Source organism: Ruegeria sp. AH3 (assembly GCF_056536265.1).
This window is the reverse complement of sequence record NZ_JBQFJL010000002.1, coordinates 1-57671: the sequence shown is the minus strand read 5'-3', so window position 1 is coordinate 57671 and position 57671 is coordinate 1. Positions and strand designations below refer to the sequence as shown.

The 57671-nt window shown below is 54.9% G+C and carries 47 protein-coding genes, 1 tRNA gene and 6 pseudogenes (1 of these 54 running past the window's edge); 29 read left to right on the top strand and 25 right to left on the bottom strand.

Annotated elements, in window-relative coordinates; translation table 11 throughout:
* A protein-coding gene (locus ACR3EM_RS17860; RefSeq protein ID WP_480471988.1) for a nuclear transport factor 2 family protein crosses the window boundary here: on the bottom strand, positions 1 to 723 show its 5' portion. It extends 474 nt beyond the left edge of the window; only the first 723 of its 1197 coding nucleotides appear in the window; the start codon lies at positions 721 to 723; its stop codon lies beyond the left edge, outside the window.
* A 162-nt stretch (positions 724 to 885) separates the two neighbouring features.
* On the opposite strand from ACR3EM_RS17860, the gene ACR3EM_RS17855 reads away from it, so the two are divergent.
* From ACR3EM_RS17855 to ACR3EM_RS17820, 8 genes are all read left to right on the top strand, one after another.
* On the top strand, positions 886 to 1563 hold the full coding sequence (locus ACR3EM_RS17855) for an ester cyclase (protein WP_480471987.1): 678 nt from the start codon (positions 886 to 888) through the stop codon (positions 1561 to 1563).
* 15 nt (positions 1564 to 1578) lie between these two features.
* Positions 1579 to 1902 carry an ester cyclase gene (locus ACR3EM_RS17850; protein WP_480471986.1) on the top strand — a complete coding sequence of 108 codons (324 nt, stop codon included), beginning with the start codon at positions 1579 to 1581 and terminating at the stop codon, positions 1900 to 1902.
* Between the two features lie 394 nt (positions 1903 to 2296).
* A complete protein-coding gene (locus ACR3EM_RS17845; protein ID WP_480471985.1) occupies positions 2297 to 4426 on the top strand; it encodes an alginate lyase family protein in 2130 nt (709 codons plus the stop codon).
* 115 nt (positions 4427 to 4541) lie between these two features.
* Positions 4542 to 6122: an ABC transporter substrate-binding protein gene (locus tag ACR3EM_RS17840; protein WP_480471984.1), complete on the top strand. Its 1581-nt coding sequence runs from the start codon at positions 4542 to 4544 to the stop codon at positions 6120 to 6122.
* 149 nt (positions 6123 to 6271) lie between these two features.
* The gene (locus ACR3EM_RS17835; protein ID WP_480471983.1) at positions 6272 to 7837 is read left to right on the top strand and encodes an ABC transporter substrate-binding protein; all 1566 of its coding nucleotides are present in this window, start codon (positions 6272 to 6274) and stop codon (positions 7835 to 7837) included.
* 88 nt (positions 7838 to 7925) lie between these two features.
* Positions 7926 to 8903 (top strand): ABC transporter permease, encoded by a 978-nt coding sequence (locus ACR3EM_RS17830; RefSeq protein ID WP_480471982.1) that lies wholly within the window; start codon positions 7926 to 7928, stop codon positions 8901 to 8903.
* Entirely contained in the window at positions 8900 to 9850 is a 951-nt protein-coding gene (locus ACR3EM_RS17825; RefSeq protein WP_480471981.1) for an ABC transporter permease, read from the top strand. The genes ACR3EM_RS17830 and ACR3EM_RS17825 overlap by 4 nt, the downstream gene beginning before the upstream one ends.
* 4 nt (positions 9851 to 9854) lie before the next feature.
* On the top strand, positions 9855 to 11567 hold the full coding sequence (locus ACR3EM_RS17820; protein WP_480471980.1) for an ABC transporter ATP-binding protein: 1713 nt from the start codon (positions 9855 to 9857) through the stop codon (positions 11565 to 11567).
* 297 nt (positions 11568 to 11864) lie between these two features.
* On the opposite strand, the gene ACR3EM_RS17815 is transcribed toward ACR3EM_RS17820, so the two are convergent.
* The 5 genes from ACR3EM_RS17815 to ACR3EM_RS17795 all read right to left on the bottom strand — a co-directional run bounded on the left by ACR3EM_RS17815 (position 11865) and on the right by ACR3EM_RS17795 (position 16819).
* The gene (locus tag ACR3EM_RS17815; protein ID WP_480472894.1) at positions 11865 to 13661 is read right to left on the bottom strand and encodes a hemopexin repeat-containing protein; all 1797 of its coding nucleotides are present in this window, start codon (positions 13659 to 13661) and stop codon (positions 11865 to 11867) included.
* A 269-nt stretch (positions 13662 to 13930) separates the two neighbouring features.
* Entirely contained in the window at positions 13931 to 14287 is a 357-nt protein-coding gene (locus tag ACR3EM_RS17810; RefSeq protein ID WP_480471979.1) for a hypothetical protein, read from the bottom strand.
* A gap of 479 nt (positions 14288 to 14766) precedes the next feature.
* Positions 14767 to 15564, bottom strand: a complete 798-nt coding sequence (locus ACR3EM_RS17805) for an iron chelate uptake ABC transporter family permease subunit (RefSeq protein WP_480471978.1) — start codon at positions 15562 to 15564, stop codon at positions 14767 to 14769.
* Positions 15564 to 16304, bottom strand: coding sequence for an ATP-binding cassette domain-containing protein (locus ACR3EM_RS17800; RefSeq protein ID WP_480471977.1), 741 nt, complete (start codon positions 16302 to 16304; stop codon positions 15564 to 15566). The genes ACR3EM_RS17805 and ACR3EM_RS17800 overlap by 1 nt, the downstream gene beginning before the upstream one ends.
* Before the next feature lie 2 nt (positions 16305 to 16306).
* Positions 16307 to 16819: a Fur family transcriptional regulator gene (locus ACR3EM_RS17795; RefSeq protein ID WP_480471976.1), complete on the bottom strand. Its 513-nt coding sequence runs from the start codon at positions 16817 to 16819 to the stop codon at positions 16307 to 16309.
* 56 nt (positions 16820 to 16875) lie between these two features.
* Here ACR3EM_RS17795 and ACR3EM_RS17790 point away from each other — a divergent pair, with 56 nt between their 5' ends.
* Complete coding sequence (locus ACR3EM_RS17790) at positions 16876 to 17943, top strand: zinc ABC transporter substrate-binding protein (protein ID WP_480471975.1); 1068 nt, start codon at positions 16876 to 16878, stop codon at positions 17941 to 17943.
* 106 nt (positions 17944 to 18049) lie between these two features.
* Here ACR3EM_RS17790 and ACR3EM_RS17785 read toward each other — a convergent pair whose 3' ends face one another.
* Both ACR3EM_RS17785 and ACR3EM_RS17780 read right to left on the bottom strand, forming a co-directional pair.
* Positions 18050 to 20458 carry a YbcC family protein gene (locus ACR3EM_RS17785; RefSeq protein WP_480471974.1) on the bottom strand — a complete coding sequence of 803 codons (2409 nt, stop codon included), beginning with the start codon at positions 20456 to 20458 and terminating at the stop codon, positions 18050 to 18052.
* Between the two features lie 14 nt (positions 20459 to 20472).
* Positions 20473 to 22023 (bottom strand): NADH-quinone oxidoreductase subunit L, encoded by a 1551-nt coding sequence (locus ACR3EM_RS17780; protein WP_480471973.1) that lies wholly within the window; start codon positions 22021 to 22023, stop codon positions 20473 to 20475.
* 112 nt (positions 22024 to 22135) lie between these two features.
* On the opposite strand from ACR3EM_RS17780, the gene ACR3EM_RS17775 reads away from it, so the two are divergent.
* Positions 22136 to 23026: a LysR family transcriptional regulator gene (locus ACR3EM_RS17775; RefSeq protein WP_480471972.1), complete on the top strand. Its 891-nt coding sequence runs from the start codon at positions 22136 to 22138 to the stop codon at positions 23024 to 23026.
* Positions 23027 to 23392: 366 nt separating this feature from the next.
* Positions 23393 to 23469, top strand: a tRNA-Pro gene (locus ACR3EM_RS17770).
* A 323-nt stretch (positions 23470 to 23792) separates the two neighbouring features.
* On the opposite strand, the gene ACR3EM_RS17765 is transcribed toward ACR3EM_RS17770, so the two are convergent.
* Together ACR3EM_RS17765 and ACR3EM_RS17760 are read right to left on the bottom strand one after the other, a co-directional pair.
* Entirely contained in the window at positions 23793 to 24200 is a 408-nt protein-coding gene (locus ACR3EM_RS17765) for a hypothetical protein (RefSeq protein ID WP_480471971.1), read from the bottom strand.
* Positions 24201 to 24213: 13 nt separating this feature from the next.
* Complete coding sequence (locus ACR3EM_RS17760) at positions 24214 to 24615, bottom strand: hypothetical protein (protein ID WP_480471970.1); 402 nt, start codon at positions 24613 to 24615, stop codon at positions 24214 to 24216.
* 405 nt (positions 24616 to 25020) lie between these two features.
* Here ACR3EM_RS17760 and ACR3EM_RS17755 point away from each other — a divergent pair, with 405 nt between their 5' ends.
* Positions 25021 to 25713: an SOS response-associated peptidase gene (locus tag ACR3EM_RS17755; protein WP_480471969.1), complete on the top strand. Its 693-nt coding sequence runs from the start codon at positions 25021 to 25023 to the stop codon at positions 25711 to 25713.
* A 401-nt stretch (positions 25714 to 26114) separates the two neighbouring features.
* Here the strand turns inward: ACR3EM_RS17755 and ACR3EM_RS17750 are convergent, their stop codons facing one another.
* Positions 26115 to 26369 carry a hypothetical protein gene (locus ACR3EM_RS17750; RefSeq protein WP_480471968.1) on the bottom strand — a complete coding sequence of 85 codons (255 nt, stop codon included), beginning with the start codon at positions 26367 to 26369 and terminating at the stop codon, positions 26115 to 26117.
* A 767-nt stretch (positions 26370 to 27136) separates the two neighbouring features.
* Between ACR3EM_RS17750 and ACR3EM_RS17745 the strand changes: the two genes are divergently transcribed.
* Together ACR3EM_RS17745 and ACR3EM_RS17740 are read left to right on the top strand one after the other, a co-directional pair.
* Positions 27137 to 28282, top strand: coding sequence for a tetratricopeptide repeat protein (locus tag ACR3EM_RS17745; RefSeq protein WP_480471967.1), 1146 nt, complete (start codon positions 27137 to 27139; stop codon positions 28280 to 28282).
* A 241-nt stretch (positions 28283 to 28523) separates the two neighbouring features.
* Positions 28524 to 29792, top strand: a complete 1269-nt coding sequence (locus tag ACR3EM_RS17740) for a hypothetical protein (RefSeq protein WP_480471966.1) — start codon at positions 28524 to 28526, stop codon at positions 29790 to 29792.
* A 257-nt stretch (positions 29793 to 30049) separates the two neighbouring features.
* Here ACR3EM_RS17740 and ACR3EM_RS17735 read toward each other — a convergent pair whose 3' ends face one another.
* Complete coding sequence (locus ACR3EM_RS17735) at positions 30050 to 30298, bottom strand: hypothetical protein (RefSeq protein WP_480471965.1); 249 nt, start codon at positions 30296 to 30298, stop codon at positions 30050 to 30052.
* A 381-nt stretch (positions 30299 to 30679) separates the two neighbouring features.
* Between ACR3EM_RS17735 and ACR3EM_RS17730 the strand changes: the two genes are divergently transcribed.
* A complete protein-coding gene (locus ACR3EM_RS17730; protein WP_480472892.1) occupies positions 30680 to 31219 on the top strand; it encodes a recombinase family protein in 540 nt (179 codons plus the stop codon).
* A 277-nt stretch (positions 31220 to 31496) separates the two neighbouring features.
* Here the strand turns inward: ACR3EM_RS17730 and ACR3EM_RS17725 are convergent, their stop codons facing one another.
* Both ACR3EM_RS17725 and ACR3EM_RS17720 read right to left on the bottom strand, forming a co-directional pair.
* Positions 31497 to 31925 (bottom strand): hypothetical protein, encoded by a 429-nt coding sequence (locus tag ACR3EM_RS17725; protein ID WP_480471964.1) that lies wholly within the window; start codon positions 31923 to 31925, stop codon positions 31497 to 31499.
* Positions 31926 to 32075: 150 nt separating this feature from the next.
* Positions 32076 to 32789 carry a hypothetical protein gene (locus ACR3EM_RS17720; RefSeq protein WP_480471963.1) on the bottom strand — a complete coding sequence of 238 codons (714 nt, stop codon included), beginning with the start codon at positions 32787 to 32789 and terminating at the stop codon, positions 32076 to 32078.
* A gap of 546 nt (positions 32790 to 33335) precedes the next feature.
* Between ACR3EM_RS17720 and ACR3EM_RS17715 the strand changes: the two genes are divergently transcribed.
* From ACR3EM_RS17715 to ACR3EM_RS17705, 3 genes are all read left to right on the top strand, one after another.
* Positions 33336 to 33710, top strand: coding sequence for a hypothetical protein (locus ACR3EM_RS17715; RefSeq protein ID WP_480471962.1), 375 nt, complete (start codon positions 33336 to 33338; stop codon positions 33708 to 33710).
* A 667-nt stretch (positions 33711 to 34377) separates the two neighbouring features.
* A complete protein-coding gene (locus tag ACR3EM_RS17710) occupies positions 34378 to 34842 on the top strand; it encodes a phage regulatory CII family protein (RefSeq protein ID WP_480471961.1) in 465 nt (154 codons plus the stop codon).
* A 75-nt stretch (positions 34843 to 34917) separates the two neighbouring features.
* Positions 34918 to 36282, top strand: a complete 1365-nt coding sequence (locus tag ACR3EM_RS17705; protein WP_480471960.1) for a type IV secretory system conjugative DNA transfer family protein — start codon at positions 34918 to 34920, stop codon at positions 36280 to 36282.
* 121 nt (positions 36283 to 36403) lie between these two features.
* On the opposite strand, the gene ACR3EM_RS17700 is transcribed toward ACR3EM_RS17705, so the two are convergent.
* The 7 genes and pseudogenes from ACR3EM_RS17700 to ACR3EM_RS17670 all read right to left on the bottom strand — a co-directional run bounded on the left by ACR3EM_RS17700 (position 36404) and on the right by ACR3EM_RS17670 (position 43406).
* On the bottom strand, positions 36404 to 36631 hold the full coding sequence (locus tag ACR3EM_RS17700; RefSeq protein ID WP_480471959.1) for a hypothetical protein: 228 nt from the start codon (positions 36629 to 36631) through the stop codon (positions 36404 to 36406).
* Positions 36600 to 38687, bottom strand: a complete 2088-nt coding sequence (locus tag ACR3EM_RS17695) for a P-loop NTPase family protein (protein WP_480471958.1) — start codon at positions 38685 to 38687, stop codon at positions 36600 to 36602. Before ACR3EM_RS17695 ends, ACR3EM_RS17700 begins: the two co-directional genes overlap by 32 nt.
* A 783-nt stretch (positions 38688 to 39470) precedes the next feature.
* Positions 39471 to 39761, bottom strand: coding sequence for a hypothetical protein (locus tag ACR3EM_RS17690; protein WP_480472926.1), 291 nt, complete (start codon positions 39759 to 39761; stop codon positions 39471 to 39473).
* The gene (locus ACR3EM_RS17685) at positions 39668 to 39904 is read right to left on the bottom strand and encodes a hypothetical protein (RefSeq protein WP_480472890.1); all 237 of its coding nucleotides are present in this window, start codon (positions 39902 to 39904) and stop codon (positions 39668 to 39670) included. Before ACR3EM_RS17685 ends, ACR3EM_RS17690 begins: the two co-directional genes overlap by 94 nt.
* 324 nt (positions 39905 to 40228) lie before the next feature.
* A complete protein-coding gene (locus tag ACR3EM_RS17680) occupies positions 40229 to 40888 on the bottom strand; it encodes a peptidoglycan-binding protein (RefSeq protein ID WP_480471957.1) in 660 nt (219 codons plus the stop codon).
* Between the two features lie 11 nt (positions 40889 to 40899).
* The gene (locus ACR3EM_RS17675) at positions 40900 to 41550 is read right to left on the bottom strand and encodes an adenylate/guanylate cyclase domain-containing protein (protein ID WP_480471956.1); all 651 of its coding nucleotides are present in this window, start codon (positions 41548 to 41550) and stop codon (positions 40900 to 40902) included.
* Positions 41551 to 42058: 508 nt separating this feature from the next.
* Positions 42059 to 43406, bottom strand: a pseudogene (locus ACR3EM_RS17670) (IS3 family transposase).
* 396 nt (positions 43407 to 43802) lie between these two features.
* Here ACR3EM_RS17670 and ACR3EM_RS17665 point away from each other — a divergent pair.
* A complete protein-coding gene (locus ACR3EM_RS17665) occupies positions 43803 to 44816 on the top strand; it encodes a nucleotidyltransferase family protein (protein ID WP_480472888.1) in 1014 nt (337 codons plus the stop codon).
* Between the two features lie 575 nt (positions 44817 to 45391).
* Here ACR3EM_RS17665 and ACR3EM_RS17660 read toward each other — a convergent pair.
* Positions 45392 to 46500, bottom strand: a pseudogene (locus ACR3EM_RS17660) (THUMP domain-containing class I SAM-dependent RNA methyltransferase).
* Between the two features lie 298 nt (positions 46501 to 46798).
* On the opposite strand from ACR3EM_RS17660, the pseudogene ACR3EM_RS17655 reads away from it, so the two are divergent.
* The 6 genes and pseudogenes from ACR3EM_RS17655 to nqrF all read left to right on the top strand — a co-directional run bounded on the left by ACR3EM_RS17655 (position 46799) and on the right by nqrF (position 52646).
* A pseudogene (locus tag ACR3EM_RS17655) lies at positions 46799 to 48138 on the top strand (Na(+)-translocating NADH-quinone reductase subunit A).
* 5 nt (positions 48139 to 48143) lie between these two features.
* Positions 48144 to 49348, top strand: a pseudogene (locus tag ACR3EM_RS17650) (NADH:ubiquinone reductase (Na(+)-transporting) subunit B).
* Positions 49341 to 50156 (top strand): Na(+)-translocating NADH-quinone reductase subunit C, encoded by an 816-nt coding sequence (locus ACR3EM_RS17645; protein ID WP_480471955.1) that lies wholly within the window; start codon positions 49341 to 49343, stop codon positions 50154 to 50156. The pseudogene ACR3EM_RS17650 and the gene ACR3EM_RS17645 overlap by 8 nt, the downstream one beginning before the upstream one ends.
* The gene (locus ACR3EM_RS17640; protein ID WP_152460184.1) at positions 50156 to 50809 is read left to right on the top strand and encodes an NADH:ubiquinone reductase (Na(+)-transporting) subunit D; all 654 of its coding nucleotides are present in this window, start codon (positions 50156 to 50158) and stop codon (positions 50807 to 50809) included. The genes ACR3EM_RS17645 and ACR3EM_RS17640 overlap by 1 nt, the downstream gene beginning before the upstream one ends.
* Entirely contained in the window at positions 50809 to 51417 is a 609-nt protein-coding gene (gene nqrE / locus ACR3EM_RS17635; RefSeq protein ID WP_050603817.1) for an NADH:ubiquinone reductase (Na(+)-transporting) subunit E, read from the top strand. Before ACR3EM_RS17640 ends, nqrE begins: the two co-directional genes overlap by 1 nt.
* Positions 51418 to 51461: 44 nt before the next feature.
* A complete protein-coding gene (gene nqrF, locus ACR3EM_RS17630) occupies positions 51462 to 52646 on the top strand; it encodes an NADH:ubiquinone reductase (Na(+)-transporting) subunit F (protein WP_480472886.1) in 1185 nt (394 codons plus the stop codon).
* A gap of 55 nt (positions 52647 to 52701) precedes the next feature.
* Here the strand turns inward: nqrF and tviB are convergent, their stop codons facing one another.
* The gene (tviB, locus tag ACR3EM_RS17625; RefSeq protein WP_480471954.1) at positions 52702 to 53985 is read right to left on the bottom strand and encodes a Vi polysaccharide biosynthesis UDP-N-acetylglucosamine C-6 dehydrogenase TviB; all 1284 of its coding nucleotides are present in this window, start codon (positions 53983 to 53985) and stop codon (positions 52702 to 52704) included.
* Positions 53986 to 53999: 14 nt separating this feature from the next.
* Positions 54000 to 55012, bottom strand: a pseudogene (locus ACR3EM_RS17620) (GDP-mannose 4,6-dehydratase).
* A gap of 151 nt (positions 55013 to 55163) precedes the next feature.
* Here ACR3EM_RS17620 and ACR3EM_RS17615 point away from each other — a divergent pair.
* Positions 55164 to 55436, top strand: coding sequence for a metallophosphoesterase (locus ACR3EM_RS17615; protein WP_480471953.1), 273 nt, complete (start codon positions 55164 to 55166; stop codon positions 55434 to 55436).
* Positions 55391 to 55942 (top strand): metallophosphoesterase family protein, encoded by a 552-nt coding sequence (locus tag ACR3EM_RS17610; RefSeq protein WP_480471952.1) that lies wholly within the window; start codon positions 55391 to 55393, stop codon positions 55940 to 55942. The genes ACR3EM_RS17615 and ACR3EM_RS17610 overlap by 46 nt, the downstream gene beginning before the upstream one ends.
* A 4-nt stretch (positions 55943 to 55946) precedes the next feature.
* Here the strand turns inward: ACR3EM_RS17610 and ACR3EM_RS17605 are convergent.
* A pseudogene (locus tag ACR3EM_RS17605) lies at positions 55947 to 56469 on the bottom strand (CBS domain-containing protein).
* Positions 56470 to 56592: 123 nt separating this feature from the next.
* Here ACR3EM_RS17605 and ACR3EM_RS17600 point away from each other — a divergent pair.
* Entirely contained in the window at positions 56593 to 56778 is a 186-nt protein-coding gene (locus ACR3EM_RS17600; RefSeq protein ID WP_480471951.1) for a hypothetical protein, read from the top strand.
* A 66-nt stretch (positions 56779 to 56844) separates the two neighbouring features.
* The coding region (locus ACR3EM_RS17595) for an FAD:protein FMN transferase (protein WP_480471950.1) at positions 56845 to 57671 on the top strand (827 nt) is incomplete at its 3' end.

The following is a 57671-nucleotide window of genomic DNA, read 5'->3' as shown; positions in this document are numbered from 1 at the left end:
TGTATCGCTTGCAGCATAGTTTGGGGCAAATGGGCCCTGCGCGCGTTGCGAGGCTATGCAGCGCGCGGTTTCTCCGACATCAAGGCCCATTTGCTGGATCAATGCGGCGGTATCATAAGCGACATGCTCGTCATAGATCTCGTTGTCACGGGCTACACAATTCGCGATACATAGCAGGCGCAGCGGGCGATCGGTCGGAGGGCCAAACCGTGAATACCCAGTATTGGTTCCGAGGATCATAGTCCGGTGAGACGTGTGAAAGCTGACGTCATCGTTGCCGGCCCAGATGACCTCGTCCGCGACTAGACGAACGTCGGGGATGGCATTGTTGGTGTGAACCGTATCTGCAACAATCTTGTCGCGACCATATTGTAGTCCGACATCATCCCACACGCGGCAGTCATGGCTATAGGTGTCGTAGATATAGCCAATGTCCTTTTCCTCCCAGATCTGGTGGGTGATGCGGACAATATAGTCGACGATGTTTTTGAAACGCGGCTCGAAACCCCGCATGGATTGGGTGGTCACGTGATCGGGTTCTTTGTCCAGAAATTCCCGTGTGCCACCACGTCGATAATTTTCGAGAGAGATTGAAAAATCTGATGGCATATGCGCATCGCCAAGCGGGCGAAACCGGATATGTGTGCTTGTCTGGCTGTTGCTATCGCTTTTGATCTGGCGTGCAGCAACGGGCTTTCCAGCAGCTTCAGCTTCCTTAGTCATTGCAAACCTCGAATCGTTAAACCGCATACGTATGCTAGATAATATCAAGGCAAGATGCATATAAATACAGTTAAATTAGGAGAATATTTAGTTTCCATAGTTGTTAGGCGAGTATCATGCATATAGTATCGCATACGATTTCAAATCGTGGTGGCAGACGCTATGGAACTGCAAAGCGCAAAACAACTGGTGCGAGACTTCTATCGGGATCTTGATGCGGCCGATGCGCAGAACGTGTCCGCCGCAATGACCAAATACACCGGTGCAAACTTCAATTGCCAGTGCAGCTATCCCTTCAACGATATGGGTGGCGTCGAAAGCTTCGCGACCGAGTTTTGGGTCCCGTTCAAATCCGCCTTCGCTCCGGTTCAAAGGCGCGAGAACATCTTTTTCGCAGGCAGGAACCGGCTCGATGATTATCAGACACTTTGGGTGTGCTCGATGGGTCATCTATTGGGGCAGTTTCAACAGCCTTGGCTAGGGTTGGAGCCAACCCACAAGATGGCCTTTCTGCGGTATTATGAGTTTTTCCGCATTGAAAACGGTAAGATCGCTGAATCATCTCTACACATCGATGTGTTCGGAATGATGATACAGGCAGGCAGCAAGGTCATCCCTCAGCCTACAGGCGTGTATACGATTACTCCGTGTCCTCAAACGCAGGATGGCCTCTTGTTCGGACCTTGTCCTCCGGAACAAGGTGAAGCGTCCCTGGATATACTCTACCGCATGCTAGATACGCTCATTTCATCCGGCGTACATACAACCATCGAAGACCTGAAAAAGGATTGGGCCGATGACATGTTGTGGTGGGGGCCCGCGGGTATCGGGGCTTCATAAACCCATGGAGGGTATATGAAGGGCCATGTCCTACCGTTCGAAGATGGGCTCGAATTCGTGCGGCACAACGGTCATGTCACGCGCATCGGAGAGGGCAATTATTGTGGCTTCTTTGGCTATCCCAGTCTGACCATGAGGCCCAGAGGTGGTTTTTTGGGGCTTACGAGTGTTTCTGATACCGAGGCCGACATGCGGATTGTTGATCTCTACCGATGTAAAGATGGGAAGCTGGCCGAAAACTGGATCTTCATCGACCTGCTTTGGTTCTTGAAACAACTGGGCATTGATCTGTTAGAGCGTCATCGCCAGATGACTTTACCAGCACATGAGATGTGCTGACCAATCTAATGTTGATCTGAAATTTTCCTCGCTGCATTCGCTCGTTGCATAAGCCTGAGCTGGAGTACGCTGGCGGTTCTGCAGATTGCGTGCTGTTGCTTGTTTGATCGGGTAGAGGTTATGGGGAGAGGATTGAATTCCCGCTGTAACGCATCGCGCCGCACTGCCGGGTAGAACGTTTAGAATGGCAGTCTATCCCGTGACGAAAAGTCAGAACAATGTAACTGGTAAACCCCCTCTGTCCTTGAAGGAGCGCGAGCGGCGCAAACGGCTGCGCAATCGTGTTTTGATTCTGCTCTCGCCGGTTCTTGTCCTGCTTTCACCGATACTGCTGCCGATATTCTTCTTTGTGTGGCGCCGTAAGAAAAAGTCACCTCGACGATCCACGAAAAAAATGGGGGATGTTGCCGGCAATTTGTCATCGGTGGAACCGGTGCAGTCTGATGAGGCTGAGGAAAGGCTGATTGAAAGTCGACCTGACACCTTCGCCCTGTGCCGGGTAATTGGAAACGATCTTGTGCCACGTCACAAGGCCGGTCAATCGCGGGAAAATGTCAGTTTCATTCTTGAAAACGAGCCGGAGCTGAAGGACTGCACGAAGCTCTGGATACTGAATCGGATCGTCGATCCTGAAGCAGAGGCTGAGCTTATAGTCCTGCTTGAGGCACATAATCAGAAATATCTGCGCATTCCTTTCGATCCGACAGAGCTGCAAACAATCGGATATGATTTTGCGCCCTTCGAAGACCCGATGGTTTTCGCCGACGGAACGCTTGAACGGCTGGATGGTGAAACCCGAAACAAAATGATCACGCAGGCTTACCGGGCGCGCAATAACTACGTGATGAACAACAACGGCGCGCGCAATCAGGCGCTGGAGTTCTGCTTGGAACACGCCAAGTGGGCGCTGCCATTTGATGGGAACTGTTTCTTTACTCAGAGCGCCTGGGGGGCTGTGTGCGAAGACATCATCTCTCAGCGAGATAAGCGGTATTTCTGTGTGCCGATGGCACGCATGCAGAACAATGAGGAGCTGCTTCAGGACTCTGCCAAACCCGAGGCAAACGAAGAGCCGCAAATGGCCTTTCGATGTGACGCGCCACTTCGGTTTGATGAAGAGCACCCTTATGGGCGGCGTCCCAAGGTCGAACTGTTTGTCCATCTGGGCATACCCGGACCCTGGCAGGACTGGCCCCTGGAGAGCTTCGATCTTCCGCCTCGCAAGGTCAGCGCGGAAGGCCATCGCGTGGGATATGCCGGATGGGTGGCGCGTTTGTTTTCCGGACAGGCCAAGTTGGAGCAAAAAGGGGTTAAGACCCTTATCAATCGCGGCACCGCCAGGAATGAGGCGATCTGCGCCACGTTGGACATGCTTGAAGCGCGTCGCATGGAAGAGACCCATACCGACGGCGCAACCGTGTTTTATGATCAGGCCCAGCTCGACGCGTTGACGGGTGCCGACCTGAACGCATTGCGGGACGCAGCCGAGGACGCTCTGACCCGTGGTCCATTTTCGGTCACCGATAAACCCGAGCCTGGTCCTAGCGGGGACATTCACGACTATTTTCATCCATCGCCTTACTGGTGGCCCAACCCAAAGAAAAAAGACGGACGGCCTTATGTGTTCCGGGACGGGGAACGAGTGCCCGGCACGCAACTATACGAGAAAGAGAGTGACCGGTTTGACCGGACACGGTTGCAGAGGCTCTTTGACGACTCGATTGCTTTGGCGCTGACTGCAAAGCTCACTGGCGAAGACCGCTATGCGGATCATGTTACGCGTTTGGTTGAAACCTGGTTTATCGATCCGGCGACCAGAATGAACCCGAATCTGGACTACGCGCAGGTCCGGTTAGGGCACAAAGGCGACAAGGGGTTAGCGCACGGCCTGATCGAAACAAAGGATTTCTACTTCTTCCTCGATGCGGTGCGGATGCTGGGCGATTCAGAAGTCAGCGCGGGGGTGCGCGATTGGTGCGCCGAGTTCTTTGCGTGGTTAACCGATAGCGATCAAGGGCAGGGTGAGCGTCGGGCGAAGAACAACCACGGTACGTGTTATGACCTGCAGGCGGCGTCTCTGGCGTCTTTCCTGGGGGATAAAACCGCATTGCAGCGGATTAACCTGCGAGCACAGGCGCGGATTCTCGGCAGTATTACCGATGACGGTGAACAGCCTCATGAAATGACCCGCACGCTGACCCAGCATTATTGCGCGTACAACCTGCAAAGCTGGATCAACCTTTTCAATCTGCTGGAAGGGACCGGGTTGCAACCCTGGAGCAGTGAAGCGGCAGAGAGGCTGGTTGTCGCCATGCGTCAGCTGCTCAAACAATCCGTCGAAGGTTGGAAGCACGAGCAGATCGAACCCTTCGAGTTCGCACGTCTGGTCCCCATTGACGCGACGTTACGGCATCGGACCGGGCAGGGGATACTTCAGTTTGAAGAAGCCCCGGCCTGCTATTATCCCCATGACGGCATCCCGCCTTTCTGGCGTCTGGCGCGTGGCTCCGGCAGGCCTCTTTGATCACAATCGGGTGTTGCAACTCGAAAAATGATCTGGATGATGCGTTGGCATGAGTACCGGAAAATTCGGTCAGCCGTAGTCAAATGCGGTCAAAACAACACAGGGGAGACGACGTATGTCATTCAAAACACTTATGCTTGCCGCAAGTGCCACGGCGATGATTGCAGCCGGTGCTTCGGCCGAGACTCTGCGATGGGCCCGCGCTGGTGACGCGCTGACGCTGGACCCACATGCCCAGAACGAAGGACCGACTTCGGCCATGGCGCACCAGATCATGGAAACGCTGGTGATGCGCGATCACTCCGGTGCGCTGGTTCCGTCGTTGGCGACCGAATGGGCACCATCCGAAGAAAACCCGAATGTCTGGGTGTTCAAACTACGCGAAGGCGTCACCTTTCACGATGGTGCCGAATTTGACAGTGAGGACGTTGTCTTCTCGCTGAATCGCGCGATGACGCCGGATTCGGATTACAAGGAACTGTTAGCCTCAGTGAAAGAGGTGCGCGCGCCGGACAGGTTCACGGTCGAGATCGAAACTGACGGTCCGAACCCGATCATGCCCAACAACCTGACCAACATGTTCATGATGGACAAAGATTGGGCCGAGGCGAATAATGCTGTGAAGGTTCAGGATTATGAGGGCGGTGAAGATACCTTTGCGGCCAAGAACGCAAACGGAACCGGCCCATACAAGCTGATCAGCCGCGAACCCGACGTGAAGACCGTTCTGAGCGCCAACGAAAACTACTGGGGTAAGGACGAGTTCTCGCTTCAGGTGACTGAAATCATCTACACGCCGATCCAGAACGCCGCGACCCGTGTCGCCGCCCTGTTGTCGGGTGAGGTCGATTTCATTCAGGACGTACCGGTGCAGGATCTTGAGCGTGTGGCCGGAACCGACGGTCTGGATGTGCGCACAGCGCCGCAGAACCGGGTGATCTTCTTCGGTATGAACATGGGTGACGCCGATCTGTCCTCGGATAGTGTTGACGGCGCGAACCCGTTGTCGGATGTCCGGGTGCGTCAGGCGATGTCCAAGGCGATCAACCGCGATGCGATCAAACAGGTTGTGATGCGTGGCCAGTCTGCTCCGGCGGGTATGATTTCACCCCCGTTCGTGAATGGTTGGGATGCGGATATGGATTCGTCTTCATCGACCGATATCGAGGGCGCCAAGGCGCTTATGGCCGAAGCAGGCTATCCTGATGGTTTCTCGCTGACGTTGAACTGCCCGAATGACCGCTACATCAATGATGAGGCGATCTGTCAGGCGGCGGTCGGTATGCTGGCCCAGATCGGGATCACCGTGAATCTGGATGCCAAACCGAAGGCGCAGCACTTCCCGCTGATCAACAATCTCGAGACCGACTTCTATATGCTGGGCTGGGGTGTTCCGACCTATGACTCGGAATACATCTTCAACTTCCTGGTACACTCAAAGGGTGAGAAATACGGCTCGTGGAACGGCACGCGCTATTCCAACCCGGATCTGGACGCCAAGATCGTAGCATTGGCCTCGGAAACTGATCTGCCCGCACGTGATCAGCAGATTGCGGACATCTGGCAGGTTGTTCAGGGCGAGCAACTTTATATCCCGATCCACCATCAGGTGCTGAACTGGGGTATGAAGTCCGGTGTCGGCACCATCGTTGAGCCGGAAGACTCGCCGAAGATCAAATACTTCGAAATGAACTAAGGCATCTCTCAGGATGCAGGGCAGGGCGCGATTTCGCGCCCTGCTTCCATGTCTCCGATGGTAACGGGCGCGTGATCTCAATGTGAGAATTCCTTTACGCACCAGCCAAAAACCACGAAGCTCTGATCCATAAACAGGGAGTAATCGTCATGATCCTCAGGAACAGCGCCATCGGCCTGACTATGTTGCTGGCCGGTACCGTGCAAGCAGCCGAGTTCAAATGGGCCTCGACCACTGATCCTCAGACCATGGACCCGCACGCGGTCAACTCGGCCCCGGTGCTCGGGTTTCTGAACAATGTCTACGAAGGGCTCGTCCGTCGCGGCAAGGATATGAGCGTTGAGCCCGCATTGGCCGTCAGTTGGGAAGCGATTGGCGACGGTGAAGGCTGGCGTTTCAAACTGCGCGAAGGTGTGACCTTTCATGACGGCAGCAGCTTTGACGCGCAGGATGTATTGTTTAGCTATGAGCGCGCCTCGGGCGAGGCTGCAGACACGCGCAGTTGGTTTGCGCCCGTCAGCGACGTGATCGTGGTTGATGACTACACTGTCGATATCATGACCACTGCACCCAACCCGCTGTTTCCGTCGTCGATTGCAAATTGGATGATCGTGGATCAGGGCTGGACCGAAGCCAACGATGCGGTTGTGCCCGACAAAGAGACCGGCAATTACGCAACGATCAACGCCAATGGCACAGGTGCGTTCAAGGTGACCGAGCGGGAGCCGGGGCTGAAGACGGTGCTGGAACCGTTTGATGGCTGGTGGGGTGAGGTCGAACACAACATTACCCGCGCCGAGTTCAACCCGATCCAGAATCCCGCCACCGCCGTTGCTGCATTGCTTTCAGGCGATGTCGATATGATCAATCCGGTGCCGATTCAGGACGTGGCCCGACTGCAGCAGAATGCTGAGGTCGATGTCATTCAGGGTATCGAAGCGCGCGTGATCATGCTGGGCTTTGATCATGAGGCCGAAGCTCTGAAATACACCGATGATGCGGGCAAGCCGAACCCGTTCCGTGATGCGCGCGTGCGCCAGGCAGTGGCTCAGGCGGTGAATGTTGATGCGATTCTGGCCACCATTATGCGCGGCAATGCCGAGCCCGCCTCGCAGCTCGTTAGCCCCGCCATGAGCGGATATTCCGAGGCCAACGCGGATCGTCCCGCGTTTGATGTCGAAGCCGCCAAAGAACTGTTGGCCGATGCAGGTTACGCCGACGGGTTTTCGTTCGGACTGAAATGCCCCAATGACCGTTATCTGAATGATGAGGCTGTCTGTCAGGCTGTTGTTGGCATGCTGGCCCAAATCGGGATCACAGCGGAACTCGACGCTATGCCGGTGCGCAACTACTGGCCGGAACTGCGCGAGGACAACTACGATATGTACCTGCTGGGGTGGAGTCCGGGCACTTTTGACGCCGAGCATCCGGTCCGGTTCCTTGTCGCAACCCCGAACGAAGAGAAAAAGCTGGGCAGCTGGAATTTTGGTGGTTTCTCGAATGCACGTGTCGATGAATTGCTGCCGATGATCCAGTCCGAGTTGGATCAGGCCAAACGTCAGGCCATGCTGGATGAGGTCACGCAGATCTATCAGGACAAACAGGTCTACGTGCCTATGTATGTTCAGCCGCTGGTCTGGGGAACGCGCAGCAATGTCGAGGTCACGCAGCGCCCGGATAACTTCTTCCTGCTCAGATGGGTGACGGTGAACTGATCAGCGGCAACGTCGCGTCGGGCTGATAGCGCTCTCTTGACCATCTGGTCAAAGGCGGCCTAGAGAGACCGATCAACGAGGGAAACGAATGTTCGCATATATCGTCCGCAGGATGTTCCAGTCCGTGATCGTGCTTTTGGTCGTGGGGCTGGTTGCATTCTCGATGTTTCGCTTTGTCGGCGACCCGATCGACAACATGCTTGGTCAAGAGCGCACGCAAGCTGACATCGACCGTCTGAGGACCGAGCTTGGGTTGGATCAACCCTTTGTGGTGCAATATGCCAAGTTCCTGCAAGGCGCGGTTCAAGGTAATTTCGGCGTCTCCTATCGACAGGGGCGTCCAGTGTCGACAATTCTGGTCGAACGGGCTCCGGCGACGCTGGAGCTTGCCTTTGTCTCGGGCTTTCTCGCGATTACGATTGGCATCGGTCTCGGTGTCTTCACGGCGATCCGACGACAAGGAATTGCTGCGAATGTGATCATGACGGTTTCCTTGATCGGGGTTTCGCTGCCTACGTTCCTCATAGGTATCCTGCTGATCTATGTCTTCTCGGTCGAGCTTGATTTGTTGCCCAGCTTCGGGAGGGGCGAGACCGTTATGATTGGCAGTTGGTCCACCGGGTTTCTGACAGCGTCCGGTTTGAAGGCGTTGATATTGCCCGCGATCACGCTTGGCCTCTATCAGATGACACTGATTATGCGACTGGTCCGCTCCGAAATGCTGGAGGTGCTGCGCGCTGATTACGTCCGCTTTGCCCGCGCTCGGGGACTGTCGGATCGGGTGATCAATTTCCGCCATGCGCTGAAGAATACTCTGGTGCCGGTGATCACCATCACGGGTCTGCAACTGGGGTCGATCATCGCCTTCGCCATCATTACCGAGACGGTGTTCCAATGGCCCGGGGTGGGTCTGTTGTTCATCAACGCGATCCAGTTCGTGGATATCCCGGTCATGGCGGCATATCTGATGCTGATCTCGGTGATGTTCGTGACGATCAACCTGATTGTCGATCTTCTTTATTATGCCATTGACCCGCGCTTGCGTGTCGACGCGAGGGCCACATGACCGACACGATGGAAACCTCGAAATCAGCTCCCAAATCGCGCATGGCGAAGTTTTGGGACAGCGACTTTGCCTGGTCGTTTCGACATTCTCCGGTGGCTGTAATTGCATCGCTGGTCGTGGTCGTTCTGGTGCTGGCGGCAGTCTTTGCCCCGTTGATCGCGCCGTATAATCCGTTTGACCCCGCAACGTTGAACCTGATGAATGGATTCACACCGCCCGGTACGCCCAATGCGTTCACGCAAGAGACCTTCCTGTTGGGCACCGATGATCAGGGGCGCGATGTGTTTTCGACCATCCTCTACGGCTTGCGTATCTCGCTGTTCGTGGGCGTCTCTGCCGTGTTGCTGGCGCTGATCATCGGTGTCATCCTGGGGTTGATCGCGGCATATTTCGGCGGCTGGATCGAGACACTGATTATGCGGATCGCCGATGTTCAGCTCACTTTCCCGGCCATTCTGGTGGCGATGCTGATCTTTGGAATCGCGAAGGGGATCACTCCGCCGGAATACCGTGATGAAATGGCAATCTACGTCCTGATCATTGCGATTGCCCTGTCGGATTGGGTGCAGTTCGCACGAGTCGTCCGTGGTGCCGCTCTGGTCGAGAAAAACAAGGAATATGTGCAAGCTGCGCGGCTGATCGGGCGTGGATCGTTCCCGATCATGTTCCGCCACATCCTGCCGAATGTGCTCAGCCCGGTTCTGGTCATCGCCACCATCTCGCTGGCACTGGCCATTATCGCCGAAGCCACGCTGAGCTTTCTGGGTGTTGGCGCACCGCCGACCCAGCCGTCGCTGGGTACGCTCATCCGGATCGGGCAGGGGTTCCTGTTCTCGGGTGAGTGGTGGATCCTGTTCTTCCCGGCCTGCACGCTGCTGGCCCTTGCCCTGTCGGTGAACTTGCTGGGTGACTGGCTGCGCGACGCGTTGAACCCCAAACTGCGGTGATTTCATGAGCCTTCTGACCATCCAAGACCTCACCGTTGAATTCCCGACCCGTCGCCAGTTGTTCACGGCGGTGGATCACGCCAGTCTTTCCGTCGAACCTGGTGAAATCCACGGGCTCGTGGGCGAATCCGGGGCCGGTAAATCCACCATCGGTGCCGCCGTTATGGGCCTGCTGGAGCGCCCAGGACGCATTGCAAGCGGGCAGATCAAGCTGGGTGGTGACCAGATTAGTGGTATCGATGCCGAGGCGATGCGCAGTCTGCGTGGCAAGAAGATCTCAATGATCTTTCAGGACCCGCTGACCTCGTTGAACCCGCTGTTTACGGTGCGCGAGCAACTGGTTGAAACCATTCAAGCGCATCTGGGCGGGTCCGAGGCTGAAGCAACCAAACGCGCGCGCGACCTGATTGACCGCGTGGGCATTCCCGATCCGGATACCCGGTTGGACCAATACCCGCACCAGTTCTCGGGCGGGATGCGGCAGCGCGTGGTGATTGCGCTTGCCTTGTGCACTGAACCGGATGTGATTATCGCGGATGAGCCCACGACTGCGCTGGATGTCTCGGTCCAGGCGCAGATTCTGGACCTGATCAAGGAACTGGCGCAAGAACGTCAGGTTGGGGTCATCCTGATCACCCATGATATGGGCGTGATCGCTGATACGACCGACCGGGTAACCGTGATGTATGCGGGCAAGGTGGTCGAAAGCGGTACGACCGCGCAGGTGATGGGGCAGCCACAGCACGAATACACCAAGTCCCTGATTGCCGCCGTGCCGCGCCCGACATTGAAGCTGCACCGTTTCCCCCAAATCAGCTATGGTGGTCGTGAGACGCGCTTTGCCATCGAGGATATGGCGCGTCACTGGCCCAAGGTGGACAACGACACCAGCAAGCCGGTTTTTGAGATCCGCAACCTGACCAAGAAGTTCCTTCAACAGCGCGGGTTGCTGCCGTGGGATCGGACCTATTTTACAGCCGTAGATAATGTCAGCTTTGATATTCAGGCCGGAGAGGTGTTCGGCGTGGTCGGCGAGTCCGGTTCGGGCAAGTCCACCGTCGCGCGGATGATCGCGGGGCTTTATCCGGTAGATGGCGGCACTATCGACTTTCAGGGCCAGCGGGTCAGCGACCTGAGTAATCGTGCGGTTCAGGACGAATACCGCAAGAATATCCAGATGATCTTTCAGGATCCGTATTCCTCTCTCAACCCTCGGATGCGGGTGGATGAGATCGTGGCCGAGCCGATCCGCCATCACCGGCTGATGGACGGCGCGGACATCAAACGACGCGTGGATGAGCTGCTGGATCAGGTGGGGCTTGGGCACGAGGCCGGTCAGAAATACCCGCATGAGTTTTCGGGGGGGCAACGCCAACGTATCTCGATCGCCCGCGCGCTGGCCACACAGCCCCGTTTCCTGATCTGCGATGAGCCGACCAGCGCGCTGGATGTCTCGATCCAGGCACAGATTCTGAATATCTTGAAGGATCTGCAGGAGCATCTCGGTCTGACGATGCTGTTTATCAGCCACGACCTGCCAGTGGTGCGCCAGATGTGCGACCGGGTGGCCGTGATGAAGCAGGGCCAGATGGTCGAGATTCAGGAAACCAGCGACTTGTTCGCCAGCCCGCAAACCGATTACGCGCGCGAGCTGCTGCGGTTGATGCCCAAGCTGGACGACCTCTCAACCGACGGTCTGGGCGCGCGCGAGGGCTAGAGGCGACAACGAAGTCAGATTGGCTTCCAACCTCTTAGGTGCTCTTGACACTCGGATGGCCGTATCTCAGACGTCAACTGCCCTAAGGTGATGCCATCAACTTATTATGGCCTGCCGACGGCAGCCGAGCCTCGATCAAAGCCACCTAGACACTTTCTCGGTGATCGAAAGTATCGGTGCGGTTGTGTATGCGTTTTTCAACCGATGTTCGCGGCCACATTTGCCAGAACAAACGATCTGGGCAATCAACAGACAACCCAGACCTCGTTAAGATTCACCACGAAACGGGTGTGGACCTCAACCGACGACACCAATACCCAAGCCAATCTCATGCTTCTCGGGGAACGGCATCCAGTTCTTGTTGATCCAGCGGGGATATCCGGGATCCACATTCCACCCCGCAGAGGGATTGATGCGAATGTACTGGGTGCCCCGGAACGCATAGATCCGTTGGTTCGTTTCGCTCCAAAGGATGGCTTCGATACCCTGGTTGAAATGAGAGGGCCAGCCCGGCCAGTTGCCCGCAATGGGTTTTGGATAACCGTCATCGACTTGCCATCCGTTGTTCGGATCAATCCGCAGGTATTGGTTGCCCTTAAAGAAATAAACTTTGTCGTTGGGCACACTCTCCAGAACGGCGTCAACGCTGTTTGCAAATGTCCCGTCAACTCCGGGCCAGTTGCCTGCTATGGGCTTGGGATAGTCCGCGTCCACGCGCCAGCCGTTTGAAGGATTGATCCGGATATACTGATCATCCTTGAAGAAATAGACCCTGTGGTTTTTGCGCGTGTAGGTCGCAGCGTCGAGGTCATAGAAAGACTCGGGAACGCCCGGCCAGTTGCCCACGCAGTTCCCGTCCATCTGCTTCGGATAGTCCGTGTCCAGATCGAAGCCAGTATAGCGCGCATAGTAACCCTTTGAGAACATGTAGATCTTGTCGTTGGGGAAGCTGTAGAAACCAGCACCTAGCCCCGTCAGGAATGCACGCCAGCCAAGATGGGCATGTGTAAAACCGCAAGCCTGGCTAGGGGCACCCGAACGCATGACACAAGACACCAATGGATCTGCACAATTGGCGCAGTTGCCATTGACGTCTTTGATAAAGCGCCCGTGTATCGAGGTGCAATTACAACCTGACGATCCGTATTCATCTGGCGCACCGAATATGTGTCCCGTCTCATGTGCAAAAACGCGGTCAATCGACGTCCAGTCAAGGAACGATATCGCGCCCGGGGTTCCCCCCTTTCGCATCATCACGCGTTTGCCGCCGGCATATGCGGCCCAAACGGCTGGGAACTTCGTGAAGAATGCAACATAGCCATATTGAGCTCCGGCACCATTCTGGAAGAAGTCTGATATCTGGTTGATACCGTCCCCACCCGGATCGAAGCCGAGCTGGGTTAAGGCCGGATCGCGCCACAGCGCTTCGGCTTCGCCTGCGCTCAATCCGATTGGCTTGGGATATCCATCATCGACTTGCCAGCCGTTTGAAGGGTCAATCCGCACATACCGTCCGACGATCCTGGCCCAGCCTGTGTTGTCGTCCGTGAAAAGATAGATCTTTCCATTGGGCTCACCCCACAGCGCTGCGGCTGGTCCTTTGCCCGAACCGGTAAAGACCTCATCAAGACCCGGCCAGTTTCCGGCGACCGGTTTGGGATAACCGGCATCCATGTTCCAACCATTCGCGGGATCAATGCGCACATACTTTGGTGGCTCGCCCGGATATTTCTTGAAGAAATAAACCTTGTCATTCGCTTTCGCATAAAGACACGAGTCAAACCCTGCGGCAAACTCTGCATCGAGTCCGGGCCAGTTCCCGGCAATCGGCTTGGGATAACCCGAGTCTACTTGCCAGCCATTTGAGGGATCGATGCGGATATACTCATCGCCTTTGAATACATAGATTTTGTCGTTGGGATCACTCCACAGCGCGGCGCTGATACCTGAGGTGAAATTGGCGGGCCAGCCTGGCCAGTTGCCTGCGATCGGTTTGGGATAACCCGAGTCCACTTGCCAGCCATTTGCTGGGTCGATGCGAATGTACTGGCTGCCCTTGAAGCAATAAATCTTGTCATTCGGATCGGACCACAGCAGGGCGTCGGGGCCACGATACCAGGTTTCGGGCCAGCCCGGCCAACGGGCACCCTCCCACGGTACATAGCCAGAGATATTGACGTTGAGATGGCCGTAAATCCATTCGATATTGGCAGCCGCTCATTGGATGCCAGATCTTCAAGACCTTCCTGCACCTCTGCCGCGATATGAACGCGCTCCTCATCGGTGATGCGATATTCATCGGTGTTTCCGACATAGACGATGCCAACCGAAACGGTGTTGATCAGACGCTCGTTTGCCATGGCTCAATCCTCCTCCATGCAAGGAGCGGAATAGATCTCCTGTTCTTCCGGAGATTCACCCGGCGTTTGACTGGCCTTCATTTCGCGGTATTTTTTTGATTGCCGCAACTGCAGCGCCTTGAGGAAAAGCAGTTCTTGCCCATCGTCTTCGCCAGCAACTTCCGGGGAGACCTTGTCGGGAGAGAGCAATTCGGTTCCCGGTGGCAGGCGATCTTTCAGACCTTTTTCGTCATCAGGAACACCAACGATCATGAAGCGGCTGCCGCTATCATGGACAACTCTAATCCCAAGCTGTTTGAGTCTGGATTTCAACAGGCGACGGTCAGCGCGTTTTTCAGCGCAAATCACCATATTCGACATGATTATTCTCCTGCAGTTTAAATAAATTGAATTCAAAATCAATAAATTAGCCGCTGTTCCATACAACAGCCAGTGCCGCGGAAAAGCGGTCAGACGATCAAATCAGATCTGAAACATGCGCCACCAACAGTGGCTTGCAGACGCAAGTCTGGGTGTCATCAGGCACACCTTACTCAACCCTAGTATACACGAATTTGCCTTCAAATTCACCAGAATCGAGTTTTCTGAGCTCCTTAGGAGACAACGGACAAAGGGCGCGATCAAACTAACTGATCTGACACCAGAAATTGTCGATGACGTTGACGGCGAAATATCGCCTGCGGTGCCTGTCAATTGAGAGTGGCATGCAGTCTGGTGCGATTTATGTAGAGGGCGCAGGCATTCGCCCCACTATTTCTCAGTTGAGGGCAATAGCAGTTTGCAGCTTGCTGGTAAGCAAGCTCTCAACTCGGTTGCAAACGCCAGTGATTTGGCATGACCTAAGTGTTGCGCCATCCCCGCCACCCAAAAAGGTTGAAGCCTGCAAACAACAGGGCCGCGACACAGACTATCGAAGGACCCGCCGGTGTATCAAAGACGTATGCGGCCCTTAATCCGGCAACGGCGGAAAATGCGCCGATTGCCGCAGCAATCAAGGCCATTGCCTCGGGTGAGCGTGCCAGGCTGCGTGCCGCCGCCGCCGGAATGATCAGCAACGCTGCAATAAGCAAAACGCCGACGACCTTGATCGCAACCGCCACGGTGACGGCGAGAGACAACGTCAGGATCAATCGCTCACGCTTTGGATCAAAGCCACTGGCGTATGCGAGCTCTTCATTTAACGTTGCCGTAAGAAGTTGAGACCAGCGCCAGGTGATAAGGGCGACAACAAGCGCTGCACCGCCCCAGATCACAACCAGATCCGAGCGTGACACTGCAAGAATGTCGCCAAAGAGATACGCCATAAGATCGATGCGCACACCAGACAGGAAGGAGACCGCTACGAGCCCGAACGCAAGCGAGGAATGCGCAAGGACCCCCAGCAGTGTGTCGATCGCATAACCACGGCCAGCCAAAAGCGTTACCGCCAGCGCCATGACAAGTGCCGCCGTCAGCGCACCCGCAAAGATCGACATCTGGAATGTAAGCGACAATGCGACACCAAGGATCGCAGCGTGTGCTGTAGCATCACCAAAATACGCCATCCGGCGCCATACGACAAAACATCCAAGCGGTGCGGCAGCGAATGCGACGCCGATACCAGCCAGCGTCGCGCGGGTCATAAAGTCATCGAACATTATTCTGCTGCTTCCTGAGAGTGTTCGCAGTGGTCGTGATCATGGTCATGATCATGACGATAGAGGGCCAGTGCACCCCCGGTTCCAGATCCGAACAGCGCCCGATATTCTGGGGCCGAGGCCACAACAGCAGGGGAGCCTTCACAACAGACATGACCATTGAGGCAAATCACCCGGTCCGAAGCACTCATGACAACATGCAGTTCGTGACTGACCATCAAAATGGCACAACCCGTATCACGCCTCACCTCTTCGATCTGACGGTAAAACGCCGCTGATCCGGGCTGGTCGAGCCCCTGCGTCGCCTCGTCCAGCAGCAACACATCAGGTCGGTTAATCAAGGCGCGGCCTAGCAATACACGCTGAAACTGTCCACCGGACAATTGCGACATCTGGCGCTTTAAAAGATCAGGGACGCCTGCGGAATTGAGCGCCTCTTGGCACTGTTTGCGAGAGACGTGAGTTGTCAGACGCATAAATCTCTCGACCGAGATTGGCAGCGTTGGATCGATATGAAGTTTTTGCGGCACATACCCGATTTTCAACCCAGGTTTCCGCGAAACCTTACCCACCGAGGGTTCGGTGGCACCGATGACAGCGCGCAGCAGACTGGTTTTACCCGAGCCATTCGGACCGACGATCGTTACGATCTCTCCGGGTTCGATTACCATATCCACGTGACGAAGCACGGTGTTCGCGCCATAGCGCACGCTGAGGTTTTCAACTGTGATCAGGCTCATTTCTACGCCTTTTGGGTGCAGTCGGGGCAGATTCCCTCAGCTTCTACAACTGTGCGTTCGATCTCGAAACCCGCCGCGCGTGCTGCAGCGCCCAATGCTCCCTTCGCGGGCGCAGATTGTGCTTCGGCGACGGCATCGCATTTTCTGCAGATCATGAAAGCAGGCGAATGCGTCGCGCCTGGATGAGAGCAGGCGACAAATGCGTTCAAACGTTCAACCTTGTGAACGAACCCGTTCTGGACAAGAAAATCGAGCGCGCGATACGCCACGGGCGGTTGCGATCCAAAGCCTTCATCGCGCAGGCGATCCAGAATTGCATAAGCTCCAAGCGCGCGGTGTTCCTGCAACAGCATCTCAAGAACTTTGCGCCGAACCGGGGTCAGGCGCAGCCCTTCTTCCTTGCATCGAGTTTCCGCTGTGGTCAGTGCGGTCTCAACGCAATTTTTGTGGTCATGTTCCTGGAACCCGACCGGAGCCGTATCTTCGGTCGAAACAGGGTGCGTCTCACTTGTCATGTTATTCCATATCATGTATGCCGCTCTTAATGTTATAAAATCACACAGAGGGTCTGATGTCCAGAAAGCTTCTTTCACTATCGATCACAACCGCATTGATGGGCGGGACGGCCATGGCAGAGGTGCCCAACGTTGCAGTAGATATTGCGCCGGTGCACTCGCTGGTCGCCCGGGTCATGGAAGGTGTCGGAGCGCCCGATCTGATCATGCAGCCTGGTGCCTCTCCGCATGAATACAATCTGCGACCTTCGGAAGCTGCCGCCTTGCAAGAGGCTGATATCGTTTTCTGGATTGGTGAAGACCTGACCCCATGGATGGAAGGCGCGTTGGAAACACTTGCCGACGGCGCGACTGTTACATCTCTGCTTGAGGCGGACGGCACCGTACTTCTCGATTTCCGCGAGAACGCATTGTTCGAGGCACACGAAGACCACGATGACCATGGGCATGACGAGCACGCCGAACAAGAGGAACATGATGACCACGATCATGACGATCATGGTGATGAGCATGCTGAAGGCGAAGAGCATGACGAGCACGAAAATGAACATGCCGACGAGCACGAAGATCACGCGGAACATGATGGCGATGATCATGATGGTCATGCACACGGCGAAAATGACCCGCACGCTTGGCTGTCCCCTGCAAACGCTGAAATCTGGTTGAACGTGATTGCATCACAACTGTCGTCGACAGATCCTGACAACGCCGGTACCTACTTTGCCAACGCCGCAGCTGCGCGGGAGGAAATGGCGGCTCTGTCTGCCGAGATCACCGCAACACTTGAACCGGTTCGTGGTAGCAACTTTATCGTTTTCCACGACGCTTATCAGTATTTTGAAGATGCGTTTGACTTCCCGGCCGCGGGTGCAATCTCAATCGCCGACGCTTCGGACCCAAGCCCGGCCCGTATCGCAGAGATTCAGACCCGTCTTAGGGATGAAGGTATCGACTGCGTTTTGGCCGAACCGCAGTTCAACCCCGGAATTGTTTCAACCGTTCTGGAAGGAACCGAAGCCAATACCGGTGTCATTGACCCGCTTGGTTCTGACCTCGAACCCGGAGCATCACTCTACCCACAGGTCATCCGCAATATGGCCCAGACATTGGCCGATTGCCTGTAACTTCTGGCCCGGCGGTGTCTGAATAATCCGCCGGGCCGCATACCATTAGAGGCATCATGGGATCCCAGCGTCCAAGTGCTGGTTACTATAGAAGCGCGAAGCCCCGCTACTCGGCGGCTATTGCCTGTGCCTCGTCGACATGCTCATTAAATTTTGTCCACTTCAGGTCACCGCGATAGCGCCAGGTCAACTTGCCCTCCTCATCCATAGCAATCAGGTGAAGCCAGCCATTGTCGAACAGTTCACGCACGCCGGGATGACGAGCCAGAATGTCTGACATCGCCTCTCGCGGGGCTTCGATTATGACAGACAGGCGCAGCGGATCGTGTTGGTATGCAGCGCCATCGTGGACGGACTGCCAAGGTAACCCAGGACGCGGAGAGCCTGTGTTGCCCTCTAGAACTCCGATACCGCCAACTACGTTGTGCAGCAGTTTGTTACCACCTCCGAACAGGTTCGGGGCAACGGTCGAGCCATAATACTGCAAGCTGATCCAGCTGGCGACGACAACCGGTGCGGTCATTATCAACTCCAGCACATTGAATTCATCATCCCTTCGCCAATCGTAGTTGTGCAGGAACGCTTTGCCGGACAGATCCACTCCATCCGTGCGGTTCCGCGGAGCTGCGACAAAGGCACGGCATCCTGCAAGGCCCCATTCCGGACGAGTCTCGGCCCAGTCTCGTGCCCGCTTTAGAATTCTGTCGGCGCCATCAGCACGGGGCAGACGGTGCATCCGCTCTGCACGGGCGAGGTTTCCCGCTGCATCCAGCCATGTTTTCAAAAGCGCGAGTTTGTCGGTCGGTACTCCAGCAGGCAGGTCCAGTTCGTACACCAAAACCTCATCTGTGGTTGTGTTATGTAGCGCCGGCAGAAAGACGGTGTCAGAAGGGATGTCGACGCCATGGTCACGCAGACCAAGCTTCACGTCAGGCTCGTTCAATAGTGCCGCCAGAAGACGGGCATTCACATCCCCGGCATAGCCACCGCATGCACCGCACTGTAACGCACTTTGATGCGGGTTGTTGGTAACGTCGGCGCCATGACCGGCCAGCATCACAATCGGTGCGAAGCCCTTTGTAAGCGACATCGCCGACAACACGGATTTCGCCAGTTCAACCCGAGTTTTCAAGTCGATGGATGGGTCCAGCTGTGGTGCCGGGTCAGCTTTCGCTTTACTCCCCAAACCTAGCGAGTCTCGTATCAGTTTTCCGGCATAGAGGGGGCCGGTTGCTTCGACGAAGGCAAATGACGAGACGGCGGCCAATTTGAACCGTCCCCAGGCGCGTTTGGCCCGAGCGGTATAGCGACGGCTTAGATCAGCTTTCTCTGACTCCGCCGCGCAGGATGACATGCCAGCTTGTAAAAGAACCGGACCGCGTAGTTCGGTCACATCAGAACCTGCCGCTTTGTGTGCGCTAGCAAGGCCGAAGAACCCAGCGAACCCAATCGTTTCTATCTTGGCATCCTGCGCTTCAAAGGCCCGACGAAAAACCTCTGAGCGGACATCGATGCAAAAGGCCGCCTGCACCTCGGGGCGGCCCTGTGCATTACGTGGTTTCCCACCAAGCAGAGTTTTTGCAAGCAGGCGCTGCTGTGCCCGCTCGGATGCATCCTGCAGCACAGTGTCGATCACAAGTTCTTTCGACGGCGTGACCAGGGTTCGGTGTGCTGCAATAACTTCAGCCCAACGCCCGGCAATCTGTTCTTCGTAGAAATTAAATAACGCCTCGTCGAAGACCATACGTACAGCCAGCAGCTCGGTCACCGTGCTGTCACTCGCACCTTCAAGTTCAGCTTGCCACAGGAAATAACGCCCGTACTGAGCCCATCCGCCGAGCGTCATCAGCCAGCGGTGAAAAGCGGTCTTCGCGGCACCCATATCAACGCTAAGCCGTTCCGAAGCCCGGCCGATGGCGCGCCAGTGCGAGCGATTTGTATCGGTCACGAAAGCGCAGAAACCGGACAACCCATGGATCTCGGGCGTCAGATCCCGCGATGCAAATTCACGCCATGAATGAAAGGTACCCCGCGTGTTGGACTGCGGCCAGAACGCTTGGCCCTGATCAAAATGACTGGCCGCCCATGCGCCGATGCGGTCGTCAATCAAACCCGGCCAATCGAAACCCGAGACTTCCGCTGCCAGCTCAGCAACTGTCGGCAAGGCTTGGGCGTCATCTGTCTCGACCTCCAGAGCTTCCCAAATGTCCTGCAATTTGGGTGCATTGAATTGATCCTCGACCGCAGTGACGGCATCACTCAGATCCGTCTTGGTGATGTCACCAGCCTTCAGCAGCGCAGCCCAATGTGACCGTTGAGGCATTATGCGGGCGCCACCCGTCCGTGCCAGGCGCGCGGCAGCGACGGCCAGTGGTTCGCCTGTCTGACCCAAGAAGGGATTCACCGCTACATTTGCCGACAGTGGGAAAAGCGGTGGGATTGCTTTTGCGGCATCGTTGGCTTCGGTCACAAGTTCCAGCAGCGCGGCGGGGTAAACTTCGAGTTTTGCAAACATGGACTCTGTTCCTTTCAGGCTACTGACCGCCTGGACCAACTGTCCAGAAGCTTGTCGAAAACCGCATTGGCATAAAGGCCGTTGGTTAGGTGGACGCGAAGGCCGGCAGCAGTTGGATGCATGGCCCATAACGGGAAGGTGGCTTGGGCAACGGCGACGCCGCCAAAACTTACAAGCGCCAGTATGATAAGCGCCCATTCCAGCGGGCCGGGGTAGGGGGGCTGCGGCAATGTACCAGCTGTCAGGTGCTGTACGATGGCTTGCAGCAGGAAGTAACTGACTGAGGTGACAAGGGCGAAAACGGCGGTGCGTTGCATCAGTTCGCGCGGGGCCGAGTCTGCAAATCCTTGCGCCAGCAAGTAGGCGACACCAAAGATCAGGATTACACCAAGGGCGATGATCTGGATCGACTTGCCGTCAAATCCGATGATCGTACCGACAAGGCCATAGATCACGATTGCAAAGATGAACGCCTGCAAAACGTTCCGTGCACTTGGCACTGCAGTCGGTCCCGGGCGACGGATCGCAGCGACGTTGCGCACAGCCTCACCGGAACTCAGGAAGGCATGCGCCTTGTAGAGCGAATGCGCCACGATATGCAGCAGAGCCAGCGGGAACAGCGCAAGGCCGCATTGCAAGACCATGAAACCCATCTGCGCAATGGTCGACCACGCGAGCGAAGTTTTGACCGCCGACTGGGTCAGCATAACCAATCCGCCAAACAGCGCGGTAAACCCGCCCAGCATAACAAGTAGCGCCATCACCCCCGGGGCAAGTAGCATGACATCTGCAAACCGGATCAGCAGGAACCCACCAGCGTTGATAACACCTGCGTGTAGAAGTGCGGAGACTGGCGTCGGAGCCTCCATCACCTCGGTCAGCCAACCGTGTAGCGGGAATTGCGCAGATGCCAAGACGGCCGCGATGGCAATCAAAAGCGCCGCGGTCATTGACATCCAATTCGCCTCAACCATCGCAAGGATGGTTTCGATATCGCTTGTCCCGGTCGCGGCAATCAAGAGAATGAAAGCCGCTACCAATGTGCCTTCGCTTAGACGTGCAACAACGGCTTTCTTACGTGCTGCACGTCGCGCTGTCTTGCGTTCGGGATAAAACAACAGCAGCCGTTTCAGTAGCAGGCTGATTGCCATCCACGCTGCAAAAAGCTGAAAGAGATTGCCCGACATGACCAAAAGCAGAACTGCGGCCAAGGTCGCTGCCATCCAGCTTGTGAACGCGCCCTGATGCTGTTCCCCGTCCATATATGTCTTGGAATAGCGCAGCACGATCCAGCCAATAAAGCTGACAAGCACGAGCATGATCGAACTCACCGCGTCAAGGCGTATGGACAAACCGAACCCCATGAACCCGATCAGAGCAGATGTGCCGGGACCTTTTACAACCAGCAACGCAGCAGTCAGAGTCGCAATTGCAAAGGCCACAAATGCGGCCACCTCTGTTAGTATCGGCACCGTCCCGGGCCGCTTCCCCGGATGTTGTGCTGCGTGAATTGCAGCCGCAATCAGCACCAGAGGGCTGAGCAGGGGCAAAAAAAGATAAATCATGATCGCGTTCCTTCAGTTCTCGAGGCCAGAAGCCGTTGAGACTGACTAGGGCAGCTATTCTAACAATAAAAATTCATTGTTATTTTAATATCGTTCGATATTTTAGAACGTAATGCCATTGAATTATCATCATCTCCGGTATTTTTGGGCTGTCGCCCATGACGGGAATCTGACCCGAACTGCGCAGCGGTTAAACCTGTCGCAGTCAGCGCTTTCGGTTCAAATCAAGCAACTGGAAGAACGCCTTGACCATGCGCTGTTCGAGCGTCGCGGACGGCAGTTACATCTGACCGAGGCTGGCCGTATCGCACTGGATCATGCAGATGCAATTTTCTCGACTGGGCAGGAACTTGTCGCAACGTTGAGTAGCACCGTGCAGGACCGGAAAGCCCTGCGTGTCGGTGCGCTTGCAACCTTGTCGCGCAATTTTCAGGTCGGGTTTCTCAGGCCCATTCTCTCGCGCATCGACGTCGAAGTTATCCTGCGCTCTGGCAGCCCGACCGAATTGCTCGAGGGGTTGGAAACGTTGAACCTGGACATGGTCCTGATGAACCGCCCACCGCCGGACGACAGTCTGACACCCTATGAAACACACCATATCGGAGAACAAGCTGTCAGCATCGTCGGAACCCCGGAGCGACTGAAACAGGACCGCCCGATCAAAGAGCTACTGAGCAATCAGCCCTTCATTTTGCCGACAACCGACAGCAGCGTGCGCACTGCATTCGATGCAATGGCCAGCCGCCTGTCCGTCCGGCCTCAGATCGCTGCAGAAGTAGATGACATGGCGATGATGCGCCTGTTAGCGCGCGAGGATATCGGGCTTGCTCTGGTCGCACCAATCGTGGTGACGGATGAGCTCAATTCAGGTCGCCTCAAGGAGGCCACCGACCATCCGCGCATCAAGGAAACCTTTTACGCCATAACATTAAGGCGCCGGTTTCCGAACCCCTTGGTCCAGGACCTTCTGGAACAGAATTCTGTGTCTTCTTTTCTGGCCTGAGAGCGCAGAATAACACAGGAACGTCTTGGTATTTTCATCAATTGTCGTGGCTTGAGAAGGCGTGATTTCCCAAGTGTCTTCCTAGTCGCAACACATTTCGTCGTGCATCTTGCCGAGTTCCTGAGCCGTTGTCCTCAATGTCGGGCTCAATACTGCGCTCTAAACACTTTGCCGCAATGCAACTGCCGTTCATCATTCATGCGAACCAACAAAGCCAATAACGCCTATCTAACCCAGAAACCGTCATTCCGATGGAGCGTAGATCAGCCCTTCACTAACATTCAAACTGTGCTGTGTAGACGGGGTTGATCACTAAAAAACCCTCTTGCACATCCAAACCCTCGGGTATAGATCACCCGCCACGGTCGGAGTGTAGCTCAGCCTGGTAGAGCACTGTCTTCGGGAGGCAGGGGTCGGAGGTTCGAATCCTCTCACTCCGACCAGATTATTGAATATTTTCAGAACTTTAGAGTGGCCTTTGCTGGCTTCGTTTTTGATGAATCTATTCGGGCAGCACAGGGGCAGCACCACGAAACCCGCTCATACTGATATGAGAAACTGGTTGACGCTCTTTGTTGCTAGTACTCGAACTGTGCCAGGTAAAGAAACTGATCCTTAAAAATTAGGAGGAGGGCCAAGCACAAGACGGCTACCGCAAGCGAACGGAACAGCTTGACGATCTCTCGCCTTTCCGCAGGCTTCGCGCAGTCATACCCCGTCAAAACCAAAAGGAAGTTTCTCAAGCCCTGCTCCTTATTGTGAACGCTTAGAACAGCAAAGCATAACCTAGAATGAGGTAACCGATCGTTAGCGATGCGCTTCCAGCTTTCGCAAGAAAAATTGGGCCAGTGTGGACTAAAGGTAGAATTTTCGCATTTCTCAGTTGTGATTTGTCATCTGAAGCATCGTACAAAATGATTGCCCGCTGTAGCTGCATGGCTATTGATATGACCAAGTAGTTCATAACCATTGATAACATGAGGAACAGAGACGACCAGTAGATCCCACCTCCAACGAATTTGTCTGAATAGAGAGCCTGGCCGAGTGAAAAAACCACTATCGGTGCGCCCGCTACCGTGATTTCAAACTTGAGGTGTGAAATCATAGTTTCAACAAGCTCTTTAGGTGAAACTACATACCACAGTGGTGCTGTTTCTTCCGGCATATCACCCATGAAAACTCGCTCCTTATTGTGAATCCGCTTTATACCACTCCGCGATGGCGTCGTGCATCATCCAAGCCGACGGCGCTGTGCACTTGGGCTCGGTCTCACCATCTACGGTAAAATAGCTCCATTCCTCATCGTCCATATACCATGTTCCAAGGGCTTCGCCGTCTACGAGAAGAACATCGCCCTGCAAATCCTCATTGTGGTAGCCGCAAACTATGATGCCGTGGCGGACCTGAGCCCCTTCATCGACTAAACTGACTATTGTCTGGAACTGCGCGCGCACGGCGGCCAAATCTGAGCCGGAAATTCGGCCGACCTCGAATGAGTTGTATTTCAGCGTGCCGATATGTTGATTGTCGGCCTCGTTGACTTCAATTTCGCAAGTCAAATTTCCGTGCTGTTCGGTGGTAATAAGCACCCTCTTGCACTCCTTGTGGTTCATCAATTTCTACAACGTCAAAAAATAGCCACAGTACAAACATTGATCCAAAAGGCGACCAGAAAACAGAGATGATCCACCACGGCCAAGGGCTGTGACCTCGATCCCTAGCCATATCACCGACGACGGAAAAGATAAGCCACGTCATCAAAACAAAAAGCAGTACAACAATCAGAACAAGAGGAAATTCCACGTTTCGGTACCCATCTCAGTCTACAATAGCTGACCCGTTTGGACCGCGGTTTGCCATTGCCTATTCCGGCTCCATATATGCATCGCCGGGGTTTTGAATAGAGCCACAACCAAACGCGGCGCCTTACCCACCATCGGGATCAACAAAAAAAAGTTCACCAAACGTTCTCTCGATGCCGCTATGCTTTTCCAATGTGCGGACGACTCGGCAGACCTGAGATGACATGGGCAGAGCTATACGCTTTGCAGAATTGGATTGTGAACGGCGTCCCGGTCCCGGTTCAGCGCGATCCCAATGCCACAGACCTGTCGATGAGTTGGAACGTGAAACCCACTCAGATGCTGGATATGGCATTTATCCACGATGACCGGCTCATAAGCTCTACTGCCCGCTGGTGGCTTGTTCCGCACTGGTTCAAGGATGACGTGAAGGCATGGAAGCCAACGACTTTCAATGCGAAGATCGAGACCGCTCATGAATTGGGGTCGTTTCGTGTCGCGTGGAAACATAGCCGCTGTATCATACCCGCCAGCTTCTACTATGAGTGGACCGGCCCGAAGGGCGCCAAACAGCCATGGGTCATAAAGACAGACACTAATGATCCGTGCATGTACTTCGCAGGCCTCTACAGCCGTCTCTCATCGGGCCTGCACACCTGCACGATCCTAACCCGTCCCGCTCTGCATCAGATCGAACACATCCACAAGCGATCGCCGGTTATTCTCTCGAACGACAACCTGGTGCCCTGGATGGCTGGTGAAATTGACCATGACGCAGCGCAGGATCTCGGCTCCGAATGGGATGGCCGGATGCGCTACCACAAGGCGGCACCGATAGGTCGCGATGATGACGGGCCGGAATTAGTTGACGTTATCGAGACGTAATGGCTACGCGCAGTAGATCCCCAAAGAAAGCCGCAGACGAGAAGTATTTTCCCATCAGGGTACGCGTTAGAGTTCCGGAGGAAGGGTTCGGCCACAAGCTTGACGAGATGTTCTCGTGGCTTGATGCACATGCCGGACGGGGCTGCTGGGGGTGGAATGCAGACAACGTGCTTTCACGCGGCGCTCGGGATGCGACCTCGTTCTATCTCTTGAATGAGCAGCTGATAGCACCGTTCCTTGAGGCATTCGGCTTAGAATTGGCTCAAGGTGAAGCTAATCTATGCGGTGAAGGGTCGTTCAAGCTGCTTACCGCCCTTGGTAGTGATTGAAGTACGTTTGGCGGACACCACGATATCCAGATTTTTCTGAGACCCGCCTCAGAACCAAGCAGAGGATTAGTCTCAAATCAGCAATCGCTGATCCGGATCGTGTGTAGGAGAAACCTGTGCCGCAGGAGGTTTTCCGAGAGCTCGATCGAGGTCCAGGAGGCCGTACCGTGAACCTACAAAGATGTTGTGCAGGATGTTTTGAAAGAAGTGAGACACCGCCAGTGCATTTGTCTTAGACCCGTTTTTTGACTGGGTTCCTGCGTTTCCAGCGAATTCAAGAAGCTCTTCCAGCGCATTGAAGCCCTCGTTGACGATACGTTCGTTCAACAGGCGTGGGTATCGCTCCAGCACGTTTCTACGAGCTAGAGATCTCTCGCCTCAGCGGCCAATCATGGGGAACCGCGTCGGGTTCTCTCGCCATCATCGTTCGGATCTGAAAGAACGCGTGTCCCAGATTATAGAGATCATGGATAAAATCAGACGCCCTGTTACGTTCATCAGAGTCACTTCGGTTGAATGTCTCCAGAAGGGTCATGATCCCCTCGGCACGGCTTGCCGCCGATCGATTGAACGACTGTTCGTTCGTGAAAAACATCTGCTCGCCCCTTTAGGCTGTTTGTTCTTGGCGAATCATTCGCAGATGAAAATTTGGAGAAAAATAGAGAAGTTTGAGGGGGTTTCTCGAATGTTGGCAGTTGTATAAAGCTGTGAGCCTCCATGCGGCACCTCACGCGCTTACAGTCGCGGCAATATGGTCTGTGCAATAGCCGACCTTGGGCCGACGACCACATGCGGTAGAGTATTAGCTGAAATGGACGTTGATCGTCAGAACAGAATTCCAGAATGAGCAATGGCCGTTTACAGATCCAGCGAATGTGCTCAACGCCGTGCAAAAATCGAGGTTCGAACCTCACCAACTAGGACCATCGCGCGCGCATTGACAAATCCATGTCTGGAAGAGGGCGTGCCGTGTCGTGATATTTGGCACCCGAGCAATGCCCCGCACGAGCGATTAACGGCCTTCCAGTTGATGAGAGCACGATGCAGTCCTTCAACGGTTGTGGTCTGCTGAACGAATTTCGGCTACAATAATGATGTTTCAAACTCGTGGGTCACCGGGTTCATCCGGTTATCGAGCTGCATTTCTTTATCGGTTTCGAGGTTTTGGGCAATTGGCAGAAATAAACAAAGATCAGGATTCTACATCGCCTTCGGCGCAGTCATTGCTTCTGCGCGCCCAGGATCTGTATCGGAACGGCGACCTTGGTCAAGCTGAAGCCGTCACGAAGTCCTTGCTCAACATTCCGTCCGCACGGCCCGATGCGCTGTTTGGTCTCGGCATGATTCAGGTGAAGCGCGGATTGACCGAGGAAGCAAAGAAGAATTTCACTCAGGCTCTCGAGTTAGCTCCCAACTCCGCTGATGCGCATTTCCAGCTTGCAAGGCTGCTACATGATACGGCTCCAAACGAAGCCGAAGCGCACTATCGCAAGGCGCTGGAATCCCGGCCCGGATTTCCTGAAGCGCGTGATGGATTATCTCGGCTTTGCACCCCGCCAGTTCCGTCGCCCGACCTGTCCGGGCCGCAATATCCTGCCGAGGCGGGTGCGGAAGCCTCACCGCCGCAATCCGCAGCGAGCGAAGCCGAGGACAACGGGAGAAGCTCTTTGGCAATGGCGTGCGCCATGATCGGCATCGCGGTCCTGTCCATAGCTGTCTGGGGCCTGTTGGCATGGGTAATTGACGAATTTCTGCCGGAAATGGGCGATTTCGGCCTCTTCGCTCCGATTCTTGTGGCGGTCGTTGTTTTCCTGTTGGGGATTGGCCGCCTCATACGCAGATCAAGGCTGGTAGAAGATCCCTTTATTGCGATGGTCGAATCCGATCGCGATCCGATTTCTGCCGAAATCGCCAAGCTCCTTAAAAGCGTTGTTCTCGACCGCAGGCCTGCACTGCTGGCACACCCGGGCAACATATTTGTTTTGCCCGCCTTTGTTGGCGGATGCGTCTTCTTTGCGTTGATCATGGCGCCGGCGCGCCTTGGAGGTATTCGCCTTCCACAAGCAAGCGAAACCGAAGCCATTTTGGTGGCCGTAGTTTCGGCGGCAGCTATTTCCGTGATCGCTATTCTCCGAATTTTGACGACGAGGATCACAATCCGTCAGGGACGGGTGCGCCTTGCCCGGGAATTTTGCTCCGGCAAATCTCCTATGTCGAACTGGCCCGGGTCACGGACGTGACGGTGCACCGAGGTCCGTGGGGCCTGTTGACGGGGTACGGGACATTGACGCTAACGATCGGCGTACAAACGCCGCGCAACGTCCAACTCAGCGGGATCGCGAGAGGTGCACGGCTGAATAACCTTGCGGAGAACATCCGGCAGACGTCGGTTGCCCTTCGTGCCAGCCGTTGGGGGCGCGACGTTCTTGTCTGGCGCTAGGTGCTGCAACGCCTAGCCTTTCATCAAGGAGAGGAAGCGACATGACAACAAGCAGTGGTGATTGGAAGGGCTCGATTTCCGGTGCCGTGGATAAGGCTCTCGAGGCGGCCGGAGCTGCCAAGGACTCCATCGGCAAAGTGATTGATGATCCCAAGGGAGCGGCAGGAGCCGCAAAGGATGCGGTTGTTGATGCCATTGCAGACGCAGCATCGGATCCACTGGGGGCTGCAACGGATGCGTATGAGGCGGTCACGGATCCTTTTGGAATCGGCGACGCCGTCGAGGAGGCAATAAGCGAAGCGTTGAGCGACATCGCCGGTGAAATCGCCCCGGAAGGCTCATCCGCGGGAGGAAGCGGAGACGCGGCATCGGGTGGCGGCGGCGCGACCGGGGGTTCGGGTGCCGAGGGATCGCTCGGCGACGGCGCCAGTGCTGCTGGAGGTGCCGGTGCAGGCGGAGCCGCAGGAGCAGAAGGTGGTGCCGGTGCAGGCGGAGCAGCGGGTGCAGAAGGTGGCGGAGCAAGTGCTGGTGCCGGAAGCGCCGCGGGAGGCGGCGCGAGCACAGGTGGAGGCGCTTCTGGCGCGGCCGCAGGCGCTGGCGTTGGCGGTGGCGCCGCAGCAGGTGCAGGCGCCGCGGCGGGCGGTGGCATGACCGCTCAGGCTGCCGCTTGGGCCATCGGGCTCGGTACGGTCTCAGGCGTACTTGGCAACGCGATCTCCGAGGCGCTCTCCTCCGGAGGGGACTCCAACGAGGCGCAACCGGACACTGAGACTTCGGACACTGATGGCGAATCTGGCGCGCAGGATGGCACAGCAGACGGCGATGAAGCCGGTGCCAACTCAGGAGACGATACATCGGAGCAGGGCACATCAGGCGACGCAGGTTCTAGCAGCGGTGGCTCGATCGAGGGGTCGGGTTGGGGTGATGCCGATTCTTCCGAATCCGGTGGTACGGGCGGCGAAAGCTCCGGCGATACCGGCGGCGGTGAAATCCAGGGCTCTGGATGGAGCGAATCCGATGGCTCCGGAGCCGAGGACGGCGGCGGCGGCATCGAGGGATCCGGCTGGGGCGATGACGGGTCCGGCGTGTCGGACGACGGATCTGGCAGCGGTGATGGCGATCAATCATCGGGCGGCGCGGGTGGAACATCCGGCGGGGATGGCGGTGCCTCGGGCAGTGAGGAAGGGAATGGCGGCGGGTCGAGCGGTGATGGCAGCGGCGGTTCGGACGGAGATGGCGGCGGTGGTACTATCGGGAGTGAAGGAGGGGGTGGCCTAGACGATCATTCAACTGGTGGAACGGGTGAATGAAAGCCTGTGACAGGTGGCTTATGCGGACCATCCATTGATGGAGCCCGCCCACTCGCGCTGGTTCTCAAGCGCGGTTCCCTCCTCCCCTCCGGAGCGGTAGAAACCACCAAACGAACATCTGACAAACTTCAAAAGTCTCAGACCCATGCATTTTTCTTCGCGGTCGGTGCACAGGCTTTCGGCGAAATTTCGGTCTATACCCAGGGCGGGGTCGGAATGTACCGGCCCCCGCACACTGTTAGAGAAGCCAGAGCCTCTCAGACTTTGATCAACTCCAGCGCCAATTCGAGCGCCTCTTTGGCCTTTGCACTGATCTCTTCGTTCTCAGATTTTGCAAGCCTGTCTAGCTCTCTGAGAGATTTGATTGAATACTCGTGGCTTCCGTTGATCGCGATGCCTTCGAGATCGTCGATCCATTCTAGCGACAATTCCGTTTCTTCTGTTTCTTTGAAAGCGCGCGCTCCAGCGACTGCCCGGCGAAAGTAAGTCTCTTCATTTTCTGACATTCGGTTCTCCTTTCTCCTGTCATGACAAAAAACTAGGCAGGAGAAGTCTCTTAGTCATGTAGTTTGTTGTTTTCTGACAATGGCTTACAATGCCAGACACTGCTGACATTGTATTGCGTCTGTCTGTCGCCAAATCGATATCTGATTGAATTATCTAGGCCGAACCGACTGACAATCTGGACATCGGAATACAAACCGACAGACAATGCCGTACACATTCGCAAATTCATCATCGAAAAAAGTTGTTGGGCGCTGGTCTCGTTAGGGTACACCCCACCAAAACGAAGCGATGAGACACTAAAAACGTATCAATTAAGTGTCTTGTAATTACCGAAGTGATTCTTATATCGAGTCTAGAGCCAAACGAGACACGGTGTGAAAATGAAAATCGGATATCGCAGAGTCAGTACGACAGATCAGAACTTGGACCGGCAAGAGCTCGACTGGTGTGAAAAGGTCTTTGAAGAGAAGCTGAGCGGTGCGAACCGTGATCGGCCAGCGCTTCGAGAATTGATCGACTTCGCCCGAGAGGGCGATGAGGTCATCGTTCACAGCCTCGATCGCTTAGCCCGAGACCTACGCGACCTAGAAGGCATCGTAGACGAGCTGAACGAAAAGGGAGTCACGGTTGAATTTCTGCAAGAGCGGCTGCGCTTCTCGCCAGATGCAGACGATCCGCTGTCAAAGCTGCAACTGCATCTGATGGGCGCCTTCGCCGAGTTCGAGCGATCTATGATCCGCAAACGCCAGGCCGAAGGTATTGCCCGAGCGAAGGCCAAAGGCGTCTATAAGGGCCGCAGAGCCACCATAGACCGTGATCGGGTTGCTCAACTGCACGCAGTTGGGATGGGGGCTACGGAGATAGCTAGTGAGCTTGGGATTGGGCGGGCGTCGGTTTATCGGGTATTGCAAGGCAACTGAACGTAGATGTAGACACAACGGCCACACAGCTGCCGTTCGCTGCTCTTGCAATATTAAGCCCTACCGAGGTCAGCTTTGCGCAGGAAGCGGACTTTGCAAATTCCGAGCAGCAGCCCGATGCTACCTTTAGTTCAAAGAAAGGTGATTTTGCGACGAACCTAACGATCCCACATATTTCGCTGGAAATCACAAATACCAGAAATCAAAAGAGGTATCCTGCAAGGCAATCACGAAAACGCCAGAACCCGTTATTGCCTGCAAGTCGGGCTTTTTCACATCACAGCTCAGGTACTATTGTCTCTACTTGCGTTTCGGCATCGTTCTGGATTTTCTGAAGCTCGTCGAGCCAATTATCTTCGTGAAATGCGAGCGTTGCTTCGAAATGGGCATCCAAGACGCCAAATGCTTGGTAAATTGCAATAAAAGCCTTGTCTTTGTCCGAACGGTTCTGTTCCCGAATGCCAAAAAAAGCATCTGTGGCGCAGTTAGATGGAATTGGAAGACTAACCTTATTTGCAAAAACCACATCGACTGCATCAAAGCGGAAAGAAATCATGCAACCGTCTTTGATGTTTGGTTCACGATGCAAATTCGCGATCAGTTTCTGATCGATTAACGTGGCATCTGAGCGATAGCTTGAAGCACCCCATCTGCCCTCGCGAGAACCTCCAAATACTTGAGCGCCGCGGTTCGGATCGGCACCCATAAAAAACTCACTATAGGCGACGTCGCCTAAATCGCCGCGCCCCGCGTAAGTCCCTTTTCAAAGGAGCCGTATTTTTCGTTCATGGCCGCGTAGACAGCATCCAGAGAGTTCTTATCAACAGAGAGTTGCCGAAAAACTGCAAACACTCGATTATCCAAAAGCCAACAGAAATTCTCTCATCGCCGGGTTGGCCTCATCCAAAACGAACTGCATTCCTTCTATTCGAGGGTTGTTTTCTAGGGCATCTCGCATCGAACCTTGTTGTATCAAGTCCAGGTTGGTGGTTGGTAAAGTGTAAGATTGACCATCAGGTCTGGTTGAGAACCAGCTAAGATTTGAGAGGATGAATGCCCCGTTAGCAGGGTAATTTTTGTCGGCGGGGCTCTCGCTATAGCCGCGCTCGTTGATCAATATTTGTATGACATCCTCTTTACTCATACCGACTTCAAGTCCCAATACGTCGAGGTTTGCGGGGCTTTTTGCTTCTGACGTAACAGAAAGTGGCAATATCCGCTCGGCAGAAAACTCCGCAGATTTGTTGCCCGCGGAAACATCTATCGACGCGACACTGTCCGCTAGTTCGACATTCATCAAAAAAGATTCAGGACAGCTTTGGGGGTCAGGTACAGACACCCAATTTTTACTGGCTTCCGATTTCCGTAATAAACCGTTGCACCGAAGTACTTTGTGAACCAGCCGAAAACGGCCTGCATTTTCGCCAATTGCCAATTCAATAAAGCCTTCAGGCTTAGCGTTGGGACCGACACTACCCGCATAGAACCCACCGTTTTGTTCCTGCGCCTGTGCGCCTTGCCCCAACAAGAAGGTAAACGACACCGCTGTTGCAGCTACAATATGCTTCATGATTCTATCCCATTTTACTCAGGTACATAGTCGAACTCGAAACCGGCTCTAAATTTACGAACGGCGCAATCTTCACATTTGAGACGCGTCAAAAATTTTCACATCTGTGCATGTTGTTTAGCAGATCACTCGAAATGTTTCTTGTTGGCAACCCCTTACGCGTCGGTACACTATGCGTTGACGGATGCTTCCGGTGTCGTGCAATGGCGATGCAGGTTGCTGCAACATCGCTCAGCCTGGACGGCTGGCATTCGGTCCAAAGCCGGTCTATGACAGTCCGGAAAGCTGTTTTGAGATTGCGCGATGTAGCAAAAACGGAAAGGCTAGGGAATTTTCCGGGCTCTGGCGTGTCCCAAACTTGCCGCAGATGGGCTTCAGTTCTTCGCACGCTGGTCCCCCGCGACAGTCTATACAGGCCCTGCGCAGAATTGGATGACACCAAGATGATCGTGTTCACATGAAGAAGACGAAAAGTTTTTTCGGGGCGGCCTCTTTGGATGTGGGCCGTTCCATTTTCAGCCGAAACCAACTTAAAAGGGGCTATTCATGATACCCGCAAACTGGAAAACACTTACTGCTATTGCGCTATCCGTGCCAACGGCTTCTCACGCCCAAGAAATACGGAACGGTAATTACAGCGGAGCCACGCAGGCCAGCACGACCGTGGTCGTGAACATCAACAACAAGCGGGGAGACATCACAATCCTCGCCAATGGCTGCCTTGGCTTCGTGGAGGGCATTCTGGCGCGCAATGACAAGGGACAGCTCTTTCTGGTCGATGACCTCTATGACGAGTCGCAGTGCGCGGTTGCCCTCATTCCTCAGAGTGCGACGAGCTTTCAGACACAGGAAGGGCCAGAATGCAGTTACCACCACGGGGCTGCTTGTGACTTCAATGCTCTTGTTCAGTTGCAACAATAGTAGGAATGCGAGATGCGATGGATTCTTAGAGCAAATCGATTACAAGACGTTCTGAACATCACGCCTCTACCATTTTCTAACCAGTTAATAAGACTGATCCCAACACTGCTGCCCGCCAAACCAGATGTTGACACTGCTGCCTAGAAATGTGGATTTGCCGGCTTAATCGGGTCCATTAATGAGCTATTGCACCATTCAAGAGCAAAGATGCGGAAAGCAGTAAAGCCCGCAATCCGCACTTGCAGAGTCTCGTATTGAAAGTCCGCTTCGGGCTGAGACCTGCCGAATGCCTCTGCGGCAACTTAGCGGTACGGCAAAGGCTGCTCAGGGCTCAAACCACCTGTCTGAACCCGCTGCAGAGAATGGCAGCTCAGTGCCCCAAAGCTCCGGATCCTGCTCAGTGCACAAACGACCGCTACTCAAGCACCAACTGACATTGGGCAAGGCCAGATTTCTGGCCCTGTTGACGCTTTATTCTGATATTGGAGCCTAATACAGGAAAAAGACCCTATTTTACCATCCAAAGCTATTGGCACATAGCCGAAGACAACTTCAGTGGGGGAAGACTAATTTGACATCCCAACAATCGCAGCACCCCAACGTCTCATAGACTCCAACGCCTTTCCGATGCACCCTGTAAGAATAAAGGGTTGGGTCTGGAGGACATATGCGCGGAAATGACTTTGCTTCACTCGTTCACCGAATTCTGACGACCGAAGCCCAATTCAGCTCAAAAGAGGTCGCGCGGCATATGGGTCTGGAATACGATGCCTTTTACGCCCGTCTGCGCAACCGGACAGTGTTCTCGGCAAATGAAATAAAGGACTTGCTTTCTGCCATGCCTGACGCGCGGCTTGTGGGCTACTTCCTCGAAGAGACGAACTTTGTAGCAGGCGACCGTATCGAATCCAGCGGGCGCGACGACGAAGAAAACCTATACCGAGCCACCAACCGTATCGTTCTTGAAGCAACAGAAGTGATGCGCGCCATGCATCTTGCACTCGCAGATCACCGGGTGGATCATCAAGAAGCCCTAACCATTCAGGCCGAGATAGAAGAGGCTGAACGCGCTCTTGTTGCCTTGCGTCTGCACATTGCCGAAGCATCTAAAAAGCGCAGCATGTCAAAATAACACGCGTCAAATTGATTGCGCCAGACGTCGGAAACACTCATTTCCCATGCTCCACCCGAAAAGCAAGGAGCCCCAATGGATAGTTCTTCCGGCCAACATAATCCTCTTAGCATTCGGTTAGGTTTCACCACGCCACAACACAAGAACACAGGGTTTTCCAACCGCACACCGAGTGAGCCGACAACACAGGAAATCCGCACCGGAGCAGAAGGCCACCTTATCAGCTTTGCGCCAACGGGCTCCGGTAAGACTTGGGCATTGGCCATCCCCACCTTGCTGGATTACCCCGGGTCCGTTGTGGCCTTTGATCCCAAGGGCGAATTAACGAAAGCTACAGCCGGCGCGCGGCAGGCCATGGGTCAGGACGTAATCATTCTGGACCCCTTCGGGATTACTGGCCTTGAAGCAGAAAGCCTGAACCCAATGGACCTTGTTTTGGGCAAGGAGCCAACATTGGAAGATGCCCAAAGTCTAGCGGCATCTGTCATCAATAGGGTGAGCGATCTGGAACCGTTTTGGGATATCAGTGCGCGAAACCTGGTTGCCCAACTGCTGCTCTACACACAGTATGAAAGCCCGAAGGGGCTGCGAACCCTACACGAAATCAACTATCTGCTGAACCAAAGCCTGAAAGATTTTGGGCTCACCATCCGCGATATGGCGCGATCCAAAAACAATCTGGTTTCAAGCGGAGCCCATTCCCTACCGACACAAGCAGACAGAACAGTGGCCTGTATTCTGGCATCCGCCCGAAGCCACACCGAAGTCTTCAGGGGCGAAGCCGTTCGAAAAGCAACCAGCGCCACAAGCTTTCCCTTGGAAAAACTGGATGGGGATAATGGTGTAACTATCTATCTGGTCCTACCACCTGTTTATTTACGCAGCCATTCCGCGCTTGTCCGAGTCTGGATGGAAGCTTTGATTGGTTGGCGTGTTCGACAGGTTAATGAAGTCAAACGCGAAACGCTTTTTCTCATTGACGAGGCCGCGCAATTGGGGCCAATGGATTTTTTGCTCACTTCGGTGACCCTGCTGCGCAGCTATGGAGTAAAGTGCTGGACCTTCTGGCAAGATCCCCAACAACTTCAGGCCTGCTACCCTCAGGATTGGCAGACGCTTTTCAATAACTGCCGCTACCACACTGTATTCGGTCGCCAGTCCTTCCTCGCCGAAGAAGCCTTTGCGCCGCTTTATGGAACAGTCGAAAACGATCTGAAGCAATGCGGGTATTTCGTTGAGCTCGGCGAAACGCCTTGTGCCTTTACACGCCCGGACGTTAATCGCGTGGTAGAACGTGTCCGCTCGCAGCCGCAACTCAAGGTCGAAAGAAAAAAGCCAAAGCCAAGTGAAGCAAATGCAGCTTTAAGCAAGCTGCTCAAAGAAGCTCCCGAACGCCCTGAGCCAGATTGCGGCGCGTGCGTTGATCCTATCCCTTTCTAGTTGGTTCCCTCCACCCCTAGTTACGTTCGGGCTAAAGTGACTTTTTCTGTTCCAATCAGCTTCGGAAAACAGAGTCGCGGTCGCGCGTTTCGTGACAGTGGTGTTTTTGCAGCACCCCGATTTAACCTTCTGCTTTTTGCATTCTTTTCTCAAGATCCTCAAGCATCCAATGGTCTGAAGGCTGCAAACGCCCTTCCTGACAAAGTTTCTGCGCAATACTAAGAGCGGCCTTGTACTCCGCGGCGGCGTTACTGCCTGCTTCCGCAAGTTTGACATGGGCGATTATCAAAGCACGTTGCCAGTCCGCATTGTCCGGATCACGCGCAGCAAGTGTGGCGCGGACTTCCATGGCCTTGCGGTACTCTGAAAGCGCTCCCGGGCGGTCCCCTGTGGCCGCCAGCATATTTTCCGAACTTGTCGTGGCTGACCGAAAGATTGCGCTGCCAGCCCGCATTGTCCGGATCGCGCGCAGCGAGTGTTTTATGCTTGAATAAGAGTTCCTCATAAATGCGTGTCGCCGCAACTCTATGACCCTTCCGCACCAGAGTATCGGCTACGTTACCCAACAAGTTAACTGGGGTATTACCCAGTACCCAAGATGAGCCGGAGCCACCTTCATGCTCTTTGCTGAACCGCTCCGCAGCTTCATAAGCCCCTTCATAGTTTCCGAGTTTGTTCTGAATATGCACAAGTCGGGCAAGAGCCAAACCCGTTTGGGGTGAGCCTGCGAGCAACATACGATCCGACGCCAAAGCAAGGGCGTGCGCAAGATCATCATGTGATAATCTGTCAAAAGAACCAGGTTCTTCGACCAATGCTCCAAGCAATTCATCCAGTATCTGATAAAGCTCACCCTCCTTCGGCCAGTTCTCGAGGCTGACCGAGGCCATACCAGAGTGCCGGTAGGTTTCAGCAGCCTCTGCAAAAAGCCGTTCCGTGAAACGCGCGATGTCATTGCGGGACTGATCGACAACATCGCGCACAAATCGGTAGCGGATTTCCCCGTCTTTCAATCCGCCACGCGCTGCGGTTTCAAAACGCGCCTCGGACAGCCGGTCGACCAGACTGACCACAAAGCGGCTTCCCAGTACACTTGCCAAGAGCAAGGCCCGCCTTGCATCAGGAGCGGTGTCGTGCAGCCGTTCAAGAACGATTTCATCGATTGGAAGTTCGGATAACTCCAGGACCTTTTCGCAACCATCTTCTGTCAGATCTGCCTGCTGATCCATGTCTTGAAACCAGATAGGACGTGATTTCATTCTGGCGGCAATCTGCTCCAATTTGCGTGGGTTCCCGCCACTCTTCTCAACAATTCGCTCAACGATCTGTTCCGAAAGCCCCGGAAACTGGTTCTTCAAGGCTGGCGTTAGATCATCAACAGGTTCTCCAAGATCAATTTGGACATAGCGCTGTTCTGACAAAGTATCACCACCGACCCCTGTAAATGGCCCGGGATCGCTCGATCTGCGACTGCTTGCGTGGTGCAAGACCTCGGCGATTTTACTGCGGGGCTGCTCAACGTTCTGCCCATCTCGCCACTTAAGAAGCTGGCGGCTCCAATGTGTGAGAATAAGCAACAAAGGCCATCCTTCCCTGGTGCTCGTCGCGATTAGTTTTTCGGTAAATGCTGCTGTTGCTTGATCCCTGTCAGCAAACTGCGCGTCGTCAATTAGCACAACAAGCGGAACCCCAACAAACCCCTTTGAAGCAGGTGAAAAGAGGCGGGACAAATCGGCAATAACGCCATAAACAACAGAATCGATCCTTTTCCCAGCAGCATCCAAAGGAGCATCGCCGTCGTTTATGTGCTTTTTGACAATTGACCCGATACTCAAAACACTCGCGCCGATGCGCTTGATCAACCCTATGCCGATGGCTTCACCGGCGACTTCTATCGAAGCATCCGCAATTTCGATACCAACTTCAGACGCCAGATCTAATGCCTCAACAACAAGCGCACGTTTGCTTGACTTTCGGCGCGCCCATAGTTGTGCTGCAGTGAGGTGAGGAAGCAAGTCTTCCAGGCCGTTGAAGACAGTATTACCGGGGTTGGGGCCATCGGCAACTGCAAGACCCCACCAGACAAAATTCGAGGTTGCGCTGTAGTTGAACTGGTTGTTCTCGGCTTCTGGCATCACCGCAACGCGTTCAGCTAACCGAGCATAGTCATCAGGCCAATAATGTTCCGGATCACATTCCGTTGTCAGGTGTCGATACAACTCCATTGCTAACCGGGTTTTACCCAATCCTCTTTCCGCGTGGATCATCACTACGCGGTTAATTGGTTTTTCCACTGGTTTGCCGGGTTTTAGCTGCCTCGCGGCTTCTGCGACTTCTTCATAGGCACTCTTCAGCCGTTCTAAGTCGGCATGGCGATTCTCGCCGCAAAAGCTAAGTTCTTGCACGCTAAACCCTCTGATTAATCATTAGGAGCGAGAGCACCGCCACCTCTTCAGAAGTGCTATCGCAAGGAAAACGTTTATTTTATTGAACTCTTGCACGGCCTTGATGTCTTAACAAAACTTTTTGAGAACCTCCCAGAAAATGCAATGTTGAGGAAGTGTTCATGACAATTCCCGCACATTTCTGTTGACCAAGTACAGAAGGTGTGTGCCTTGTTTCGTTTTCCAAAAACTCTATGGCGACTAAACAAGCTCGAAAGTTATTACACCTAACTGGATTGCTGCACCCGCATCCAAAGTCAAAATGTGCCATTCCTGATTTTCATTGCTGTCGCTAAGCGCGGTTCGGACGTTCGTTTCTGGAGAGGCAAAGGCGGCTCAGTCCCGCTCAGCTGCTATTTAGCGTCGGGCTCTGAACGTCCGGTTTGCGCGGTTTGCAACGCGCTGAGAGCAAAGCCACAAAGTGCGGTGGAGGTCTGCTTTGGGCTGAGGGTGTGTGAAAACTCTGGCCCACGAGCTCTCTCGTCGTGCTCGTTTTAAGCGCCTGTGTAAAAGCTCTCCCAGAAGCGCCAGAGAATGCACATAGAGGGTGCTTTCGTCGTATTTTGCTAGACCGTCAGAGTTTTCACACAGCCTCGGCTCAGAGCAGTCATTTGACATATTCAGTAGGACATTAACGCGGTTCTAACAGCCTAGTGCCTCCTGCGCGGACAGAGCGGACCTCTGGCGAGCAATTTCCAACTAGTTTTTCCGGCTCAGAGCCAACGTAAACAAAACGGCCAATTGTCATCTTTTTGGATATGCGAAAAAGGCGCTGCGAGATTTATCGAACTTATGATTGTGCCAATTATCGCGCAACGACGCATAGGTGATGATACGTGATTGAGATTTCGGAAGGTTGGGATCGCGCACGTAGACAACTTGCTCTGTGTCATTAAACCCCATCAACACAAAAGTGTGACCAGCATCTTGATGGACTTCAATCAACACCGGCAACCCCTTTTCAGATGTCGCTTGATCCTGTTGAGGCCGGAAGCAAATCCCGAGCTGGTGCGTGGATAGCTCTGTATCTTCCACCTATAACCAACTTTTCCAAGTGCGTAGTTCATGTCACGCCAATATGTAAAGTCTTTGTTTCGCTGGCTTATTGGCTTGTGGCCTTCCGCTAAGGCCTTGAGTTGTCGTGGATCGGCAGCATCACCAAAATAGCGAAGAACCATCGCCGCAGATGTTGGCACACAGAGATTAGGTCCCTGACGAATATGGGGCACATCCAAACGTACAATCGTTTCAGAAACCTGCGGCGAAGGAAGCTTTCGGTGAGAAATTGAGCCTTGTTTCCAACTGATTTCTGCGCTCGAATATGTCGCCCAACACAGAGAGGTAACGAAAATCAACAAAGCTGATAGTAGGCCTGACCTTTGAAAGTGCATTCAATACCTCAATCTATTCAATTTCCACAACAAACGAGTTAGTGTTTCCCCAATAATCTCCCCACTTGTTGGAAAACCTAGGTGTTTCACTGTTCCGATTGCGCCTAACGTTCATATACACGGTGGTATACTCTTCATTGTTCCAATTGTTTGGTTGCCTGGAAGCCAGTTAGTAAATCCGACTTCCTCGCCACTGTCCCATGTCCAACCACTAGATGGTTCTTTAGAGTTCTCGATTTGGATCAAGCCTATTGTCGGGCCAATCCACGACGTTCCGATGCCGTCCATATGCCAATAAGCAGGATCACGCGAAACCAAGTCCGAAATATATCCGTTTTCTTCTTTTGTGCTAATCGAGGCTAAATAGCCGTTTGCTTGATCGGCGAAGGCTTTTGCTTCGAGCCATGAAACTAGCGTCGGCGGCTGTGCTACAACATATAGGTGATGATTGAAGTAGCCATATGTAAGCCGCATCCCTTCGAGAGCTACTGAAGCTTGAACCAATCTCGGATCAGAATTCTTTAAAGACAGAAGTTCTGGAGAGAGCTTTCGGCTGACCTCCTGCGCTTCAGTAAGTTCACCTACGAGTGTTTCCGAGACGTGATTTGTAACGGAAAGTGCCTCGAGTGTCTCATTGTCAAGAATACCGGTATCAGTGATGCCAATCGACTTTTGGTAGTCAGCGACTGCATTTCTGAAGCTTTGACTCACTTGTCCCGGCATGTAGTCGTCTAAAATACCCAGATCTTGCAACTTTTCCTGTGCGCTCAAAATTGTTTGCTCTAGTTGGTTTGATGGGGAGAGCGATTCCGGCCACAAAACAAAGTAGCCAACAACCCGCAGGCGCTGAATAGACCGACTAGAAAAAGCGAATATACTATCTGAGTTAGGGAACGCTTTTGAACTCCAAGTTTTCCCCCTTTGGGATTTACTGCGTATACTCGAACGGGAGTAGCTATGTTTTTTAGTTTTTGAGTACCAAGAGGTAGATAAGTGACTTCAACTTGGTTTTTGAGCAAATCGTACGCAGTTCCAGAGACAACCAACCCGCCAGGTTCAGCTAAGCTTTCGAGCCGTGCTGCGATGTTGACTCCGTCTCCGTAGAAATCACCATCATCATAGATCACGTCTCCTAGGTTTATGGCCATCCTATAAGCAATTCGCTTTTCCTTTGGGAATGACTCCTCGCGAGTTTCAATTTCCTGTTGGATAACGACGGCACATTGAACGGCTTGAACGACAGACGAAAATTCTGCGAACCAACCATCTCCTGTGAATTTTATGAACTTTCCATTGAAAGCGGCAGTCGTAGGTTCAACAATTTCGAGCCGATGCCGCTTTTGTCGGGTTATTGTGCCGGTTTCGTCCAGTTCGACCAAGCGACTAAAGCTAACCATATCGGTTGCTAGAATGGTAGAAACTCGACGGTCCAAACTGTGTCTTTCTACAAGTCAGGTTCTTGATAAAATTTTTCAACATCAAACCGAATAACTGCCTGTGCGTCAACTAGGGGCTTCACATTGAACTCTAGACATGTTCGGGTGAATCTTGACATGCTTCCCGTTTTTTAATTGGGCTTATTATGTTTGCATGCAGGTTGAAGAAACGACCAATTTCCCTCTATCCTGATGGTCCGCTTTGTCGCTCATTCTACTAGTTTGTTCGGTCCGCAGCATGTCCGCCATCAGCACCCATGGAACAGACTAGGTTGATTGCGTAGCGGAGGATTTCAGGCTCATCGTAACCATCAGAGAGTGGAGATGAGAATGAAATCCGGGAAACAGAAAGCGTCAGTAGAGAGAGTTGTCAAAGACATCCGCAGGAAGACACGGCGCCAGCATTCGGCAGAGGAGAAGATCCGTATTGTGTGTCCGTCATCGAATGATTTGGAACACGAGCGTTTGATTGGCTTAGGAGGATCAGGCTCGCCGTAGTTTCAATCTACGCCGCGTTCTGATGATGCAGCAAGCGGCGTTTCTGGATTGTCTGGTGTTTGATTTCCTTTCTGCGTCTGAGGATTGTTTCGGCTCGACCGAAATAGACATCGGCGGGTGTCAGATTGCTGATGCTCTCGTGGTATCGGTTGTGGTTGTAGTGATTGATGAAGTCGCCGATGGCCTGTTCGAGCGCTCCTGGCAGATAGTAGTTTTCCATCAGGACACGGTTCTTCATCGTCTGATGCCATCGCTCAATCTTGCCCTGGGTCTGCGGATGGTTGGGCGCCCCGAACATGATCCATACCCTGCTCATCCAGCCATTTCGCCAACTCGCCAGAGATGTAACTGCTGCCGTTGTCGCTGAGCAGCCGGGGCTTGTGGGCAACGGTGACACTGTCACAACCTGATGCAGCCAAAGCGTCTTCCAGTGTTCCTGTGACATCGTCAGCTTTCATCGTGGTGCAAAGGCGCCAAGAGACAACGTAACGGCTGTAATCATCCAGGATCGTAGACAGGTAGAACCAGCCCCAACCGATGACTTTGAGATAGGTGAAGTCGGTCTGCCAAAGCTGGTTCGGCCGCACAGTCTTCTCATGGAATTCATCCGCCGCTTTGATGGTGATGCAGGCTGGGCTAGTGATCAGATCTTGTGCCTTCAGAAGCCTGTAAACACTGGCCTCAGAAACGAAGTAGCGCCTGGTGTCGGTGAACCGCACCGCAAGCTCGCGGGGCGATAACTCGGGTTCTTCCAGAGCCAGTTCCACGATCTGCTTGCGCACCTTGTCGGGGATGCGGTTCCAAACCCTACGGCCGAGAATGGCGATCCTCAAGCCCGGCCTCGCCGAAAGACAGATACCTGTCGTACCAGCGGTAGAAGGTCGTTCTGGGAATGCCGAGCTTTTCCAGTGTGCGTTTGATCGGCAGGTGCGAACCGTCAACCAGCCGGATGATCTCAAGCTTTTCGGATGCGGGATATCTCATTCGTCGTCTCCACCATCCTCGAACATGCTTTTTTTGAGCAGCCGGTTCTCAAGGGTCAGGTCGGCGACTACCTCTTTCAGCGCCGACGATTCCGCTCTCAAATCCTTCACCTCAGAGCTGGTAGCCTGGCGTGCGGTATCGCCAGCCAACCGCTTCTTACCGGCCTCAAGGAACTCTTTCGACCAGCTGTAATACAGGCTCGTAGCTATTCCTTCACGGCGACACAGCTCCGCTATGCTGTCTTCACCACGAAGCCCATCCAACACAATACGGATCTTCTCCTCTGCCGAATGCTGGCGCCGTGTCTTCCTGCGGATGTCTTTGACAACTCTCTCTACTGACGCTTTCTGTTTCCCGGATTTCATTCTCATCTCCACTCTCTGATGGTTACGATGAGCCTGAAATCCTCCGCTACGCAATCAACCTAGTCTGTTCCATGGGTGCTGATGGCGGACACCCGAAAGTCGCGTTGATCGCTGCGTGTAACCTGCTGATTATCCTGGGATCGGTATTGTTTGAGGCCTCACGGATCGCCTGGAGCCAGCCAATTTCGTTTCTATTAACGGGTTCGCCAAATACTTCCACAACCGCCTCAGCTGCTGCCCGGCCAATCGCCTGTTCCAGCGCAAACTGCATGTCTTCTCTTTAGCGATACTAAGGTTGGGGATGTGCGGAAGGAAACGCGGGATGTTCAACATCTTTATTTTTTGTTGAACATCAGGCATGCTCAACAAAAATTGAATCTGTTGAACACAGCAGGGATAAAGATGTTCACGCACCACTCATCCATAGCGCATGCTGCCTATCACGACCTTCTGCGGTCCTTGCAGGACGATGCTGTTTCGGACATCCGGGGCATCCCCACGCGTGTCGAACGAAACGGTAGGACCTACTGGTATGACACTTACCGTATCGGCTCTGATGTCAAGAAGCGCTACATCGGTGAGGACAGCGAAGACTTGCAGGGAAGGTTGGAGCAGCACAAGGCTTTGAAGGCTCGCCAGGAAGAGCGACGCCGTAGCCGGACACGCCTCGTGCGGCTTCTCAGAGCTGAAGGTTTTCTGGGCTTGGATGCGGCGACAGGCAGCATGCTTTCGGCGATGGCGGCGTCCGGTGTATTTCGTCTCGGAGGCACCATTGTGGGCACCCATGCCTTTCGCCTCTACGAAGGTGCCTTGGGTGTCCGTTTCGACATGGATATGGCGGCTCACACCGATGACATCGACATCGCTAGCTTCTCAAGATTGTCACTGGTGCTGGAGGATGCCGCATTCCCACCACTTGAGAATGTGTTCGGCGATTTTGACTTCGCTCCGCAGCCCAGTCTCAAGGCTGGTCGCACCTGGCGCTGGAAACAGACGCGCGGCGATACACTCGTCGAGTTTCTCACGCCATCCTTCGGTGAGGATGAAAGTGTGCGCGAACTGCCTGCTTTGGGTGTGGATGCACAAGGGCTGCACCATTTGAACTACCTGATCGCAGAACCGATCAAAGCTGCTGTCACTTACCGTAGTGGCGTATTGGTGCAGATCCCGCAGCCCGAGCGTTATGCCATCCACAAGCTGATCGTTGCAGATCGTCGTCTCGGCGAAGAAAGCCTCAAGGCTGAAAAAGATCGGCGTCAGGCAGCGTTCCTGATTGACGTGCTTGCTGAAGATCGGCCCGATGAGTTGCAGGACGCCTACGAAGATGCTCTCTCTCGTGGCCCTAAGTGGCGCTCCCGGATCAAAGCCAGCCTGAGCCGGATGCCAAAGATACAGCGCCTGCTACAAGAACAGTAAGGAGCGCGCGATAGTAGACAGTTCTCCTTGGTTCAATGAACCTGTCGAACCGGGGCAGGACTGGTTGGATTGGTAAAGCTGCCTGAAAATCAGCGCTTCTATGACCTAAAATCAATGGCTTGGCCATCTACACCGATCTTCGGGAGGCAGGGACCGGAGGTTCGAATCCTCTCATTCCGACCAATAAAACAAGGCGCCCACAGGGCCGCCTGCCCATTCCGCTACGTAGTCGGACAAAGCTGCCTTTCGTGCCTCCACGAGGGCAGCACGTAGGCTCGCCTCTACGAAGTTGCCTTGGGTGTCCGTTTCGACATGGGTATGACAGCTCATACCGATGACATCGACATGGCGGATCCTCCGTTTTCCCAAATACAACGCGGACGACTTCAGCGAGGGAGGATCGACGGCAAGCACCTCTTCTACGGTATATTTAGTGGTCCATCGCGCTTCTTCCTCGGTCGGGGCTGTATTACGCACCCCCGGTCTTATGGAAGCGAACCACTGCGGTTGGAAAGGACCATTTGGTGCGAAACAGAGACTAAACAATGTCGATAACAGTAGGTTTCTCTACGACGTTAAGTCAGCGGATCAGTACGATATAGGCGAATTTTGGTGCCGCCATGGTCAACGATCGGTCCCGGTGGCAACATCGGAAGGCGGGTGGCGCGTGCAAGTCCCGGGGTTGTGGTAACGATGCCGACGCGCCAGCCTAGGAAGCGGCTCATTAATACCTTTCCCAATGTGCCATAAAGCGAGCGCAGTCGCTTTTCATCGCCAATTCTGGCCCCGTAAGGAGGATTCACGATCACGAGGCCTTCAGGTCCTTCAGGTGGTTTGATGTCGCTGATCGAGCGGTGTTGAAAACGGGTGACATTGGAGACACCGGCGCGATCTGCGTTGGTAGTTGCGGCCTCAATGGCACCTGCATTGCGATCAGAGCCGAAATAGATCGACTCCAGTGCGGGTGCTGCCGGATTTTGTCGCAGATCCTGCCAGGTATTCCGGTCAAATGATGCCAGATATTCGAACGCAAAGGTGCGGGTCCGACCGGGATTCAGGCCGAGAGCAATCTCAGCCGCTTCAATCGGGAAGGTGCCAGATCCGCACATGGGGTCTAGAACCGGTTCGGATCCGTCAAACCCGCATTCGCGCAAGAACATTGCGGCCATGGTTTCGCGCATTGGGGCTTTTGCAACGGCGGGTTTATGGCCGCGCTTATGCAGTGGCTCGCCTGAACTGTCGACTGAAAATGTGCAGATATCCTTTTCGATCGCAGCAGAACCCTTATGGGAGCTTCGGTTGAGATCGGAGCGCCCAGCGTTTCGGATATCGCCCTCTCGACACGCTGACGCGCTGCGCCCGCGTGATAGATGCGGGATTTCCGACTGGTGGCTTCGACTTTGATCGGTACGTTCGGGCGAAAATGTTCTGCCCATGGAAACTTGCGCGCTCGTTTGTCCAGCTGCGCCAGATGAACCGCTGGGAAACTGCCCAGGCGAACCAGAACCTGCCCCACGCAGCTGCAGATTGCGCGCCAGACCTCGGGCCAGTCACCGCGGCATGTCACGCCTCCGGGGGTGATGCGTGCGCCGGCAAAGCCGCGTTCACGAGCTTCGGCGCATAAGGGGGCTTCGAGGCCCGGTGTGGCGACAAGAAATATCTCGAGATCTTCAGTATTTTCCATCTCGGATGCTTACACCGGATGATCTGCGGACGCGACTGGCAAATTCCGCGACGCAATTCGCTGGCATTTTGACGCAATTCCAACGAAAGTGGTGCCTGCATGCCAGTTTCAGCGGTAACAGGTTTGCGTTTCGAGCCACGCTTGCGTAAAGGAGCGTGGATTGAAGTTGCGCCTGCGCGCGCGACCGGTGTCTTGGATGCGTGTCAACGCATCGCGCCCCATTGCCGGGTGCGGACATACCAAAGCAACAGCCCGGATTTCGGGGCGCAGGGAAGAAGGCTTGGAAGAACAGAGCGACATGCAGACTTTCAAACTCAAAAGGGCTAAACCTGCCGGTTGAGGGCGCGCCCGAACAGAAAATCCAGCCGGGGCCCGAGTTCTCGTCGGTCGCGGTTCTGGGAGGAGACTATATCGGTCTCAAGCCCAAAATGCTGGTGCAAGAGGGCGATGCGGTCCAACGTGGCACTCCGCTATTCTGTCATAAGGATGCGCCTGATGCGATGATGGTTGCGCCGCTGACCGGCAAGGTCGTGGCGATCAATCGCGGGGCGCGCCGAATATTGCAGAGTGTCGTGATCGAGGTCTCTGATGCCAATGATGGTGGCGTGGATTTCTCGGGCATCGGAGACTCCGAGACCGCCGAAGGTGTCGCGGCCAAGCTGTGCGCCGCCGGGCTGTGGACGTCTTTCCGCACACGCCCCTATTCGAAGATGCCTGAGCCGGGCACCAAGCCCGCTGCGATTTTCGTGACCGCGATGGATAGTGATCCGCTGGCAGGCGATGCGGCATTGATCATTTCAGATGCCGGTGAAGCGTTTGCAGAAGGTCTCGCAGCCGTCTCAAAGCTGACTGAAGGCACGACTTATCTGTGCCAGCAAGAGGGAGCATCGGTTCCCGGAGCAGATTTACCGGGCGTTGAAGCTGCTGCGTTTTCCGGGCCGCACCCTCGGGTCTGGTGGGAACGCACATTCATTTCCTCGAGCCACTGGCCGGGGACAAGCAGGTTTGGACCGTTGGCTATCAGGACGTGATCGCGATTGGTCGCCTGATGCAGACCGGTCATCTGGACCAGAATATCGTGATTGCGCTGGCAGGGCCGGGGGCACGTCAACCGCGCCTGATCCGCACCGTGATGGGCGCATCGACCGATGACCTGACCCGAGACGAAGTATCTGTCGACGGTACCGCGAGGATTATCTCGGGTTCGATCTTGTCCGGGCGGCATGCTGAAGGGCCGACAGCCTATCTCGGCCGTTTCGCGCGACAGATCAGCATTATTCGTGAAGACCATGATCAAATCCCGATGGGTTGGATCGTCCGATGCCGTCCAAATACTCGGTACAGCCTGTTTTGGGCTCGGCCTTTGCCAAGAAGCTCTATGCGTTCACCTCGAACCTGAACGGTGGCCGCCGCGCCATGGTGCCGACGGGCGTGTTCGAAGAGCTGATGCCGCAGGATTATCTGCCCACACAATCGCTGCGCGCGCTCTTGGTGATGGATACCGATACCGCGCAGGCACTGGGTGCGTTGGAGTTGGACGAAGAAGATCTGGGCCTTGTGGGCTTTGCCTGCCCGGCAAAATATGAATACGGGCTGGCGCTGCGCGACTGCCTCACCAAGATTGAAAAGGAGGGCTGATCCACATGGGTTTGCGCAGCTTCTTCGATCGGATTGAGCCGAACTTTACCAAAGGCGGCAAGTACGAGAAGTATTTCCCCATCTATGAGATGGTGGAGAGCTTTATCTACACTCCGAAAACCGTCACGACTGTCGCGCCGCATGCGCGCTCTTACGTAGATATGAAGCGGATCATGACCTATGTCGTGATCGCTACGATCCCTTGTATCCTTTGGGGGATGTACAACACCGGCTATCAGGCGAATTCAGCCATTGCCGCGTTGGGACCAGATTCAGCGACCGGCTGGCGGATTGCGATCCTGCAGATGTTCGGGATCTCGCTGAACCCTGACAGCATATTCGCCAATGTGATGCATGGATTGATGTATTTCTTACCGATTTACATCACCACGTTGGTGGCAGGCGGTATCTTCGAGGTCATCTTCGCCACCGTAAGGGGCCATGAGGTGAACGAAGGTTTCCTTGTTACTTCAATGCTTTACACACTGATTATGCCTGCGACCGCGCCTTTGTGGCAGGTTGCATTGGGGATCATATTCGGTGTCGTGATCGGCAAGGAAGTGTTTGGCGGCACAGGTAAAAACTTCCTGAACCCAGCTCTGGTGGGGCGTGCGTTCCTGTACTTCGCCTATCCCGCACAAATGTCGGGAGATTCGGTCTGGACCCCGGTTGATGGCTTCTCCGGCGCGACCGCGTTGGGCATTACTGCGGCTGAGGGCGTTCAGGCGCTGGCGGCTGATGGGATCACCGGGCCAACGCCTTCTTCGGGCAAATCCGGCAGCTTTGGTGAGACATCGACGCTGGCTTGTATGATCGGTCTGGCCTTCCTGCTGACGACCAAGATTGCCAATTATCGCCTGATCGTGGGCTGTCTGGCAGGTACGATCGGCTTCACGCTGCTGCTGAACCTGATCGGATCGGACACCAACCCGATGTTCGCGATGCCCTGGTACTGGCACATCGTTCTTGGGGCTATGCCTTCGGCTTGGCGTTCATGGTAACCGAGCCCGTCTCGGCCAGCCACACCAACATGGGCCGCTACATCTATGGCGCGCTGATCGGTATCATGGTTGTGATGATCCGCGTCATCAATCCGGCTTTCCCCGAGGGTATGATGCTGGCAATCTTGTTCGGAAACGTTTTTGCGCCGCTGATCGACTATTTCGTCGTCCAGGCCAACATCAAACGGAGGGCGCGTCGCCATGTCTGATACGCAATCCAACGAACCCAAAGGCGCGATCGCCAAATTTCTAGCGGCTTCGCCGGACTCGGTTGGCAAGACGATCTTTATTGCCGTAGCCGTCTGCCTTGTTGCCTCGATGGTCGTGTCCGCCGCTGCGGTCAGCCTGCGCCCGGTGCAGGAAGTCAACCGACTGAAGGATAAACAGGTCAACGTTCTGCAGGTCGCCGGCATCTACGAACCGGGCATTGACGTGACCGAGGCATTCGCCGCCTTTGAACCGCATGTACTGGAACTGTCTACCGGTGATTTCGTAGACGATCAGTTCGACCCGACCACCTTCGATGATATCGCCGCTGCCAGCGATCCAGAACTGAGCGTCGCTCTGGATGATGACCCGGCAGGGATCGGACGCAAGTCTAAATACCGCGTGATCTATCTTTTGCGTGATGACGCAGGCGCGCTGGACAAGGTAATCCTGCCGCTTCACGGTTATGGCCTGTGGTCTACGCTCTATGGCTTCATCGCGCTGGAAAACAATGGCAACGATATCTTTGGCCTTCAGTTCTATCAGCACGGCGAGACACCCGGTCTGGGTGCCGAAGTGGACAACCCACGCTGGAAAGCGCTGTGGAACGGCAAGAAGCTGCGTGACGATGCAGGTGATCTGCAGATTACCGTTGCCAAGTCGCAACCCGCAGCAGGTCCTGATTTCTATGTCGACGCGCTGGCAGGCGCCACGCTGACCTCGGTCGGTGTCGATAACCTGGTGAAATTCTGGATGGGCGACGCGGGCTACGCCCCGTTCCTGGCCAAACTGCAAGCAGGAGAGCTCTGATGTCTCAGACCAAGAAAGAGATGCTGGTCGACCCGCTTGTCGACAACAACCCGATCACGCTGCAGGTGCTGGGCATCTGTTCGGCGCTGGCGGTGACCTCGTCACTGCAGGTATCGATGGTGATGGCGCTGGCGGTGATCTTCGTGACCTCGTTCTCGTCCTTCTTCATCTCATGCCTGCGCAATCAGATCCCGGGTTCGATCCGGATCATCGTGCAGATGGTGATCATCGCGTCTTTGGTGATCCTAGTAGACCAGATCCTCAAGGCCTATGCATTTGAAATTTCCAAAACACTGTCGGTCTTCGTCGGCCTGATCATCACCAACTGCATCGTGATGGGCCGCGCCGAGGCCTTTGCGATGAAGAACCCCCCGGTCGCGTCTTTCATCGACGGTATGGGTAACGGAATGGGCTATGGCCTGATCCTGCTGCTGGTCGGCTTCATTCGTGAGCTGTTCGGGGCCGGGTCGTTGTTCGGTGTCACCATTCTGGAGACCGTCAACAATGGTGGCTGGTACGTGCCCAACGGCATGCTGCTGCTGCCCCCATCGGCGTTCTTCATCATCGGTCTGATCATCTGGGCCTTCCGCACATGGAAGCCGAACCAGGTGGAAGAGCGTGAATACAAAATCCAGCAGGTAGAGGCCCACTGATGGAAGGTCTGATTTCACTGGCCGTAAAGGCCATCTTTGTCGAAAACCTTGCGCTGAGCTTCTTTCTGGGGATGTGTACCTTCATCGCCGTGTCGAAGAAGATCTCGACCGCGCTGGGTCTGGGGATTTCGGTCATGGTCGTGCAGGCCATCACCGTGCCTGCTAACAACCTGCTGCTGAACTATCTTCTTAAACCGGGCGCGTTGGCATGGGCCGGGTTCCCGGATGTGGACCTGACCTTCCTTGGCCTGATTTCGTATATCGGCGTGATTGCGGCGATGGTTCAGATCCTAGAGATGGTGCTCGATAAGTATTTCCCGCCGCTCTACAACGCGCTGGGGATCTTCCTGCCGCTTATCACGGTGAACTGCGCCATCCTCGGCGGTTCGTTGTTCATGGTCGAGCGCGACTACAACTTTGCCGAGGCGGCGACTTACGGTCTGTCTTCCGGCTTTGGTTGGGCGTTGGCGATCACCGCGATGGCGGGTGTTCGGGAAAAGCTGAAGTACTCTGATATTCCCGATGGTCTGCAGGGTCTTGGCATTACCTTCATCACCGCTGGACTGATGGCGATGGCCTTCATGTCCTTCTCCGGCGTGAAACTGTAAGGAGGGCGGAATGGAGACCCCCTAGGCGTCGCCCTTTTACCGTCATCGTTCTGGCCTTGGTGGCCATCATCATGGCGGCGCGGTCTAAGCTGGTATCGACTGGCAACGTGAACATTACCATTAATGGTGAGAAAACCATTTCGGTCCCGGCGGGTGGCAAGCTGCTGCAAACGTTGGCAGCAGAGAAATTGTTCGTGCCCTCCGCCTGCGGCGGTGGCGGTACATGTGCACAATGTCGCGTGCGCGTGCATTCCGGCGGTGGATCGATCCTGCCGACCGAAGAAAGCCATATCACCAAACGCGAAGCGTCGTGCGGTGACCGGCTATCCTGTCAGGTTGCGGTCAAGCAGGACATGGACATTGAAGTTCCCGAAGAGGTCTTCGGCGTCAAGAAATGGGAATGCACCGTTCGCTCGAACGAGAATGTGGCGACCTTCATCAAGGCTCTGACGCTGGATCTGCCTGAAGGCGAAGATGTGAACTTCCGCGCCGGTGGTTATATCCAGATCGAAGCGCCTGCGCACCAGTTGGCCTATACCGATTTCGATGTTGAAGAAGAGTATCGGGAAGACTGGGATCGTTTCAATCTGTGGCAGTACAAATCCGTCGTCGCCGAACCGATTGAGCGCGCCTATTCGATGGCCAACTACCCGGACGAGAAGGGCATGATCATGCTGAACGTCCGCGTGGCTTCACCCCCTCCGGGGTCCGAAGGTATCCCGCCGGGTCAGATGTCGTCGTATATCTTTAACCTGAAACCGGGCGATATGGTCACAATCTCGGGCCCGTTTGGCGAGTTCTTTGCTCGCGAGACCGAGAAAGAGATGGTCTTCATCGGTGGTGGTGCCGGTATGGCCCCGATGCGCAGCCACATCTTCGATCAGCTCAAGCGCCTTGAAAACCGCAACCGCAAGATCAGCTTCTGGTACGGTGCGCGCTCGAAAAAAGAGATGTTCTTTGTCGAGGATTTCGACACTCTGGCCAAAGAGTTCGACAATTTCGAATGGCACGTCGCCTTGTCGGATGCCCAGCCCGAGGATGACTGGAAAGGTTATACCGGCTTTATCCACAACGTGCTGTTCGAGGAATACCTGAAGAACCACCCCGCGCCGGAAGATTGCGAATACTATATGTGTGGCCCGCCAATCATGAACCAGTCGGTCATCAACATGCTGCTGGATTTGGGCGTGGACCGCGAAGATATCATGCTCGACGATTTCGGCGGGTGATACCAAAAAACCGGCGCTTCAGGCGCGGTTTTTTCTTCTCGGCTACGGTGAAGGATTACAAACGCAGATCGCTTGCCTCTATCGGCAAGCAGGATTTGACGTCGAACAAAACGCTTTGGTCTTTGCCATATCTTCGAATTTCGCTTGGATCGAGCGCCAGGTATTCGCGATGCGCAACGGCCACCACGATGCCGTCATACGTTCCGGAATGGGCCTTATCGATCAGCGATATACCGTATTCATCGAACGCTGATTGCGGGTCGGCATGCGGATCATGCACATCCACTGCAACGCCGTAGTCCTGCAATTCGGTCACGATATCGATCACTCGGGTGTTGCGCAGATCGGGGCAGTTTTCCTTGAAGGTTAGCCCCAACACCAATACGCGCGCCGCGCTGACATTGATGCCTTCGCGGGTCATCCGTTTGACGAGTTGTGAAACGACATAACTGCCCATGCCATCGTTCAGGCGCCGCCCTGCCAGTATGATTTGAGGGTGATGACCAACGGCTTCGGCCCTGTGGGTCAGGTAGTAGGGGTCGACGCCGATGCAATGCCCGCCGACCAGTCCGGGTCGGAAGGGCAGGAAATTCCATTTGGTGCCCGCCGCGCGCAGCACGGCGTCGGTGTCGATCCCCAGACGACCAAAGATCATCGCCAATTCGTTCACCAGCGCGATGTTCAGATCACGCTGCGTGTTCTCGATGACCTTTGCGGCCTCGGCGACGCGAATGCTCTCGGCTTTGTGGGTCCCGGCGGTGATGATCCGCGCGTAAAGGGTATCGACCAGATCCGCGACCTCGGGTGTGGAGCCAGAGGTGACTTTGCAGATATCGGCGATCCGATGAGTTTTGTCACCGGGGTTAATCCGTTCTGGACTGTACCCCGCAAAGAAATCGCGATTGAATGTCAGGCCCGAGACCTGTTCCAGCACCGGCACGCAATCATCTTCGGTGGCGCCGGGGTAAACGGTGGATTCGTAAATCACTAGATCGCCGGGCTTTAGCACTGCGCCAACCGTTTCAGATGCGCTGAGCAATGGGGCAAGATCAGGCTGTTTGCCCGCAGTAATCGGCGTGGGGACCGTCACGATGAAGGTATCACATGTGGCCAGATCCGCCGCGTCGGTGGTGAAGGTCAATCCATCTGCCGCGCTCAGCTCAGCAGGTTCAACTTCAAGCGTCGTATCTTCTCCGGCACGAAGCGCGGCAATCCGCTCGGCATTGATGTCGAACCCCAGCACTGGCCCGATCCTGCCGAAAGCCACTGCCAGCGGCAGGCCGACATAGCCGAGGCCGATCACAGCAATCTTGCGGGCATTCGGGTCGGTTTCAAACATGCCGGTCACTCAGATCATTTCCCGTAATATTCTCGGAACCACTTGACGAATTGCGCAACGCCGTCCTTGAAGTCGGTCTGCGGACGATATCCGGTCAGGCGTTGCAGCAATGCGCTATCAGCCCAAGTCGCCGGCACATCGCCCATTTGCATGGGCATGTAATTCCGGATGGCTTTCTGGCCAATCGCGTCTTCGATGGCTTCGATGAAATCCATCAGACGCACTTTATCGCCGTTCCCGATATTCACCACACGATGCGGTGCGACGGGGGACAGGCTGTCTCCTTCTTCGATCTCATCGCGGTCCGAGGGGCGCACGGGGGGCACGTCGATCAGTAGCCGGATACCACGCACGAGGTCTTCGACATTGGTGAAATCGCGATACATATCCCCGTGATTGTAGATGTCGATCGGACGACCATCGAGGATCGCATCCACGAATTTGAAAAGCGCAAGATCGGGGCGTCCCCAAGGCCCGTAGACCGTGAAGAATCTGAACATGGTCGTCGGAAGGTCCCAAAGGTGCGCATAGGAATGCGCCATCGCCTCGTTTGCCTTCTTGGTGGCGGCGTAGATCGTCAGCTGATGATCGGCTTTTTCAACCTCGGTGAACGGCATCTCCTCATTTGCCCCATAAACCGAAGAGGTCGAGGCCATCAGCAGGTGGTCGACCTTATGCAGTCGGGCGACCTCCATCACGTTGAACGTACCCACAACGTTCGAGTCGATGTAGCTGCGTGGGTTTTCCAGGCTGTAGCGCACGCCTGCTTGCGCTGCGAGATGTACGATGATCTCGGGCTGGAACTCATCAGCGATTTGCATCAGCTTTTCGTGATCTTCCAGCAGGGCTTCGGTTGCGGTGAAATTCGGGTTTTGCAGCAACATCTGATGCCGCGATGCTTGAGGCTGACATCGTAATAATCCGTCATTCCGTCATAGCCATGTACGCGAAACCCTTCGGACAGCAGCAGTTTGGCCAGATAATAACCGATAAAACCTGCCGTACCCGTGATCAAAACCCGTTTCATGTATCGTACACCGTTGTTCGGAACCTGCCTCTCAGGGATACTTTCCTCGTCGGATCGTCAAGCGGATATTTCAGGTTTCTGATGGGCAGAGGCATTGGGATCAGGATTTGGCGATTGCTGCAACCGGCTTACCGAGTTAGGCATCTGGCCGATGTTGCCGAGATGGATCAAAATTCTTCTGCGCCCGGAATCGGTGCAGACGCAGGGGACTGACCTGTCGACACTGGCCCCTGAGGGCCGGTTTTATGCGGTTGGCGATATCCATGGCAGGCTTGATCTTTTGCAGAGACTTCTGGCCGCGCTGGACGATGCCGTTCCGGTGGTTTTTTTGGGCGACTATGTTGATCGGGGCGATTACAGCGCCAGGTCTTGCGCCATTTGCGTCATCTCAGCACCAGCCGCCACGGCAGGGCGATCTGCCTGAAGGGCAATCACGAAGAGATGTTGCTGAGCTTTCTCGACAACCCGGCCAAGTTTGAACGCGTTTGGATGCATAACGGAGGAACGCAGACGCTGGCCTCGTTCGGTCTGACCAGCACGCTTGATCTGGGGCCGGAAACTAAGGCCGAGAAGTTGAGACACGCGATGGGTGAGCCCTTGTTGGAGTGGCTGCGGGAACGCCCGCTGCACTGGACCTCCGGCAATATTACCGCGGTTCACGCGGCAATGGACCCAACAAAACCGGTCGAGGCGCAGATGCCTCGGACCTGCCTGTGGGGCCATCCGAATTTCCCCGCGAAGGCGCGCAGGGACAGACAGTGGGTCATTCACGGGCACACAATCATTGATGAGCCATGCGTGCGGGGCAGGGTCGTTTCAATTGATACGGGCGCGTTTGCGACAAACCAGCTTACGGCGGCCGAAATCTCGGATGGGACCATCCGGTTCATTTCGACCAACCGCTCAGGGATCGTATGTAGCTTGGCCTGAGCCTTTAGCCGACGATCATCTGCTTCATCTTGAGCGCTTCGTACTCCAGCTCTTTCAGGCGGAAATGCACCACGTCTCCGATGGTAATAACGCCGCGCAGGTTGCCATCGGTTAGCACCGGCATGTGGCGGAACCGTCCTTCGGTCATGGTTTTCAGCACATCGTTCAGAAGATCTTCGGGGCGCAGGTTTTGACCTCGGTCGTCATCAGATCAGACACCGATTGCGGCAATGTCTGACCCGGTGTCTCGGCCATACGGCGTACGATGTCACGTTCAGACAAAATGCCCTGCAGTGCGCCGTTCTGGTCCGTTACAACCACGGCACCGATATGTTTGTCGCGCAGGATATCGACAACCGAATGTATCGTGTCGTTCGGGCGCACCGCAAATACTGCATCCCCTTGCCTTCCAGCAGTTTCGCAACCGTCGAATGGGTCTGTGACAGGTTGGTTTCAACCGACTGACTGCGGGTTGTCGACGCGGCCTTGTCGCCACGTGTAGGGGGCTGGTAAGAGCTTGGGGCCATGGGCGGTCTCCTCTGTCTTGGGATATCTCTGTTCTGTCCACCTTAACGAAGGGGCAGCCGCTGTATAGGGTGCAAATTTGCAGACCGGCGTAACCCGGCCACTTTACAAGGAAATTCGATCACGTGAGCGAACTGTACCTGACCCCGCCCATAGCCGCGTTGATCTTCTTTTTTGTAGTTGTCTGCGGACACAATTTTCGCATGGCCTGGAAGCAGCAACTCCCCGGCTGGCAGAGGCGTGCGTGGGTGTTCGGCGTCCCGGCGGCAATCGGGCTTTTTATGCTGGCCTTTCTGCCGCTCAAGATATGAAGCCGGTTTGACTCTGCGCATGGCCACTGGCATACGCCGGGCACGGATTTTCCAGGAGATCGCCCGATGCGCCATCTGATTGCTCTGGCTTCGCTGCTTTTTGTGACCGGCTGCCTGTTCGATACCGAACCTGATGTAGTTTCGCTGTCGGGTGAGACGATGGGAACGACGTTCAACATCACCGCAATCGGTGACGATCTGGACGAAGCGGCGCTTGGCGAGGCGGTGCAAGAGACGCTGGCGCAGGTCAATGCGCAAATGTCCAATTGGGACCCAAACTCCGAGGTTTCGACCTTTTCCGCCTCAGCCAGCACGGATCCTATGCCGGTTTCTGATGAATTCGCGCTGGTCGTGGAGGCCGCCAACGAGGTTCATGCCAAATCCGAAGGCACTTTTGACGTCACCCTCGGCCCGTTGATCGAACTCTGGGGTTTTGGTCCGCGCAAGCCCGAGGATCCGGTACCTGCAGATGCTGAAATCAACGCCGCTCTGGATCAGGTTGGTCAGGCGCGCCTGCTGACTCTGGATCGGGCGTCGGGGACGCTGGCCAAGTCTGAACCGGGTGTAGGGATTAACTTGTCTGCCATCGCCAAGGGCTACGGGATTGATGCGGTTGCCGCCCGGATTCGCGAAGCGGGGATCGAGAATTACATGGTCGAGATCGGAGGCGATCTTGTGGCCATGGGCGAGAATGACAAGGGTGAGGCCTGGCGGATCGAAAAGCCGGAAAGTGCTCAGGCCATTCAGTTGATCGTATCTCTGGATAATCTCGGCATGGCGACCTCGGGCGATTACAAGAATTTCTTCGAACAGGATGGCGTTCGCTATTCCCACATCATCGACCCGACGACCGGGCGCCCGATCACGCATCGCACCACTTCGGTTACGGTTCT

Coding starts and splice junctions, on each gene's coding strand:
- ACR3EM_RS17850 (WP_480471986.1), top strand. CDS start 1,579: ATGAAGGGCCATGTCCTACCGTTCGAAGATGGGCTCGAATTCGTGCGG.
- ACR3EM_RS17730 (WP_480472892.1), top strand. CDS start 30,680: ATGAAAATCGGATATCGCAGAGTCAGTACGACAGATCAGAACTTGGAC.
- ACR3EM_RS17800 (WP_480471977.1), bottom strand. CDS start 16,304: ATGAGCCTGATCACAGTTGAAAACCTCAGCGTGCGCTATGGCGCGAAC.
- ACR3EM_RS17715 (WP_480471962.1), top strand. CDS start 33,336: ATGATACCCGCAAACTGGAAAACACTTACTGCTATTGCGCTATCCGTG.
- ACR3EM_RS17855 (WP_480471987.1), top strand. CDS start 886: ATGGAACTGCAAAGCGCAAAACAACTGGTGCGAGACTTCTATCGGGAT.
- ACR3EM_RS17835 (WP_480471983.1), top strand. CDS start 6,272: ATGATCCTCAGGAACAGCGCCATCGGCCTGACTATGTTGCTGGCCGGT.
- ACR3EM_RS17845 (WP_480471985.1), top strand. CDS start 2,297: ATGGGGGATGTTGCCGGCAATTTGTCATCGGTGGAACCGGTGCAGTCT.
- ACR3EM_RS17820 (WP_480471980.1), top strand. CDS start 9,855: ATGAGCCTTCTGACCATCCAAGACCTCACCGTTGAATTCCCGACCCGT.
- ACR3EM_RS17720 (WP_480471963.1), bottom strand. CDS start 32,789: ATGAAGCATATTGTAGCTGCAACAGCGGTGTCGTTTACCTTCTTGTTG.
- ACR3EM_RS17825 (WP_480471981.1), top strand. CDS start 8,900: ATGACCGACACGATGGAAACCTCGAAATCAGCTCCCAAATCGCGCATG.
- ACR3EM_RS17830 (WP_480471982.1), top strand. CDS start 7,926: ATGTTCGCATATATCGTCCGCAGGATGTTCCAGTCCGTGATCGTGCTT.
- ACR3EM_RS17755 (WP_480471969.1), top strand. CDS start 25,021: ATGTGCGGACGACTCGGCAGACCTGAGATGACATGGGCAGAGCTATAC.
- ACR3EM_RS17615 (WP_480471953.1), top strand. CDS start 55,164: ATGTTGCCGAGATGGATCAAAATTCTTCTGCGCCCGGAATCGGTGCAG.
- ACR3EM_RS17805 (WP_480471978.1), bottom strand. CDS start 15,564: ATGTTCGATGACTTTATGACCCGCGCGACGCTGGCTGGTATCGGCGTC.
- ACR3EM_RS17810 (WP_480471979.1), bottom strand. CDS start 14,287: ATGTCGAATATGGTGATTTGCGCTGAAAAACGCGCTGACCGTCGCCTG.
- ACR3EM_RS17700 (WP_480471959.1), bottom strand. CDS start 36,631: ATGGAAGTCCGCGCCACACTTGCTGCGCGTGATCCGGACAATGCGGAC.
- ACR3EM_RS17705 (WP_480471960.1), top strand. CDS start 34,918: ATGGATAGTTCTTCCGGCCAACATAATCCTCTTAGCATTCGGTTAGGT.
- ACR3EM_RS17780 (WP_480471973.1), bottom strand. CDS start 22,023: ATGATTTATCTTTTTTTGCCCCTGCTCAGCCCTCTGGTGCTGATTGCG.
- ACR3EM_RS17765 (WP_480471971.1), bottom strand. CDS start 24,200: ATGGGTGATATGCCGGAAGAAACAGCACCACTGTGGTATGTAGTTTCA.
- ACR3EM_RS17640 (WP_152460184.1), top strand. CDS start 50,156: ATGTCTCAGACCAAGAAAGAGATGCTGGTCGACCCGCTTGTCGACAAC.
- ACR3EM_RS17785 (WP_480471974.1), bottom strand. CDS start 20,458: ATGTTTGCAAAACTCGAAGTTTACCCCGCCGCGCTGCTGGAACTTGTG.
- ACR3EM_RS17840 (WP_480471984.1), top strand. CDS start 4,542: ATGTCATTCAAAACACTTATGCTTGCCGCAAGTGCCACGGCGATGATT.
- ACR3EM_RS17795 (WP_480471976.1), bottom strand. CDS start 16,819: ATGACAAGTGAGACGCACCCTGTTTCGACCGAAGATACGGCTCCGGTC.
- ACR3EM_RS17775 (WP_480471972.1), top strand. CDS start 22,136: ATGCCATTGAATTATCATCATCTCCGGTATTTTTGGGCTGTCGCCCAT.
- nqrE (WP_050603817.1), top strand. CDS start 50,809: ATGGAAGGTCTGATTTCACTGGCCGTAAAGGCCATCTTTGTCGAAAAC.
- ACR3EM_RS17790 (WP_480471975.1), top strand. CDS start 16,876: ATGTCCAGAAAGCTTCTTTCACTATCGATCACAACCGCATTGATGGGC.
- ACR3EM_RS17745 (WP_480471967.1), top strand. CDS start 27,137: ATGTTTCAAACTCGTGGGTCACCGGGTTCATCCGGTTATCGAGCTGCA.
- ACR3EM_RS17735 (WP_480471965.1), bottom strand. CDS start 30,298: ATGTCAGAAAATGAAGAGACTTACTTTCGCCGGGCAGTCGCTGGAGCG.
- ACR3EM_RS17685 (WP_480472890.1), bottom strand. CDS start 39,904: ATGGTTCTTCGCTATTTTGGTGATGCTGCCGATCCACGACAACTCAAG.
- ACR3EM_RS17665 (WP_480472888.1), top strand. CDS start 43,803: ATGTTCACGCACCACTCATCCATAGCGCATGCTGCCTATCACGACCTT.
- ACR3EM_RS17710 (WP_480471961.1), top strand. CDS start 34,378: ATGCGCGGAAATGACTTTGCTTCACTCGTTCACCGAATTCTGACGACC.
- tviB (WP_480471954.1), bottom strand. CDS start 53,985: ATGTTTGAAACCGACCCGAATGCCCGCAAGATTGCTGTGATCGGCCTC.
- ACR3EM_RS17725 (WP_480471964.1), bottom strand. CDS start 31,925: ATGGGTGCCGATCCGAACCGCGGCGCTCAAGTATTTGGAGGTTCTCGC.
- ACR3EM_RS17740 (WP_480471966.1), top strand. CDS start 28,524: ATGACAACAAGCAGTGGTGATTGGAAGGGCTCGATTTCCGGTGCCGTG.
- ACR3EM_RS17645 (WP_480471955.1), top strand. CDS start 49,341: ATGTCTGATACGCAATCCAACGAACCCAAAGGCGCGATCGCCAAATTT.